At 70.3% G+C, this 56904-nt stretch carries 54 protein-coding genes and 1 tRNA gene (1 of these 55 only partly in view); 15 read left to right on the top strand and 40 right to left on the bottom strand.

Annotation, left to right across the window (positions count from 1 at the left end; all coding sequences use genetic code 11):
- Window positions 1-308 carry the start of a dephospho-CoA kinase gene (coaE, locus tag AYO52_RS04965; protein ID WP_067714027.1) on the bottom strand. It extends 781 nt beyond the left edge of the window, so only the first 308 of its 1089 coding nucleotides appear in the window; it begins with the start codon at window positions 306-308; the stop codon falls past the left edge of the window.
- 101 nt (window positions 309-409) lie between these two features.
- Here coaE and AYO52_RS04960 point away from each other — a divergent pair, with 101 nt between their 5' ends.
- Window positions 410-1972, top strand: coding sequence for a DUF4185 domain-containing protein (locus AYO52_RS04960; RefSeq protein ID WP_156523529.1), 1563 nt, complete (start codon window positions 410-412; stop codon window positions 1970-1972).
- Between the two features lie 359 nt (window positions 1973-2331).
- Here AYO52_RS04960 and rpsA read toward each other — a convergent pair whose 3' ends face one another.
- Window positions 2332-3807: a 30S ribosomal protein S1 gene (rpsA, locus tag AYO52_RS04955; protein ID WP_067714021.1), complete on the bottom strand. Its 1476-nt coding sequence runs from the start codon at window positions 3805-3807 to the stop codon at window positions 2332-2334.
- Between the two features lie 142 nt (window positions 3808-3949).
- Here rpsA and AYO52_RS04950 point away from each other — a divergent pair, with 142 nt between their 5' ends.
- Complete coding sequence (locus tag AYO52_RS04950) at window positions 3950-4702, top strand: class I SAM-dependent methyltransferase (protein ID WP_241261417.1); 753 nt, start codon at window positions 3950-3952, stop codon at window positions 4700-4702.
- Window positions 4703-4730: 28 nt separating this feature from the next.
- On the opposite strand, the gene AYO52_RS04945 is transcribed toward AYO52_RS04950, so the two are convergent.
- The 4 genes from AYO52_RS04945 to polA all read right to left on the bottom strand — a co-directional run bounded on the left by AYO52_RS04945 (window position 4731) and on the right by polA (window position 10259).
- Window positions 4731-5492 (bottom strand): amino acid ABC transporter ATP-binding protein, encoded by a 762-nt coding sequence (locus tag AYO52_RS04945; RefSeq protein ID WP_067714019.1) that lies wholly within the window; start codon window positions 5490-5492, stop codon window positions 4731-4733.
- Entirely contained in the window at window positions 5489-6472 is a 984-nt protein-coding gene (locus tag AYO52_RS04940) for an amino acid ABC transporter permease (RefSeq protein WP_067714016.1), read from the bottom strand. The genes AYO52_RS04945 and AYO52_RS04940 overlap by 4 nt, the downstream gene beginning before the upstream one ends.
- Window positions 6473-6483: 11 nt before the next feature.
- Window positions 6484-7386, bottom strand: a complete 903-nt coding sequence (locus AYO52_RS04935) for an ABC transporter substrate-binding protein (protein ID WP_067714013.1) — start codon at window positions 7384-7386, stop codon at window positions 6484-6486.
- Window positions 7387-7472: 86 nt separating this feature from the next.
- Complete coding sequence (gene polA, locus AYO52_RS04930; RefSeq protein WP_172812118.1) at window positions 7473-10259, bottom strand: DNA polymerase I; 2787 nt, start codon at window positions 10257-10259, stop codon at window positions 7473-7475.
- 79 nt (window positions 10260-10338) lie between these two features.
- Between polA and AYO52_RS04925 the strand changes: the two genes are divergently transcribed.
- From AYO52_RS04925 to AYO52_RS04915, 3 genes are all read left to right on the top strand, one after another.
- Window positions 10339-10415, top strand: a tRNA-Leu gene (locus AYO52_RS04925).
- 156 nt (window positions 10416-10571) lie between these two features.
- A complete protein-coding gene (locus AYO52_RS04920; protein ID WP_067714010.1) occupies window positions 10572-11042 on the top strand; it encodes a MarR family winged helix-turn-helix transcriptional regulator in 471 nt (156 codons plus the stop codon).
- The gene (locus AYO52_RS04915) at window positions 11039-12829 is read left to right on the top strand and encodes an MDR family MFS transporter (protein ID WP_067714008.1); all 1791 of its coding nucleotides are present in this window, start codon (window positions 11039-11041) and stop codon (window positions 12827-12829) included. The genes AYO52_RS04920 and AYO52_RS04915 overlap by 4 nt, the downstream gene beginning before the upstream one ends.
- 36 nt (window positions 12830-12865) lie before the next feature.
- Here AYO52_RS04915 and AYO52_RS04910 read toward each other — a convergent pair whose 3' ends face one another.
- From AYO52_RS04910 to AYO52_RS04795, 24 genes are all read right to left on the bottom strand, one after another.
- Window positions 12866-13315 (bottom strand): SRPBCC family protein, encoded by a 450-nt coding sequence (locus tag AYO52_RS04910; RefSeq protein WP_067714004.1) that lies wholly within the window; start codon window positions 13313-13315, stop codon window positions 12866-12868.
- Window positions 13316-13396: 81 nt separating this feature from the next.
- A complete protein-coding gene (locus AYO52_RS04905; RefSeq protein ID WP_067714001.1) occupies window positions 13397-16144 on the bottom strand; it encodes a cation-translocating P-type ATPase in 2748 nt (915 codons plus the stop codon).
- Between the two features lie 51 nt (window positions 16145-16195).
- Window positions 16196-16855, bottom strand: coding sequence for an MBL fold metallo-hydrolase (locus tag AYO52_RS04900; RefSeq protein WP_172812117.1), 660 nt, complete (start codon window positions 16853-16855; stop codon window positions 16196-16198).
- On the bottom strand, window positions 16852-17937 hold the full coding sequence (locus tag AYO52_RS04895; protein WP_067713998.1) for an S-(hydroxymethyl)mycothiol dehydrogenase: 1086 nt from the start codon (window positions 17935-17937) through the stop codon (window positions 16852-16854). The genes AYO52_RS04900 and AYO52_RS04895 overlap by 4 nt, the downstream gene beginning before the upstream one ends.
- A gap of 140 nt (window positions 17938-18077) precedes the next feature.
- A complete protein-coding gene (locus AYO52_RS04890; RefSeq protein ID WP_082923784.1) occupies window positions 18078-18791 on the bottom strand; it encodes a M23 family metallopeptidase in 714 nt (237 codons plus the stop codon).
- Between the two features lie 173 nt (window positions 18792-18964).
- On the bottom strand, window positions 18965-20383 hold the full coding sequence (gene pyk / locus AYO52_RS04885) for a pyruvate kinase (protein ID WP_067713995.1): 1419 nt from the start codon (window positions 20381-20383) through the stop codon (window positions 18965-18967).
- Between the two features lie 46 nt (window positions 20384-20429).
- Window positions 20430-21338, bottom strand: coding sequence for a prolipoprotein diacylglyceryl transferase (lgt, locus tag AYO52_RS04880; RefSeq protein ID WP_067713993.1), 909 nt, complete (start codon window positions 21336-21338; stop codon window positions 20430-20432).
- Complete coding sequence (trpA, locus tag AYO52_RS04875; protein ID WP_067713990.1) at window positions 21335-22126, bottom strand: tryptophan synthase subunit alpha; 792 nt, start codon at window positions 22124-22126, stop codon at window positions 21335-21337. Before trpA ends, lgt begins: the two co-directional genes overlap by 4 nt.
- The gene (gene trpB / locus AYO52_RS04870; RefSeq protein ID WP_067713988.1) at window positions 22123-23418 is read right to left on the bottom strand and encodes a tryptophan synthase subunit beta; all 1296 of its coding nucleotides are present in this window, start codon (window positions 23416-23418) and stop codon (window positions 22123-22125) included. The genes trpA and trpB overlap by 4 nt, the downstream gene beginning before the upstream one ends.
- Before the next feature lie 66 nt (window positions 23419-23484).
- The gene (trpC, locus tag AYO52_RS04865) at window positions 23485-24297 is read right to left on the bottom strand and encodes an indole-3-glycerol phosphate synthase TrpC (RefSeq protein ID WP_067714103.1); all 813 of its coding nucleotides are present in this window, start codon (window positions 24295-24297) and stop codon (window positions 23485-23487) included.
- Between the two features lie 97 nt (window positions 24298-24394).
- A complete protein-coding gene (locus AYO52_RS04860) occupies window positions 24395-25042 on the bottom strand; it encodes a TIGR02234 family membrane protein (protein ID WP_067713985.1) in 648 nt (215 codons plus the stop codon).
- Window positions 25039-26580, bottom strand: a complete 1542-nt coding sequence (locus AYO52_RS04855) for an anthranilate synthase component I (protein ID WP_067713982.1) — start codon at window positions 26578-26580, stop codon at window positions 25039-25041. The genes AYO52_RS04860 and AYO52_RS04855 overlap by 4 nt, the downstream gene beginning before the upstream one ends.
- On the bottom strand, window positions 26577-26756 hold the full coding sequence (locus tag AYO52_RS04850; RefSeq protein WP_067713978.1) for a tautomerase family protein: 180 nt from the start codon (window positions 26754-26756) through the stop codon (window positions 26577-26579). Before AYO52_RS04850 ends, AYO52_RS04855 begins: the two co-directional genes overlap by 4 nt.
- A 5-nt stretch (window positions 26757-26761) precedes the next feature.
- Complete coding sequence (gene hisI / locus AYO52_RS04845) at window positions 26762-27115, bottom strand: phosphoribosyl-AMP cyclohydrolase (RefSeq protein WP_067713976.1); 354 nt, start codon at window positions 27113-27115, stop codon at window positions 26762-26764.
- A complete protein-coding gene (gene hisF, locus AYO52_RS04840; RefSeq protein WP_067713974.1) occupies window positions 27112-27885 on the bottom strand; it encodes an imidazole glycerol phosphate synthase subunit HisF in 774 nt (257 codons plus the stop codon). Before hisF ends, hisI begins: the two co-directional genes overlap by 4 nt.
- 7 nt (window positions 27886-27892) lie before the next feature.
- Window positions 27893-28807: an inositol monophosphatase family protein gene (locus AYO52_RS04835; protein WP_067713971.1), complete on the bottom strand. Its 915-nt coding sequence runs from the start codon at window positions 28805-28807 to the stop codon at window positions 27893-27895.
- Between the two features lie 65 nt (window positions 28808-28872).
- The gene (priA, locus tag AYO52_RS04830) at window positions 28873-29628 is read right to left on the bottom strand and encodes a bifunctional 1-(5-phosphoribosyl)-5-((5-phosphoribosylamino)methylideneamino)imidazole-4-carboxamide isomerase/phosphoribosylanthranilate isomerase PriA (RefSeq protein ID WP_067713969.1); all 756 of its coding nucleotides are present in this window, start codon (window positions 29626-29628) and stop codon (window positions 28873-28875) included.
- The gene (locus AYO52_RS04825) at window positions 29628-29879 is read right to left on the bottom strand and encodes a hypothetical protein (RefSeq protein WP_067713966.1); all 252 of its coding nucleotides are present in this window, start codon (window positions 29877-29879) and stop codon (window positions 29628-29630) included. The genes priA and AYO52_RS04825 overlap by 1 nt, the downstream gene beginning before the upstream one ends.
- Before the next feature lie 22 nt (window positions 29880-29901).
- Window positions 29902-30567, bottom strand: coding sequence for an imidazole glycerol phosphate synthase subunit HisH (gene hisH, locus AYO52_RS04820; protein WP_067713964.1), 666 nt, complete (start codon window positions 30565-30567; stop codon window positions 29902-29904).
- Window positions 30564-31811, bottom strand: coding sequence for an MFS transporter (locus AYO52_RS04815; RefSeq protein WP_067713962.1), 1248 nt, complete (start codon window positions 31809-31811; stop codon window positions 30564-30566). Before AYO52_RS04815 ends, hisH begins: the two co-directional genes overlap by 4 nt.
- Window positions 31812-31818: 7 nt before the next feature.
- Entirely contained in the window at window positions 31819-32442 is a 624-nt protein-coding gene (hisB, locus tag AYO52_RS04810) for an imidazoleglycerol-phosphate dehydratase HisB (RefSeq protein ID WP_067713951.1), read from the bottom strand.
- Window positions 32439-33578, bottom strand: a complete 1140-nt coding sequence (locus tag AYO52_RS04805) for a histidinol-phosphate transaminase (RefSeq protein WP_067713949.1) — start codon at window positions 33576-33578, stop codon at window positions 32439-32441. Before AYO52_RS04805 ends, hisB begins: the two co-directional genes overlap by 4 nt.
- Window positions 33575-34915: a histidinol dehydrogenase gene (gene hisD / locus AYO52_RS04800; protein WP_067713947.1), complete on the bottom strand. Its 1341-nt coding sequence runs from the start codon at window positions 34913-34915 to the stop codon at window positions 33575-33577. Before hisD ends, AYO52_RS04805 begins: the two co-directional genes overlap by 4 nt.
- Window positions 34916-35240: 325 nt before the next feature.
- On the bottom strand, window positions 35241-35567 hold the full coding sequence (locus AYO52_RS04795) for a hypothetical protein (RefSeq protein WP_156523528.1): 327 nt from the start codon (window positions 35565-35567) through the stop codon (window positions 35241-35243).
- Window positions 35568-35880: 313 nt separating this feature from the next.
- On the opposite strand from AYO52_RS04795, the gene AYO52_RS04790 reads away from it, so the two are divergent.
- The gene (locus AYO52_RS04790; protein WP_067713942.1) at window positions 35881-36339 is read left to right on the top strand and encodes an Hsp20/alpha crystallin family protein; all 459 of its coding nucleotides are present in this window, start codon (window positions 35881-35883) and stop codon (window positions 36337-36339) included.
- A 74-nt stretch (window positions 36340-36413) separates the two neighbouring features.
- On the opposite strand, the gene AYO52_RS04785 is transcribed toward AYO52_RS04790, so the two are convergent.
- From AYO52_RS04785 to AYO52_RS04775, 3 genes are read right to left on the bottom strand one after another with little or no spacing between them, the layout of a single operon-like run.
- Window positions 36414-38024, bottom strand: coding sequence for an NERD domain-containing protein (locus tag AYO52_RS04785; RefSeq protein ID WP_067713940.1), 1611 nt, complete (start codon window positions 38022-38024; stop codon window positions 36414-36416).
- A gap of 59 nt (window positions 38025-38083) precedes the next feature.
- Window positions 38084-38785: a bifunctional 2-polyprenyl-6-hydroxyphenol methylase/3-demethylubiquinol 3-O-methyltransferase UbiG gene (locus AYO52_RS04780; protein ID WP_067713938.1), complete on the bottom strand. Its 702-nt coding sequence runs from the start codon at window positions 38783-38785 to the stop codon at window positions 38084-38086.
- A complete protein-coding gene (locus tag AYO52_RS04775) occupies window positions 38769-39722 on the bottom strand; it encodes an NAD(P)/FAD-dependent oxidoreductase (RefSeq protein ID WP_067713935.1) in 954 nt (317 codons plus the stop codon). Before AYO52_RS04775 ends, AYO52_RS04780 begins: the two co-directional genes overlap by 17 nt.
- A 109-nt stretch (window positions 39723-39831) precedes the next feature.
- On the opposite strand from AYO52_RS04775, the gene AYO52_RS04770 reads away from it, so the two are divergent.
- A complete protein-coding gene (locus tag AYO52_RS04770; RefSeq protein ID WP_067713933.1) occupies window positions 39832-40416 on the top strand; it encodes a helix-turn-helix domain-containing protein in 585 nt (194 codons plus the stop codon).
- A gap of 100 nt (window positions 40417-40516) precedes the next feature.
- Here the strand turns inward: AYO52_RS04770 and AYO52_RS04765 are convergent, their stop codons facing one another.
- Window positions 40517-41776, bottom strand: coding sequence for a hypothetical protein (locus tag AYO52_RS04765; RefSeq protein WP_067713930.1), 1260 nt, complete (start codon window positions 41774-41776; stop codon window positions 40517-40519).
- 166 nt (window positions 41777-41942) lie between these two features.
- Between AYO52_RS04765 and AYO52_RS04760 the strand changes: the two genes are divergently transcribed.
- The 4 genes from AYO52_RS04760 to AYO52_RS04745 are packed head-to-tail and all read left to right on the top strand — an operon-like array spanning window position 41943 to window position 44633.
- Window positions 41943-42530 (top strand): biotin transporter BioY, encoded by a 588-nt coding sequence (locus tag AYO52_RS04760; RefSeq protein ID WP_067713928.1) that lies wholly within the window; start codon window positions 41943-41945, stop codon window positions 42528-42530.
- Window positions 42527-43231 carry an energy-coupling factor ABC transporter ATP-binding protein gene (locus AYO52_RS04755; RefSeq protein WP_067713926.1) on the top strand — a complete coding sequence of 235 codons (705 nt, stop codon included), beginning with the start codon at window positions 42527-42529 and terminating at the stop codon, window positions 43229-43231. Before AYO52_RS04760 ends, AYO52_RS04755 begins: the two co-directional genes overlap by 4 nt.
- Window positions 43232-43831, top strand: a complete 600-nt coding sequence (locus AYO52_RS04750; RefSeq protein WP_067713923.1) for an energy-coupling factor transporter transmembrane protein EcfT — start codon at window positions 43232-43234, stop codon at window positions 43829-43831.
- A gap of 58 nt (window positions 43832-43889) precedes the next feature.
- Complete coding sequence (locus tag AYO52_RS04745; RefSeq protein ID WP_067713922.1) at window positions 43890-44633, top strand: phosphodiesterase; 744 nt, start codon at window positions 43890-43892, stop codon at window positions 44631-44633.
- A gap of 6 nt (window positions 44634-44639) precedes the next feature.
- Here the strand turns inward: AYO52_RS04745 and AYO52_RS04740 are convergent, their stop codons facing one another.
- Genes AYO52_RS04740 through AYO52_RS04720 form a run of 5 tightly spaced genes read right to left on the bottom strand, consistent with a single transcriptional unit; the run spans window position 44640 to window position 49792 of the window.
- Window positions 44640-45578 carry a siderophore-interacting protein gene (locus tag AYO52_RS04740; RefSeq protein WP_067713918.1) on the bottom strand — a complete coding sequence of 313 codons (939 nt, stop codon included), beginning with the start codon at window positions 45576-45578 and terminating at the stop codon, window positions 44640-44642.
- Window positions 45575-46456 (bottom strand): ABC transporter ATP-binding protein, encoded by an 882-nt coding sequence (locus tag AYO52_RS04735; RefSeq protein WP_067713915.1) that lies wholly within the window; start codon window positions 46454-46456, stop codon window positions 45575-45577. The genes AYO52_RS04740 and AYO52_RS04735 overlap by 4 nt, the downstream gene beginning before the upstream one ends.
- Complete coding sequence (locus tag AYO52_RS04730; protein ID WP_253701897.1) at window positions 46456-47547, bottom strand: iron chelate uptake ABC transporter family permease subunit; 1092 nt, start codon at window positions 47545-47547, stop codon at window positions 46456-46458. The genes AYO52_RS04735 and AYO52_RS04730 overlap by 1 nt, the downstream gene beginning before the upstream one ends.
- Window positions 47544-48680 carry an iron ABC transporter permease gene (locus tag AYO52_RS04725; protein WP_067713912.1) on the bottom strand — a complete coding sequence of 379 codons (1137 nt, stop codon included), beginning with the start codon at window positions 48678-48680 and terminating at the stop codon, window positions 47544-47546. Before AYO52_RS04725 ends, AYO52_RS04730 begins: the two co-directional genes overlap by 4 nt.
- Window positions 48681-48685: 5 nt before the next feature.
- Complete coding sequence (locus AYO52_RS04720; protein WP_067713909.1) at window positions 48686-49792, bottom strand: iron-siderophore ABC transporter substrate-binding protein; 1107 nt, start codon at window positions 49790-49792, stop codon at window positions 48686-48688.
- 256 nt (window positions 49793-50048) lie between these two features.
- On the opposite strand from AYO52_RS04720, the gene AYO52_RS04715 reads away from it, so the two are divergent.
- From AYO52_RS04715 to AYO52_RS04700, 4 genes are read left to right on the top strand one after another with little or no spacing between them, the layout of a single operon-like run.
- Window positions 50049-51620: a pyridoxal-dependent decarboxylase gene (locus AYO52_RS04715; RefSeq protein ID WP_067713907.1), complete on the top strand. Its 1572-nt coding sequence runs from the start codon at window positions 50049-50051 to the stop codon at window positions 51618-51620.
- On the top strand, window positions 51617-52990 hold the full coding sequence (locus tag AYO52_RS04710) for a lysine N(6)-hydroxylase/L-ornithine N(5)-oxygenase family protein (RefSeq protein WP_067713904.1): 1374 nt from the start codon (window positions 51617-51619) through the stop codon (window positions 52988-52990). Before AYO52_RS04715 ends, AYO52_RS04710 begins: the two co-directional genes overlap by 4 nt.
- Window positions 52987-55572, top strand: coding sequence for a GNAT family N-acetyltransferase (locus AYO52_RS04705; protein WP_082923782.1), 2586 nt, complete (start codon window positions 52987-52989; stop codon window positions 55570-55572). Before AYO52_RS04710 ends, AYO52_RS04705 begins: the two co-directional genes overlap by 4 nt.
- Window positions 55569-55955, top strand: coding sequence for an MmcQ/YjbR family DNA-binding protein (locus AYO52_RS04700; protein WP_067713901.1), 387 nt, complete (start codon window positions 55569-55571; stop codon window positions 55953-55955). The genes AYO52_RS04705 and AYO52_RS04700 overlap by 4 nt, the downstream gene beginning before the upstream one ends.
- 115 nt (window positions 55956-56070) lie before the next feature.
- On the opposite strand, the gene AYO52_RS04695 is transcribed toward AYO52_RS04700, so the two are convergent.
- Window positions 56071-56589, bottom strand: coding sequence for a hypothetical protein (locus AYO52_RS04695; protein ID WP_067713899.1), 519 nt, complete (start codon window positions 56587-56589; stop codon window positions 56071-56073).
- Window positions 56590-56904 lie beyond the last annotated feature (315 nt).

Here is a 56904-nt window from a genome sequence, read left to right as displayed (position 1 = left end):
GGCGCCGAGCCGAACAGCTCCGCCGTCCGCTCCCCGATCAGCGGATGGATGATGGCGTTGAGGGCCGCGGTCCGCTCCGCGTCGACGAAGGCGCGGGCGGCGAGGGCGGCGCGGTCGAGTGCACCGTCCGGCCCCAGGATGTCCTCGCCGAATTCGGCGACGAGCATCGCCAGCCCGGGGGAACCCGGTTCGACGACCTCGCGGGCGATGAGGTCCGCGTCCACGACCACCGCCCCCGCCTCCGCGAGCACCGCCGTCACCGTCGACTTGCCGGCACCGATCCCACCGGTCAGACCCACCATCAGCATGACGTGGAGTCTAGGTGACCGAAAGGCGTGCCGGTCCGAGCGACGTAGGTAGGGTCTCACGTGTGAACCGGATTAACTCTGTGCCACGTCTACTCTCTGCGTTGCCTCTCGTTGTAGCACTGGCGATCACGGTGGCTCCCGCCCACGCAGCCGCCCAGTCCGCAGACTCCACGGGTTCCACCGGTTCCACCGGTTCCTCCGGGTCGACCGGGTCGACCGGATCGACCGGGTCCTCGGGCTCGACAGGCTCACTGCTCGGCGAGAGCGGTCCGTGCAACAGCTTCTTCGGGAACATCCCCCCGGGATCTCTCGGCCCCTTCCCCGTCACCGGATCGCTCGCGAACGCGACCAACTCCGTGCTCGACGCCACCGCAACCTCGGTTCGCCGATTCCCCCGATGGGTCACCGGGGCCGACGGCACCATCCCGGTCCTCAAGGGCGCCACGTCCGTACGCCAGCTGGTTACCGGGCCGACCAGCCCCGCGAAGACCGACGAGCTGTACGACATCCACGGCACAGACCTCGGGATCACCTTCACCCACGATGGCGAGACCATGGCCCTGTTCGGCGACACCTTCGGAGACTGCACTCCCACAGACAACCAGTGGCGCTCCAACGTCATGCTCGCCACCGCCGGCGGGAGCCCCGAGAACGGGATGGACGTCCTCAGGGCGGTCCCCTCCGATCCACAAGGGAAGGCCACGGCACTCGTCCAGGGTGCGCACCAGTCCAACGGGACCGGCGAGGTCACCGTCATCCCGACCGCCGCGATCAGCACCGGTGATGACATGTACATGCGGGTCATGTCCGTGCGGGACTGGAACGCGCCTGGCGGCTGGAACACCAACTACTCCGCACTGGTGAAGTCCACGGACGACGGCGAATCGTGGACGGTGCTCACCGAGACGATGCGGCGCGTCACGGATTTCACCGGATGGAACCCGACAGTCCAGTTCGAACCCGCTCCGGACAGCGAGACCCTGCCGCCGGTGGACGGAGACCGCTGGTACGGGGCGCAGATGAGTGCGTTCCTCCTCGACGCTGGTCATCTCTATGAGTACGTGACCCCGTCCGGTCGTCAGGGTCCTGCGATGCTCACTCGGGTTCCGATCGGGCAGATCGAGGACCCCGCCGCGTACGAGTGGTACGCGGGTCCGGGCGCGGGCTGGACCGACGAGCCGACCGGGTACGACGTCATCCCGGCACGCGTCGAGGAACTCTCGGTGCAGTACAACGAGCACCTGGACAAGTACATCGCCATGACGCCCTCGCCGACGGGCGTCGTCTCCATGCGGGTGTCGGAGAGCCCCTGGGGACCGTGGTCCGAGCCACAGACCATCGTCGATCGAAGCATGTTCCCGAACGGCTACGCACCGATGATCCATCCCTTCACCACGGACAACGACAGCCGGTACCTGTACTACACGCTCTCCACCTGGGACGCGTACAACGTCTTCCTACTTCGAACCGACCTCGACGAGTTCGACTTCGCCGCTCCGGACGCGGACCCCCGGACCACCGTGGAGTCCCGTGTCACGGTCAGTACCGCGGCGGAGTCCGGAGCCATCGACGACCGCGGTGTGATCGACGAGGAACGCCTCGAGGAGATCGCGGAGGCCGAGCCCGCCGTCGCCGAGCCGATCGTCGAACCGCCCGGTCGTTGATCGATCGCTGCGCGCCACTCCCGCGCGTCGGGCACACCCCCGCCGACGCCCGTGAGTCCGTCGGGGATGCGACGCAGGGTGGTCACCGCCCCGATCTCACCCGATCCGACATCCACCGCGATGACCCCGGGAGCGGGACGGTCGGTGCGGGCGGCCTCCTCGCCCCCGGCATGACGCGCCACCAGCCAAACCCGGGAGCTCGCATCGCCAAGGGTGCTCACCCGTCCGGCGCGCAAGGCGGCACTTCCGCACTGCGCACGTCACAGACGGGCCACCGCCACCGGAGCGCACCGGGGATAGACGGAGCGGCCCCGCACCGGATACCGGTGCGGGGCCGCTCTCAGATGCCTACTGTGCGATCACTCGCCTCCGGCGAGCTTCGCGCGCAGGGCGGCCAGCTGCTCGTCCGAGGCCAGCGAACCGCCGGTGGACTCGGCCGGAGCGGCCTCCGCCGCAGCCGGACGCGACGACGGGGTGGACTCCGACGAGTAGTTGGTCGGGGCGGCCTCGGCGGCCTCCGCAGCAGCGGCCCGACCCTTCTCGATCTGGGCCGTGTGCATCTTGTGGCGACGCTCGGCCTCCGCGTAGCGGTTCTCCCACTCCTCGCGCTGCTTCTCGAAGCCCTCGAGCCACTCGTTGGTCTCGGGATCGAAGCCCTCGGGGAAGATGTAGTTTCCGGCCTCGTCGTAGCTGTCGGCCATGCCGTACTTCGACGGGTCGAACTCCTCGGCATAGTCCTCGTCCGCCTGCTTGAGCGAGAGCGAGATACGACGACGGTCGAGGTCGATGTCGATGACCTTGACCATGGCGTCGTCGTTGACCGTGACGACCTGGTCCGGGACCTCGACGTGGCGCTCGGCCAGCTCCGAGATGTGGACCAGGCCCTCGATGCCCTCGTCGACACGCACGAAGGCGCCGAACGGCACGAGCTTGGTGACCTTGCCCGGGACGATCTGACCGATCGCGTGGGTCCGGGCGAAGTGCCGCCACGGATCCTCCTGCGTGGCCTTGAGCGACAGCGAGACGCGCTCGCGGTCCAGATCGACGTCGAGGACCTCGACGGTGACCTCCTGGCCCACCTCGACGACCTCGGACGGGTGATCGATGTGCTTCCAGGACAGCTCGGAGACGTGGACGAGGCCGTCGACCCCGCCGAGGTCCACGAAGGCGCCGAAGTTGACGATCGAGGACACGACGCCCTTGCGGACCTGGCCCTTCTGCAGCTGGTGCAGAAACTCGGAGCGCACGGCCGACTGGGTCTGCTCGAGCCATGCACGGCGCGAGAGCACCACGTTGTTGCGGTTCTTGTCCAGCTCGATGATCTTGGCCTCGAGCTCCTGACCCACGTAGGGCAGGAGGTCGCGGACGCGGCGCATCTCCACCAGCGAGGCGGGGAGGAAGCCACGGAGACCGATGTCGAGGATGAGGCCACCCTTGACGACCTCGATGACGGTGCCCTTGACGGCCTCGTCCTTCTCCTTGAGCTCCTCGATCGTGCCCCAGGCGCGCTCGTACTGTGCGCGCTTCTTGGACAGGATCAGACGGCCGTCCTTGTCCTCCTTGGTCAGGACCAGGGCCTCGACCTCATCGCCCACCTCGACGACCTCACCCGGGTCGACATCGTGCTTGATGGAGAGCTCGCGCGAGGGGATGACGCCCTCGGTCTTGTAGCCGATGTCGAGCAGGACCTCGTCACGATCGACCTTGACGATCGTGCCCTCGACGATGTCACCATCGTTGAAGTACTTGATCGTGGCGTCGATGGCGGCGAGGAAGTCCTCAGCGGAGCCGATGTCGTTGACGGCTACCTGCGGGGACGTGGTGTTGGTGGTCATATGGTGGGGTGCTCCGGAGTGGATAGGAATCGTAGCGGACGGGAAGAAAGCGAGCGCGTACGCACGCGACCGTCAACTGTACGCTTCACACGTGACGTCCACAAACCCCCCAGGACATGGAGAGTCGGTCCGAGCCTCACGGATGTGGTGGGACTCGGAGGCGACGGATTACCACCATCACCACGGCGAGTTCCTCGGCGCCCACTCCGCCGACGGCGAGTTCGTCTGGTGCCCCGAGGGCCTGCACGAAGGTGACTGGCACCTGCTCGGTGACGTGGAGGGCCGCGACGTGCTCGAGATCGGGTCGGGGTCGGCTCCGTGCTCCCGGTGGATCGCCGGCCGGGGCGCCCGTGCCGTGGCCGTGGACCTCTCGGCCGGGATGCTCCGTGTGGGGGCTGAGGCTGCGAGCCGGGCGACGGGCCCGGCGGCGACCGTACCCCTGATCCAGGCCGACGCCGGCCGGCTGCCGTTCGCGGACGGCAGTTTCGATGTCGCGTTCTCGGCGTTCGGAGCCATCCCGTTCGTGGCGGACTCCGCGGGCGTGATGGCGGAGGCGGCGCGCGTCCTGCGACCGGGCGGCCGGTTCGTCTTCTCGGTCAACCACCCCATGCGGTGGATCTTCCGCGACGATCCGGGCCCGGAGGGTCTGTTGGCCGTGTTCCCCTACTTCGACCGCTCGCCGTACACCGAGTACGACGACGGCGAGCTGACCTATGTCGAGCACCACAGGACGGTGGGCGACCGGATCCGCGAACTGGTCGCCGCCGGGTTCGTGGTGCAGGACCTCATCGAGCCGGAGTGGCCGGAGTGGCTGGACCGGGAGTGGGGGCAGTGGAGCCCGCTGCGTGGCGGGATCTTCCCCGGCACGGCGATCTTCGTGGCCACGCTCTCCTGACCCACCCTCGCGCCGGACCCGCCCGGCGTCACAGGATCTTGGACAGGAAGTCCTTGGTCCGTTGGTGGGACGGCGAGGTGAGAACGTCCGCGGGTGTGCCGGACTCCACCACGACACCGTCGTCCATGAACGCCACCGTGTCGGCGACCTCCCGGGCGAACCCCATCTCGTGGGTGACCACGACCATGGTCATCCCCGCGTCCGCGAGATCGCGCATCACGCCGAGGACCTCCCCGACCAGCTCGGGGTCGAGGGCCGAGGTCGGCTCGTCGAACAGCATCAGCTTGGGGTCCATGGCCAGGGCCCGGGCGATCGCCACGCGCTGCTGCTGCCCGCCGGACAGCTGGGCCGGGTAGGCATCGGCCTTGGCGGCGAGACCCACCTTCGCGAGCAGGTCGCGGGCCCGCTCGGTGGCCTCCCCACGCGACTGGCCTTTGACCAACATCGGCGCCTCGATGACGTTCTCGAGGGCGGTGCGGTGGAGGAACAGGTTGAAGTGCTGGAACACCATGCCGATGTCCCGTCGCTGGCGGGCTGCCTGCTTCGGGGAGATCTCGAAGAGCTTGTCACCCTTCTCCCGGTAGCCCACCAGCTCGCCGTCGACGTAGAGCCTGCCGGCGTCGACCCGCTCCAGGTGGTTGATACACCGGAGGAAGGTGGACTTGCCCGATCCGGAGGGCCCCACCAGGCACAGCACCTCACCGGCGGCGACCTCGAGGTCGATGCCCTTGAGGACGCGCAGCGACCCGAAGTTCTTGCAGACCTGCTCGGCCCTGACCATCGTCGTCATGCCATCCCTCCCGACTGATCGGTGCCCTTGACGGCGGCGAGGGCGGACGGGGTGAGCCCGTCCGCATCGGCGAGTGCGCGCAGTTGCCGGCCGGTGAGCTTCCGGGTGGCGCCGCGGGAGAAGCGCTTCTCGAGGTAGTGCTGACCCACCATGAGCACGCTGGTGATGACCAGGTACCAGGTGGCGGCGACCAGAAGGAGCGGGATGGGCTGGAAGTTGACGCCCGAGATGTCGCGCGCCTGCCCGTAGAGCTCACCGGAGAACGGGATCGCCACGACGAGTGAGGTGGTCTTGAGCATCGAGATGAACTCGTTGCCCGTCGGCGGGATGATGACCCGCATCGCCTGCGGCAGGATGGTCCGCCGCATCGTCTGGCCCCACGTCATCCCCAGTGCGGTCGAGGCCTCGGCCTGCCCCTCGGGAACCGACGAGATGCCCGCGCGGACGATCTCCGCCATGTACGCGGCCTCGTTCATGGCCAGGCCCACCACGGCCAGCCAGAACGCCGAGTACAGGACCATCGTGTCGTCGAACCGGACGAACTGAAGGTCGGTGAACGGGATCCCGAACTGGACCTGGCGGTACAGGGTGAAGATCAGGCCCCAGAACAGCAGCTGCACGTAGATCGGCGTTCCGCGGAAGATCCACAGGTACACCCAGGCGACTGCTTTGAGCACGGGGTTGCTGCTCATCCGCATCACCGAGAGGATGACGCCGAGGACCACGGCGAGGATCATCGACAGCAGCGTCAGCGCGATCGTGTAGAACACGGCCATGCCGAACCTGGTGTCGAACAGGTAGCGGGCGTAGGTGTCCCACCCGTAGGCCGGGTTGGTCGCCGCGCCCCAGATGAACAGGAACACCAGGACCAGTACGACGGTCGCCGACACCCAACGCCACGGGTGCCGGAGAGGCACCGCCCGGATCGGTTCCGGGGCCTCCGCCGCGGGGGCGTCCGCCCCCTTCTGCGCGGTACTCACCTACCGGTCACTCAGCCCTTCCGGATCTCGGCGTCATCGATGAGCCCGGCCTCGAGGCCCCAGTTCTGGGCGATCGTCTCGAAGTCGCCGGTCTCGATGAGCTTGTCGGCGGCAGCCTCGAGGGCGGCGGCGAGTTCCGAGTCCTTGCGGACGGGCCAGCCGTAGGGGGCGGAGTCGAACACGTCGCCGACGAGCTGCATCTTGCCCTCGGACTGCTTGACCGCGTAGGCGGAGATGGGCGAGTCGGCGGACATCGCGTCGACCTTCCCGAGCGCCACGGCGGTCGAGGCCTCGTCCTGGGAATCGAATTGGACCTTCTCGATCGCGGGCTTCCCGGCCGCGACGCAGGCCTCGCTGCGGGCGGGCACGTCCTCCTGGTCGGAGACCGTGGTCCGCTGGACGGCGACGTTCAGGCCGCAGGCGTCATCGGGGTCGACGTCGTTGCCGGCGGCGGCTGCCCACTGGATGCCGGCTTCGAAGTAGGTGACGAAGTCGACGGTCTGGAGCCGCTCGTCGTTGACCGTGAACGACGAGGCTCCCATGTCCATGGTGCCGCCCTCGATCGCCGGGATGATCTTCTCGAAGTCGGACTCGCGGAACTCCGCGCGAAGCCCCATCAGCTGGGCGGCGGCGGTCATCACGTCGATGTCGAAGCCGACGATCTCGCCACTCTCGTTCTTGAACTCGTTGGGCGCGTACGGCGGATTGGTGCCGATCACGATGACGCCCTTGTCACGGATCTCGGCCGGGACGAGTGCGGCGATCTCCTCATCGGTCTCGAGAGACACCTCGTCACGAGGCTCCCCGGAGTCCTGCGGCCCCTCGGTGTTGGTGGTGCAACCGGTCAGCGCGAGGGCCGCGGTGGCGGTCAGGGCCATGGCGGCGCGCAGGCCGCGCCGGGAGGTGATCGTCATGGGGTGCCCTTTCAGGCGTCGTGGAGCCGAATCTGAAATGAACTTAGGGTACAGGTCGGCTGCCGCCCGGCAGGGCAACGGGACGGTCAGTGCGCCGCCGAGTCCCAATCCGGACCGGTTCCGGTCGAGACGTCCAGCGGGACGTCGAGCTCGATAGCCGAGTACATGCGGTCCACGACCAGGCCCCGGACCTCGTCGAGTTCGCCCTCCGCCACCTCGAGCACGAGTTCGTCGTGGACCTGGAGTAGAAGGCGGCTCTTCAGCCCCCGTTCGGTGAGGTCCGCGTCGACCTTGAGCATGGCCGCCTTGATGATGTCGGCGGCCGTGCCCTGGATGGGTGCGTTGAGCGCGGCACGTTCGGCGTTCTCCCGCTTGAGCCGGTTGTCCGAGTTGAGCTCGGGCAGGTAGCGACGCCGCCCGAACAGTGTCTCCGTGTAGCCGTCTCGGCGGGCCTGTTCGACCACTGCGCGCAGGTAGTCGCGCACGCCGCCGAAGCGAGAGAAGTAGGCCTCCATCTGCTCTTTCGCCTCACCCTGGCTGATCCCGAGCTGGGCGGCGAGGCCGAACGCGCTGAGCCCGTAGGCCAGCCCGTAGCTCATGGCCTTGACCCGGCGACGGAGCTCCGGGGTGACCTCGTCGATCGGCACGCCGAACGCGCGCGAGCCGACGAACGAGTGGAGATCCTCCCCCGTCCGGAACGCCTCGATGAGCCCTGCGTCGCCGGACAGGTGTGCCATCACCCGCATCTCGATCTGGCTGTAGTCGGCGGTGAGAAGACAGTCGTAACCCTCACCCACGACGAACGACTCGCGGATGCGTCGACCGTCCTCGGTGCGCACGGGGATGTTCTGCAGATTGGGGTCCGTCGAGGACAGCCGGCCGGTCGCGGCCACGGTCTGGTTGAACGTGGTGTGGATACGCCCGTCGTCACCGATGGTCTTGATGAGCCCCTCGACCGTGGTCCGCATCTTGGTGGTCTCGCGGTGCAGCAGTAGTGCCTCGAGGAACGCCCGTCCCGGGGTGTCGCCCGTCTCCTTGGTGAGCAGTTCCTCCAGCGCCTTGGCGTCGGTGGTGTACCCGGTCTTGGTCTTCTTGGTCTTGGGCATGCCGAGGGTCTCGAACAGCACGACCTGCAACTGCTTGGGCGAGCCGAGGTTGATCTGTTCGCCGCCGATCGCGGCGTAGGCGGCGTCGGCCGCCTGCCGCCCGCGGTCGGCGAAGTCGTCCCGCAATCCCTCCAGGGCGCCGCCGTCCACCGCGATCCCGAGCGACTCCATCCGCGCCAGCACCGGCACGAGCGGAAGTTCCATCTCCGCCATCAGGCGCGCCCCGTGCACCTGCTCAAGCTCCACGTCCAGCCGCTCCGCGAGATCGACCACCGCGCGGGCGCGGGTCGCGGCGGCGTCGGCGTTCTTCTGCTCAGTCTCGGCGTCATCGACATCGTCGAGCAGGGACAGTTGCTTGTCCCCCACCTCCGCCTCGGGCAGTTCGCGCTGCAGATGGCGTTGGAACAGCTCCGCCAGTCCGTAGCTGCGTTGTCCGGGTCGCACCAGGTAGGCGGCCAGGGCCACGTCCATGGTCACCCCGCCCAACCGGAGCCCGCGCCCCGTCAGTGCGTGCGTGGCGGCCTTGGCGTCGTGGACCGCCTTGGATACCGCGTCGTCGGCCAGCCAGGCGCGCAGCGCCTGCTCGTCGTCCGGCCCGATGGCCGCGAGGTCGAGGTGTCCGGAGGCCCCGCCGGCGGCGGCGATGGTGATGGTCTGTGCGTCGCCCGCCCCGGGCCGGGAGAGTCCGACGACGACGAGGCCGTGCCGCTGCCCGGCCGGCGCGTGGGCGGCGAGCCAGTCGGAGACCTCGCCCGCGTGCAGCACCGAGGCCTGCTCGAGCTCCACCTCGGCGGCGGGCTGGGGGGCGCCCTCCGGCAGGAAGGCGGAGAGGAAGCGGTCGCGCGCCTGGGGCCCGAATTCCAACCGGTCGAACAGTGCGTTGACGTCGGCACGCTCCGGGGTCGCGCGGACGAGGTCCCTGATCTCGACGCCGAGGTCCAGGTCACGCGTGAGCTCGGTGATCCGCCGGTTGAGCTGCACCTGGGGCAGGTGCTCACGGAAGCTCTCACCGACCTTGCCCTTGACCTCGTCCGCGTGCGCGATGAGCTCCGAGAGGGTGCCGTACTGGGTGATCCACTTGGCTGCGGTCTTGTCGCCGACCTTGGGCACGCCCGGGAGGTTGTCGGAGGTGTCACCGCGCAGAGCGGCCACGTCCGGGTATTGGGCGGGCGTCACCCCGTACTTCGCCTCGACCGCGGCGGGTGTGAATCGGGCGAGTTCGGAGACCCCCTTGACCGGGTAGAGGACGGTGACCTCGTCGGACACCAGCTGCAGAGCGTCACGGTCCCCTGTACAGATCAGCGTCTCGGCGCCGCCCGAGTGTGTGGCGAGGGTGGCGATGATGTCGTCGGCCTCGTGGCCCTCCAGAGACAGCGTCCGCACCCCCAACGCCACCAGCGCCTCCTGGATGAGTTCGACCTGCCCCTTGAACTCCTCGGGCGCGGCCGACCGGGTGGACTTGTACTCGGGGTACTCCGCCGTGCGGTGCAGCGTCGCACGGGAGACGTCGAACGCCACGGCCAGGTGCGTGGGCTCCTCCTCGGTCACCAGGTTGGCGACCATCGACAGGAATCCGTACACGGCGTTCGTGTGCTGGCCGGACGCCGTGGAGAAGTTCTCGGCCGGCAGCGCGTAGAACGCACGGAACGCGAGTGAGTGCCCGTCCAGGAGCAGCAGGCGGGTGGGCCCCTCCCCCGCTGTGGCGCCGGAGGTGGCGCCCGAACCGGGGGCGGTGTTGGCTTCTGCGGTCTGACTCGTGGTGCTCACACGGCCACTCTAGGGCGGGCGTCGGACAGACGCTCATCGGTCGTCGGTTAGACTTCCGGACCAGCGGTTCACCGCGTTCGCCCCCGTAGCCCAATTGGCAGAGGCAACGGATTCAAAACCCGTCCAGTGTCGGTTCGAGTCCGACCGGGGGCACCACCGCTCGAGCGAGGTCAGACCTGCTCGTATTCCTCTCATCACCTCATCACCTCATCACCGCCTCCGCCCTCTCCACCCGCGCGCCAGCCGGTGGCGCGGTGGTCCGCGACGCGCGTAATGTTTGCTTGTTGCAAGCAATCGGTTCGAGGAGTCAAGATGGCGATAGACGCGGAACGCGGTGGCCGGTTGGTGGTGGACCTCTCGCGGGTGGTCAAACTCCTGCGTGCGGTCAACCTCTCGGTGCCCCGCTACGACGAGGCCGTCGAGCCGTCCGCGCATCCGCTGCTGTTCGCCATCCATGACGGCCCGGCCCGGGTCACCGACCTGGCCGCCCGAGTCCACACCGACGTCTCGGTGGTGAGTCGCCAGGTCCGCCAACTCGAGACCCGCGGGCTCATCGCAAAGGTCCCCGATCCCGATGACGGACGTGCCAGCCTCGTCACACTCACCGCCGAGGGCACCGATCTCGTCAGCCAAGTGTTCGAGCGCAGTGGTGACTGGATGGCCGGCCTCCTCGAGGACTGGACGCCGGACCGGGCGGACGCCTTCATCGCGGACCTCGCCCGATTGGCCGACTCCCTCCACGCCGAACTCTGCTCTCTCACCTCCGCCGAGGAGAACCGATGACCACTCCCAAGACATCCTCGGTCCACGCAAGCGAGGACGGCGAGTTCACGCACCGCCAGATCCTCGTCATCCTGGCCGGCCTCATGTCCGCCATGTTCCTGGCCAGCCTCGACCAGACCATCGTGAGCACGGCGATCCGCACCATCGCCGACGACCTGCAGGGCCTTGACGCCCAGGCGTGGGTCACCACCGCGTATCTCATGACGTCCACCATCTCGACGCCCCTGTACGGCAAGCTCTCCGACATCTACGGGCGCAAACCGTTCTTCGTGATCGGCATCGTCATCTTCGTGTTCGGCTCATTGCTCTGCACGCTCGCCACCTCGATGTACATGCTCGCCGTCTTCCGCGGCATCCAGGGACTGGGTGCCGGCGCACTGATGTCCCTGGCGCTCGCCATCATCGGCGACATCATCCCGCCCCGTGACCGCGCCAAATACCAGGGCTACATGCTGGCGGTCTTCGCGTCGTCGTCGGTCCTCGGGCCGGTGATCGGCGGGTTCTTCGCCGGGGCGGACACGATCTTCGGCATCGACGGGTGGCGCTGGATCTTCCTCATCAACGTCCCCATCGGCGCGGCGGCCCTGACCCTCGTGATGATCACGCTCAACGTCAAGAACGTCCGGGTCGACCATCGCGTGGACTGGGCGGGGGCCGCCGCGATAGTCGTCGGTCTGGTACCTCTCCTGCTGGTGGCCGAGCAGGGCAACACCTGGGGGTGGGGTTCCCCCGCCGCCCTCGGCTGCTACGTCGTCGGGCTGGCCGGCATCGGGCTCTTCCTCATCGTGGAGGCCCGCGCGGGCGACCAGGCCCTCATCCCGCTCCGCCTGTTCCGCGACCGCACCTTCGCGATCGTCACGGTCGGAGGCGTGATCGTGGGTATGGCCATGTTCGGCGGCATGATGACGCTGCCGCTGTACATGCAGATCGTGCACGGCGCCGATCCCATGGAGTCGGGACTCATGATGCTCCCGCTGGTCGCGGGGATGATGGGTGCCTCGATCGTGTCGGGCCAGCTCATCTCCAGGACCGGTCGTGTCCGCGAGTTCCCGATCTTCGGCACGGCGGTGGCCGCTGTCGGCCTGTTCCTGCTGTGGACGATCGATGCCGACACGTCGCTGACGCTGGTGATGGTCTACATGCTGGTGTTGGGCATCGGGCTCGGCAACTGCATGCAGCCGCTCACCCTTATCGTCCAGAACGCCGTGAGTCCGCGGGAGATCGGTGTGGCCACCGCGTCGGCCACCTTCTTCCGTCAGCTCGGTGGCACCGCCGGCGTCGCGGTGTTCCTGTCAATTCTCTTCAGCCGCGTCGGTGGCTCCATCTCGGGCGAACTCAAGCAGGCCGCCGCCGACGGTAGCCTCGCCCGCGGTGTTCAGGAGGGCCTCGCCGACCCCGCCCTGCGGCAGGATCCCGACGCGTACGGGATCGTCCGGGCCCTCGCCGACCCGACCACCGGCGCGGGGGCACTGGAGACGGTCACCAAGGACTCCTCGGTGATCAACCGGCTTCCCGAGCTGGTCGCCCACCCCTTCGAGCAGGGTTACGCACTGAGCATGTCCGAGATCTATCTGGTGGCCGGCATCCTCGCCGTGGCCGCCTCGGTGATCCTGGCGTTCATGCCGCAGATCGTGCTCCGGACCGGCTCGGCACAGGCCGAGGCCGCGCGTGAGGCGGCCGCGGCGGCCGCGCCCACGGGGACGGATGTCGAGGCGGCCGAGTCCGCCACCACGACTACGACGAGTCCCTCGGCGGACCGCTCCCGCTCGGCGGACCAGCCGGACTGAGCCCGGCCGGACTGAGCCCGGTCGGAGCCCGGTCGGCTACCCCTCGAGGTCGTCCTTGAGATTGGACAGCAGGGCGTGTTGGATGCGCTTGAGCCCGGCCGGCGCGAAGGTCCGCTCGAAGAATCCACCCACTCCCCCGGCGCCGTCCCACGAGGTGGTCATCTCGACGAGCGCGCCCCCCGTCGCCTCGCGCACCGTGTAGGTGGTGGCCATGGACGAGTTCTCGTCCTTCTCCACGAGTGACCAGTGCGCGGCGGCGTCGTCGACAGTGACGTTGGCCTTGACGTCCCGGCTTCGCTTCTTGGTGGCCTGGAGGTTCCACGCCGCGACGGTGCCGTCCCCCTGTCCACCCTCGATCAGGCGGTAGGCGCTGAACTGCTCGGGCTGGATGCGGGGCCGGACCTGCGCGTAGTCGGCGATCGCCGCGCTCACGGCCTCGACGGGCGCCTCGATGACGATGGTGTTGCTGGCGGTGACCCTGGCCATGATGATGACTCCTCCTCGTCGGTCCGACCGTGTCGCGCCCGCTACCTGACGCGGTGGTGGCGGCGCCCTCGGGTGGGCGCGTCAGACCACGTCCATCCTGCCCGACGCACCGGCCCGTCGCGTACGCCATCTCGCGCCGGCCTTGCGCAGTTCCTCCAGCCAGAGGATCGACGACGCCACCGCGGTGGCCAGCAGCCATTCGTCGGCGCGGAGCGAGGTGGTGTCGAAGACGCCCTGCAGGAACGGCACCTGGACCACCGCGATCAGCAGCAGCGGCACCGCGCCCAGCGCGACCCAGATCGGGGCGTTGTGCGCCATGTCGCGGGAGAACACCGAGCCGTGGTCGGATCGAACATTCATCAGGTTGAACACCTGGAAGAAGACGAACGTCGCGTACGCCAACGTGGTGGCGAACAGCGGTTCCCCTGCTCGATCGGGGAACACCGCCTCGGCGGACGCCAGCACGAGCAGGGTACCCCCGGCCATCACCACACCCAGCCAGAGGATCCGCACCAATCGCGCCGGAGTGAGGATCTGTTCGCCGGCCGGCCGCGGAGGCCTGCGCATGGCGTCCTTCTCCACAGGCTCGACGCCCAGGGCCATCGCCGGCGGGCCGTCCATGACGATGTTGACCAACAAAACCTGCAGCGCGGTGAACGGCACCGTCGCCAGCCCCAACAGACCACTCGCCAGGAAGACGATCACGAACGCCCACGCGGTGGTGAGCTGGAACTTCACGAACTTGACGATGTTGTCGTAGATCCCCCGCCCCTGGCGCACCGCGGAGACGATCGTCGAGAAGTTGTCGTCGGTGAGCACCATGTCCGCCGCGCCCTTGGACACGTCGGTACCGGTGATCCCCATGGCGATCCCGATGTCGGCCTGGCGCAGGGCGGGCGCATCGTTCACACCGTCTCCCGTCATCGCCACCACGTCCCCGTCAGCCTGGAGGGCCCGCACCATCCGAATCTTGTGCTCGGGGGTCACGCGGGCCAGCACTCCGAGGCGAGCGGCCCGGGCGGACAGCTCCTCGGCGTCGATGCGGTCCAGATCGACACCGCTCACCGCCTCCCCGCCGATACCGAGGTCGCGGGCGATGGCCGAGGCCGTGACCAGATGGTCACCGGTGATCATGTGCACCGAGATGCCCGCCTGGTGTGCGATGCGTATCGACTCGGCCGCACGTGGCCGCGGTGGGTCGACGATCCCCAGCACCGCGAGCACGGTCAGGTCGCGGACCTCGCCGAGCAGAGAGTCCTCGTCGGGTTGTCCGTCACCGTCGCCGAAAGGCCGGGCAGCCACGAGCAGCGTGCGCAGGCCGGACGCGGCGAGCCCCTCCGTGTCCGCGCGCAACGCTCCACGCCGCTCGTCGTCGAGCTCCACCGCCGTCGCCCCGTCCCAGACGTGCGTGGCGCGAGGCAGAACGGCACCGGTGGCACCCTTGACGTGGAGGACGAGGTCTCCACCCGGTGCGCGGTTGACCGTCGCCATGAACTTGTACGCCGAGTCGAACGGGACCTGGGCCACCCGCGGACGGGCGGCGCGCAGCCCCTCGACGTCGATCCCGCACTTGGTCGCCGCCACCAACAGTGCGCCCTCGGTCGGATCTCCGACCAGTCGCCCGTCGGCGACGATCGCGTCGTTGCACAACGCCATGGCCACCGCGGCCCGTCTCAGGTCCGGTACGACGTCCGGGTCGGACGACAGGACGGTCCCGGCCCCGTCGTATCCGGTCCCGGTCACGGAGTACGACCCGCCGCCCGCGACGATCCGCGTGACGGTCATCTCGTTGAGAGTGAGGGTCCCGGTCTTGTCCGTCGCGATGTGGCTCGTCGAACCGAGTGTCTCGACGGCGGCGAGGTTCTTGATGATCGCGCCCTCGCGGGCCAGGCGCGAGGCACCCATCGCGAGCGTGAACGCCACGACCGCCGTGAGCCCCTCCGGGATCGTGGCCACCGCCAGGGAGACCGCGGACAGGAGCATGTCCTCCCAGGACTGACCGCGCACGAGCCCGATCACGAGGACCAGTCCCACCACGGTCAGCGCGATCCCGGTGAGGACGCGGGCGAGCGTACCGATCCGTTTCTGCAGCGGCGTCGGACCGGCGCCCGCACCGCCCAGCAGGTCCGCGATAGCGCCCATCTCGGTGTGTTCACCGGTACCGGTCACCACGATGCGCGCCCGGCCCCGGGTGACCTCCGTGTTCATGAAGACCATGCCAGCGCGGTCTCCGAGAGGCGCGTCGACGTCCTGTACCGCTCCCGCGGCCTTGTCCACCGGGGCCGACTCCCCGGTCAACGTCGCCTCGGCCACCTGCAACCGGGATCCGGAGAGCATCCGGCCGTCGGCGGGGACCCTGTCTCCGGACTCCACCACCACGATGTCGCCCGGGACGAGCCCACTGCTGTCGATCTCGGTCTCCACGCCGTCCCGCACCACCCGGCTGTGCGGGACCGACATATCGCGTAGGGCTGCGAGACCGGCCTCGGCACGGGTCTCCTGGACGTAGTTGAGGATCGTGTTCAGTGCGACCACCAGCAGGATGACCACGGGGGTCTCCCATTCCCGGGACACCCCCGCGCTCACCGCAGCCGCGACCGCGAGCACGAGGATCATCGGATCCGCCAACAGCCTCGCCACCCGCCGCCACGCGGGCACCCGCTCGGCCTCGGGCAAGGTGTTGGGCCCGTGCCGGACGAGACGGGCGCCCGCCTCGGCGCTGGTGAGCCCGTCCGGGCCCGCACCGAGGCGGGACAACACCTCCGCGGGCGCGAGGGTGTGCCACGGAGTGGGAGGACCGGACTCTGCGGGCGTCCTCGTTGTCGTCATCTCCCCGGCCCCTCCCCCGCGTCAGTCCTCCCCGCGCCCACGGCGGCGGTCTCAGTGCCCTCGGGCGATCCATTCCTCGAGGTGCGGGGATTCGTCCCCGACCTTCGTCCCGTCACCGTGACCGGTGTGCACCAGCGTCTCCGCGGGCAGCGTGAGGATGCGCTCGCGGATGGAGGTGATGATGGTCGGGAAATCCGAGTACGAGCGGCCCGTGGCCCCCGGTCCGCCGGAGAACAGGGTGTCGCCAGAGAACAACACGCCCGCCTCGGGAACGTGGAACACACACGATCCCGGTGAGTGCCCGGGCGTGTTCATCACGTCGATGCGGGTACCCGCGATCTCCAGACGCTGCCCGTCGGAGAGCTCGCCGTGGGAGACGGTGGGATGGGTCTCGTCCCACAGCATCTGGTCACCCGGGTGCACCAGGATCGGCGCATCCAGCTTCTCCGACAGTTCCGGCGCCACGGTGATGTGGTCATTGTGGGCGTGCGAACACAGGATGCCCTTGACCCGGCGGCCCGCCACCGCGTCGATGATCGGCTGGGCAGTGTGCGCGGCGTCGATCACGTACACCTCGGAGTCGTCCCCGAGGATCCAGATGTTGTTGTCGACCTCCCACTCGCCGCCGTCGAGCGCGAAGATGCCGCTCGTGACGACCTTCTCGATACGCAGACCGCCGGCGTGCCCGGCGCTGGTGTGGATCTCGCTCACATCGTCACCACCGATCGGAGGACTGAACCGGACTTCATCGCGTCGAACGCCGCCTCGACGGCCCCGATGCCGATCCGCTCGGAGACGAACTTCTCGAGCGGGAGCCGACCCTGCAGATGCAGATCCACGAGCATCGGGAAATCGCGCTCGGGCAGACAGTCGCCGTACCAGGACGACTTGAGCGAGCCACCACGGCCGAAGAAGTCCAGCAGCGGCAACTCCAACCGCATCTCCGGCGTGGGCACGCCCACCAGGACCACGGTCCCGGCGAGATCACGCGCGTAGAAGGCCTGCTCGTACGTCTCCGGCCGACCGACGGCGTCGATCACGACGTCGGCGCCGAAGCCGTCCGTGAGCTCCTGAATAGCGGCCACCGGATCGGTCGAGGTCGAATTGACCGCGTGGGTCGCACCGAAGTCCTTGGCCCACTCGAGCTTGGTGTCGTCGATATCGACCGCGATGATCGTCGAGGCGCCCGCAAGTCGGGCGCCCACGACCGCGGCGACACCGACTCCACCGCACCCGATGACGGCGACGGACTGGCCACGGCTGACCTGGCCGGTGTTGACGGCCGCGCCGATGCCGGCCATGACACCGCATCCGAGCAGTCCGGCGACCGCCGGGTCCGCCGCCGGGTCGACCTTGGTGCACTGCCCCTCGTGGACGAGGGTCTTGTCGATGAACGCGCCGATGCCGAGCGCGGGGGTGAGCTCGGTGCCGTCGCTCAGCGTCATCTTCTGCGAGGCGTTGTGGGTGGCGAAGCAGTACTGCTGCTGGCCCCTCTTGCAGGCCCGGCACTCACCGCACACCGCGCGCCAGTTGAGGACGACGTAGTCGCCCTCGGCGACATGGGTGACCCGGTCACCGACGGTCTCGACGATGCCCGCGGCCTCGTGGCCCAACAGGAACGGGTACTCGTCGTTGATCCCGCCGTCCCGGTATGCCAGGTCCGTGTGGCAGACGCCGCACGCCTGCACCCGCACGATGACATCGTTCGGTCCGGGATCGGGGACGACGACGTCGACCAACTCGACCTCGGCCCCCTTGCTACGGGCAATGACGCCCTTGACGGTCTGCGACATGGATCGCCTCTCGACTGGTGGTGGACTCTCTCGCCCCACTGTGTCAGAAAGGCCCGACACGTGGCCCGTCAACGCGGTCGCGCCCCGCCTCCTCGAGGGGAGACGGGGCGCGACGGGTGCGTGTCGGGGGCGTCGATCGATCAGACGGCGACGCCGTTGGCGCGGAGCCACGGCACCGGGTCGATCCACTGGCCGGCCGGGTTGCGCACGCCGAAGTGCAGGTGCGGCCCGGTGGAGTAGCCGCGGTTTCCGACCGTTCCGATGACCTGCCCGGCGTTGACCCGCTGGCCGACCGAGACGTGGTTCTGGTCGTTGTGTCCGTACTCGAGCAGGTGGCCGTCGTCGGTCTGGATCCGGATCCACAGTCCGTACCCCGAGGCCGGGCCGGCAGCCACGACGGTGCCGGACTTGGCGGCGAACATCGGGGTCCCGATCGGTGCACCGAAGTCCGTGCCGTTGTGGAACGTTCCCCAACGGGGGCCGAAGCCGGAGGTGATCGGACCGTAGGTCGGGGCGTGGGCGCCACCGACCGAGGGGACACCGAGCGAGCCGAACACAGCCGGGTCGATCGCGTACTCCCGAAGCTGGTCCTCGGTGAGGCCGATGCCCTGGATGACGCCCTGCGCCATCTCGGTCAGCTGGTCGGCGTTGATCTCGGCGGACTGGGCGGAGGCTGCGGGGGCGGCGGCCATGGCCATGCCGCCGGAGAGGGCGGCGCCGGCGACGGTGCCGGCAACGAGGCGGCCCATGTTGGACGAGCGGGCGGCGCGGTGGCGCCCGGCGGTCGCGCCGGTGCCCTCGACGCCGAGTCGATCGGCGAGCTCGGCGTAGGAAATGCGAGTGGCGTCGGACATCAGGGAACCTCGGAGACTGGAGCGGGTGAAGCAGGGACGTGACCGGCTTCCCAGTCGACTCCAAGAAGGTAACAGAAGTGTCTCGACTCTGTCACGTCAAAGGCACGAACACAGACGAAAGTGCCGGTGAGCGGCTTGCTCACCGGCGCCTGTCGGTTGTTATCCGATGGTGATCAGTGGTCGACCTCGCCCATCCGGTGGACGAGGATGAAGTTGGTTGACCCCTCGACGCCCGGCACGTTCCCCGCGACGAGCACGATCAGGTCGTCCTCGTTGTACCCGTCGAGCGGGAGCAGCATCTCGTCGGTGACCTTGACGATCTCCGCCGTGTCGTTGACGCGGTCGGTGAGGAAGGTCTCGGTCCCCCACGTCAGCGCCAGCTGGCTGCGGATGCGGGGGTCGCTGGTGATGGCGATGAGCGGCAGGTGGCTGTGCAGACGGGCGAGCCGCCGCACCGTATCCCCCGTCGAGGTGACCGCGACGAGCGCCTTCGCCCCCAGCCGCTCACCGATCTCGCGGGCGGAGTAGGAGATGACACCGCGCTTGGTCCGTGGGATGTGCACCAGATCCGGCGCGGCCGTGGAGTCCGACTCCACCGCGAGTGCGATGGACGACATCGTGCGTACGGTCTCGATCGGGTACTTGCCGACGGAGGTCTCCCCCGAGAGCATCACCGCGTCCGCCCCGTCGAGGACGGCGTTCGCCACGTCGGACGCCTCGGCCCGGGTGGGCCGGGAGTTCGTGATCATCGACTCGAGCATCTGGGTGGCCACGATGACGGGCTTGGCGTTCTCGCGCGCGATCTGGATGGCACGCTTCTGGACCAGCGGCACCTCCTGCAGCGGCAACTCCACGCCGAGGTCGCCCCGGGCCACCATGATGGCGTCGAATGCCAGGACGATGGACTCGAGATTCTTGACGGCTTCCGGCTTCTCCAGCTTGGCGATGATGGGAACGTGGATGCCCACCTCGTCCATCACCTCGTGCACGAGGTCGACGTCCGCCGGCGACCGCACGAACGACAGGGCGATGAAGTCCGCCCCCAGGCCGAGGGCGAACCGGAGGTCGGCGATGTCCTTCTCGCTCAACGCGGGGACCGAGACGTTCATGCCCGGCAGGGACACGCCCTTGTTGTTGGAGACGGTACCGCCCTCGGTCACGACGCACTGGACGTCGTCACCGTCGACGTTTTCGACGGTCAGTCCGATGTTGCCGTCGTCGACGAGGAGGCGGTCTCCCGGGCGGGCGTCGTTCGCCAGCCCCTTGTAGGTGGTCGAGACGCGATCCTTGGTGCCCTCCACCTCGGCGACGGTGATGACGACACGGTCGCCCTCCTCCCACTCGTGCCGGCCCTCGAGGAAGCGGCCGAGTCGGATCTTGGGGCCCTGCAGGTCCGCGAGGACACCGACGGCCCGGCCGGACTCGTCGGAGGCCTTGCGGACCCATCGGTAGTTGGCCTCGTGGTCGGAGTGCTCTCCGTGGCTGAAGTTGAGGCGGGCGACATCCATGCCCGCGTCGACCAGCTCTCGGATTCCTTCCTCCGACGCGACGGCGGGACCCAGGGTGCAGACGATCTTGGTACGACGATTCACTCGTACCAATCTAGTCCCCTCGACCGGCCACCCGGTTAACCCGAGGTCAACGACCGGCCAACGGGGGTGCGTCGCCCGCGGGACCACCCTCCGCCGGGTCGTCCCCGACGTCGTCCGGCGCCCGCAGGTCGGAGGCCTCCTCCCGGCCGCGGCGGGCCCGCCAGAGATACACCAGCGCGGCGAGCATCACCACGAGGGAGACGATGGTGTTGATGCGCAGTCCGAACACCTCCGTGGCGGCGTCCGCGCGCAGCAGTTCCACCCAGAAGCGACCGAAGCAGTACAACGCCACATAGAGGGCGAAGAGCCGACCGTGGCCCAGGCGGAACCGCCGGTCGATCAGCACCAGGGCGATCGCCACGAGAACGTTCCACAGCAGTTCGTAGAGGAATGTCGGGTGAACGGTCGCCAGCACCTGTCCGGTCGACCGCCCGATCGTCTCCGAGTACCCGTAGGACTCGTCGTAGCGCTGGTAGATCTCCAGCGCCCAGGGCACATCGGTCTCGCGGCCGTAGAGCTCCTGGTTGAAGTAGTTGCCCAGTCGGCCGATCCCCTGTGCCAACACGATGCCGGGGGCGATCGAATCGCCCAGCGCCCCCAGCGCCCGGATGCCCTGTTGGCGCAGACCGATGTAGGCGCCGAGAGCGCCGAACGCGACCGCCCCCCAGATGCCCAGGCCGCCATCCCAGATCTTCAACGCGTCGACGGGATCGCGGCCCTCTCCGAAGTAGCGGTACCAATCGGTGGCCACGTGGTAGATCCGTCCGCCGATCAGGCCGAAGGGGATCGCCCACAGCGCCGTGTCGATCACGACCCCGGCCCGGCCGCCACGGGCGACCCAGCGCTTCTCGCCCCACCAGATGGCGACGACGATGCCGAGGATGATCCACAGGGCATACGCACGCAGGGGGAACGGACCGATCTCCCAGACGCCCTGGGGAGGGCTGGGGATCACGACGCTGCTCCGGTTCGACGGACGCCCTCGGCCAACTCGGCGGTCAGCCTCCCAAGGGCGTCGAGCCCCTCGGTCGCCGCCGTGATGAGTGCCGACCCGACGATCACGCCGTCGGCGTACGAGGCGATCTCGGCCGCCTGCTCACCGTTGCGCACCCCCAGCCCGACCCCACAGGCGAGGCCGGAGATCTCACGGACCCGCGCGGTGAGGGTCCGGGGCGCGTCCGAGACGACGTCCCGGGCGCCGGTGACACCCATGACGGCCTGGACGTAGACGAAACCGCCCGTGTGGGAGAGCGTCATCGCGAGTCGCTCGGGGGTCGACGACGGCGCGACGAGGAACACCCGGTCGATTCCGTGGGCGTCCGACGCGGCGATCCAGTCGTCGGCCTCGTCGGGGATGAGGTCGGGCGTGATGACGCCGGTACCGCCGGCGGCGGCGAGGTCGGCAGCGAAACGGTCGACACCGTACTGGAGCACCGGGTTCCAATAGGTCATGACCACGGGGACCGCACCGGCCGCGGCGACCGCGCGGACCACCTCGAAGGTGTCCGCCACGCGGAACCCGGCCTCGATCGCGGTGTCGGCGGCGGCCTGGATGGTCGGCCCGTCCATCATGGGATCGGAGTACGGGATGCCGACCTCGACGATGTCGCATCCGCCCTCGACCATCGTGCGCACGGCGTCGATCGACCCCTCGAGAGTCGGGTAACCCGCCGGGTAGTAGCCGATGAGCGCGGCCCGGTCCTCGCTCCGGCACCGCTCGAACACGTCACTGAGAACGCTCATCCCTCGACTCCTCCGTCCGCGAACTCGCCCGCGCCGTCGTCGGCGCCCTCGCTCGAATCCACCCCGGCCTCGGGCGGGGTCCCCCCGTCCAACAGGCCGAACCACCGGGCGGCGGTGTCGACGTCCTTGTCGCCGCGACCGGAGACGTTGACCAGGATGAGGTCCACGCCCTCCGCGGCGAGCTGCGCGGCACCGGCGATCGCGTGCGCCGACTCGATGGCGGGGATGATGCCCTCGGTGCGGCACAACTGAGCGAACGCGTCCATGGCCTGGGTATCCGTGATCGGGCGGTACTCGGCCCGCCCGATCTCCGCCAGGCGCGAATGCTCGGGCCCGACACCCGGGTAGTCCAGGCCCGCCGAGATCGAATGGGACTCGATCGTCTGCCCGTCGGAGTCCTGCATGAGATGGGCGTACGAACCCTGGAAGACCCCGGGCGTCCCCGCGTTGACGGTCGCCGCGGTGCGTCCGGACCCCACGCCGTCACCCCCGGCCTCGCACCCGACCAGACGAACCGATTCGTCGTCGATGAACGAATGGAACAACCCGATCGCGTTGGAACCACCGCCGACGCACGCCACGGCGGCGTCCGGCAGCCGACCGGCCTGATCGAGGATCTGCACCCGGGCCTCGGCGCCGACGACGCGCTGGAAGTCGCGGACCATCGTCGGGAAGGGGTGCGGCCCGGCCGCGGTACCGAACGCGTAATAGGTGTCGTCCGCGTGGGCGACCCAGTCCCGCATCGCCTCGTTGATCGCGTCCTTCAACGTGGCCGAACCGATCTCCACGGCCTCGACCTCGGCACCGAGCAACCGCATCCGCGCCACGTTGAGCGCCTGCCTGCGCACGTCCACCGCGCCCATGTAGACCTTGCACTCGAGGCCGAGGAGGGCACACGCCGTCGCCGTGGCCACCCCGTGCTGACCGGCGCCGGTCTCCGCGATCACCCGCTTCTTGCCCATCCGCTGCGCGAGCAGCGCCTGGCCGAGGACGTTGTTGATCTTGTGGGAACCCGTGTGGTTGAGGTCCTCGCGCTTGAGGAACACCCGCGCACCGATCTCCGCACCGAACCGCGTCGCCTCGTACAACGGCGACGGCCTACCCGAGTAGTGGAGCTGCAACCGGTCGAGCTCGTCGAGGTACTCGTCGTCCGCCCGGGCCTTGGCGTAGGCGTCGGTCACCTCGTCGACCACCGCCATCAGCGCCTCGGGGACGTAACGGCCGCCGAACGGCCCCCAGTGGCCCCGCTGGTCGGGCTCATGTCCGGTGGTGGACCGGAGCACCTCTCCCATGGTGGGCAGTGACGGAAAATCCTTGGAGTTCACGTCCCCAGTCTGCCTGAAGCCGGCGGCACCGGACTAGCGGGGTCCCTGCGGGCAGGACGGGTGGGCACCGGCCGTGGCCAGGGCGTTGCAGGCCGCCCGCGGGTCGCCCTGCGTCACCAGTCCCTCGCCCACGAGCACGGCGTCCGCCCCGACGCTGGCGTACGCCAGGAGGTCCGAGGCGTCCCGGACCCCGGACTCGGCGATCTTGACGACGTCGGACGGGAGCCCGGGCGCGATCCTGGAGAACACGTCCCTGTCGACCTCGAGTGTCTTGAGGTTGCGGGCGTTGACACCGATGACCGTGGCTCCGGCCTCCAGCGCGCGGTCGGCCTCCTCCTCGGTGTGGACCTCCACCAACGCCGTCATACCCAGCGACTCGGTGCGATCGAGGAGCGACACCAGGGCGTCCTGCTCGAGCGCGGCCACGATGAGCAGGATCAGATCCGCGCCGTGCGCCCGCGCCTCGTGGATCTGGTACGGCCCCACCACGAAGTCCTTCCGCAGAACCGGGATGTCGACCGCGCGGCGGACCGCGTCGAGATCGGCCAGGCTGCCGTTGAAACGGCGCTCCTCGGTGAGGCAGGAGATGACGCGCGCCCCGCCCTCCTCGTACATCCGGGCCAGGACGGCGGGGTCGGGGATCTCGGCCAGGGCGCCCTTGGACGGGCTGGCTCGCTTGACCTCGGCGATGACGCCCACCCCGGGATCGCGCAACGCCTTGAGCGCGTCGAGCGGGTCCGGCGCCGACTGGGCCGCCTTCTTCACGGCCGCCATATCGATGACGGCCTCACGGGCCGCGACGTCCTCACGGACCCCGTCGAGAATCGAGTCGAGCACGGTACCCACCGTGACCTCCCTCTGCAGTCGTAGGGCGGAAAGTGTGATCGAGATCGACAATAGAGGTCCCGGCCGGGGTTCCCGAATCGGGACCACCCTGACCCGGTCAGCCGGTCGGATCCCGTCCGTCGTCCAACTCCTGCCACAGATCCCGCCCGGCGTCGTCCTCCGTGTCCGGTCCGGTCGCCGCACCCTCCCGCCGGGCCGCCGGGGTCACGTACCGGTCGTCACGGCGCACCGGGCGGGCCGGACTGGCCAGGACGACGATCCCCGCCGCCAACAGGGCGACGGCGCCCGCGCCGGTGATCACGGGTCCCGCGGGCCGGGTCGACAACTCGGTGATCTCCGACCACTGCGGGATCGCCTCCGCGCCCTCGGAACCCGGCCCGGCATCGGTCCGGGCCAGGCCCTCGTCACTCGTGATCACCGAGTGGACCCGGTCGGCGTCGACCTCCCCCACCGACATCGCCATGAGGCCCCCGGCGGCCACGCCGAGCAGCGCGATGACGGCGCCCACCGCTCGCGCGGCAGTACCTCGGACCAGGGCCACAGCGGCGATCGCCGCCAGCGCGCCCAGTGCGAGCGGGACGAGGGCGGGTTGCCAGTCCGCTCCGGTCAGGGCCCGTCGGCCCTCTCCCGACTGGTCGTTGAAGGCCACCACGTCGAGCCACACCATCCGCGAGGCGACCCACAGCAGCGCCGCCCCCACCACCAACAGCACGACGGGGACCAGCAGACGGGCGCGGTGGGTCACCGGCCCTCCCCGGCGTCGCGCAGTGTCTCCGCGGCTGCGACGGCCCGCAGGACCGCCATCGCCTTGTTGCGGCACTCCGCATCCTCCGAGGCGGCAACCGAATCGGCGACGATGCCGGCACCCGCCTGGACGTAGGCCGTGCCGTCCTTGATCACGGCCGACCGGATCGCGATGGCCTGATCGGTGTTGCCGGCGAAATCGACGTAGCCGACCACGCCCCCGTACACACCGCGTCGCGTGTCCTCGAGGTCCTCGATGATCTGCAGTGCGCGGGGCTTGGGCGAACCGGACAGCGTGCCGGCCGGGAAACAGGCGGTCACGGCGTCGATGCCCGTCTGCCCGTCGGCCAGGCGCCCGGTCACCGTGGACACGAGGTGCATCACATGGCTGTAGCGCTCGACCTGGCGGAACTCGGTCACCTCCACCGTGCCCGGCACGCAGACCCGGCCGAGGTCGTTGCGACCGAGATCGACCAACATCAGGTGTTCGGCGTTCTCCTTGGCGTCATCCACCAGGTCCTTGGCGAGCAGGACGTCGTGCTCCTCGTCGTCGCCCCTCGGTCTGGTCCCCGCGATCGGATGGGTCGTCGCCGCCCCGTCCTGGACGGTCACCAACGCCTCCGGGCTCGATCCCACGATGGTGAAGGCGGTATCGCCGAACCCGTCCTCCCCGCTACCGTCCGGGATCGTCATGAGGAACATGTAGGGGCTCGGGTTGGTGGTGCGCAGAATCCGGTAGACGTCGCGCGGCGAGGCGGCGGTGTCGACCTCGAACCGCTGACTGAGCACCACCTGGAAGGCCTCGCCCGAGTAGATCTGCTCGATGATGTCGGCGACCCGCGCGTGGTACGTCGACTCGTCGGTGCAGCGACGCACATCGGGGGCGGGAGTGTCGAACACGCTCACGCCGCCCGTCCCCGGGTCGGCTAGCCGCGCCGTCATCGAGTCGACCCGGGCCACCGCGTCCGCGTAGGCCTGCTCGACCCGCTCGTCGCTGCCGTCCCAGTTGACCGCGTTGGCGATGAGATGGATGCGGCCCTCATGATGATCGAACGCCGCCAGATCCGTGGCCAGCAACTGGACCATCTCCGGCACCTGCAGGTCGTCGACGGTGTCGGGCCGGATCCGCTCGAGCCGGCGCACGATGTCGTACCCGAGGTAACCGACCATCCCCGACGTCAACGGGGGAAGTCCCGGGATCTGATCGGTGCGCAACAGGTCGAGTGTCCTCCGGAGCGCGTCCAGCGGGTCACCGCCGGTGGGCGCGCCCGCGGGCACGTTGCCCCACCACGTCGCCTCGCCCGAGCCGTCGACGGTCAACGCGGCGGCCGCCCCACAGCCGATGAACGACCACCGCGACCACGAGCGCCCGTGCTCCGCCGACTCCAGCAGGAACGTCCCCGGTCGGTCGCCGGCGAGCTTGACGTACGCGGACAACGGGGTCTCGGAATCCGCCAACACCGTGCGCACCACCGGCACGACCCGGTGGCCCGCGGCGAGCGCGCGGAACTGTTCGAACGTGGTCGTCTCGGTGCTCATCCGAAGGCCTTGCCGGCGATCCCGAAGGAATCGTGCGGCATGTCGTGGACGTGGACCCACACCTTCGCCGGGTCCTTGCCCGAGGCCTCGGCGTACGCGGCCGTGACCGCCTCGATGACGCGGGCCTTGTCCGCCGCGGCCATCCCGTCGAGTTGGTTGATCTGGATGAAGGGCACGCCGTTCAGTCCTCTCCGAGCAGGGTTGCGGTGTCGAAACAGCTGGTGGTGCCCCGGTGGCAGGCCGCGCCGGTCTGGTCGACATGGAGCAGGACGGTGTCTCCGTCGCAGTCGATCTCCACGCGACGCACGTGTTGCACGTGGCCGGAGGTATCCCCCTTGACCCACCGTTGCCCACGCGAGCGGGAGTAGTACACACCCCGCCGGGTCGCCAGCGTCTCCGCCAGCGCGGCGTCATCCATCCACGCCATCATGAGCACCCTGCCCGACGTCGCGTCCTGCACGACCGCGGCGACGAGGCCGTCGGCGTTGCGCGACAGCCTCTCGGCGATCGACCGATCCAGGACGTGGGCGCTCATCGGACCGTGATCCCCTCTGCCGCGAGCGCGTCCTTCACGTCGCCGATGGTCATCGCCCCGAAGTGGAAGACACTGGCCGCGAGGACGGCGTCGGCCCCGGCGTGGACCGCCGGAGCGAAGTGCTCGACCGCACCGGCACCGCCCGAGGCGATGACGGGTATCGACACCGCCTCGCGGACCGCCTTCACCATCGCCAGGTCGAAACCCGCCTTGGTGCCGTCGGCGTCCATCGAGTTGAGCAGGATCTCGCCCACGCCGAGCTCCTGCCCGCGCCGCGCCCACTCGACGGCGTCGATGCCGGTACCGCGGCGACCACCGTGCGTGGTGACCTCCCATCCCGACGGGGTCTGCTCGGACCCCTCGGGTACGGTCCGCGCGTCCACGGACAGGACGATGCACTGCGAGCCGAATCGTCGACTGAGCTCGCCGAGCAGCTCGGGGCGGGCGATGGCGGCGGTGTTGACGCTCACCTTGTCCGCGCCGGCCCGCAGCAACTGGTTGACGTCCTCCTCGGTACGCACGCCTCCTCCCACGGTGAGGGGGATGAAGATCTGCTCGGCGGTGCGCTTGACCACGTCGATCATGGTCCCGCGACCCGACGACGACGCGGTCACGTCGAGGAAGGTCAGCTCGTCGGCGCCCTGCTCGTCATAGGCGGCGGCCAACTCCACGGGATCACCCGCGTCGCGGAGGTCGAGGAAGTTGACGCCCTTGACCACGCGCCCGGCGTCCACGTCGAGGCACGGGATGACCCTGGTGGCGAGTGTCATGATCCGGTCACCGCCCGCTCTGTAGCCACGGACGGGGGCTCTCGGGTTCCGGAGTGGCGCGCCGTCGCCCGGCCTCGAAGAAGTTGCTCGGCTCGCCGAGTTGACGGATCGTGTCGAGGACCTCCGCGTGGGCTCGCGGGCCCGCGGCGAGGATGGACTGGGAGTCGGTGGACCAGGGCTCCCCCGTGAGGTCGGTGACCACACCACCCGCTGCGCGGACATGGGAGGCGCCGGCCGCGTTGTCCCACGCGAAGTTGCCGAAGCTGACCGCCGCCGACAGTCGCCCCGACGCGACGAAAGACAGGTCCACCCCGGTGGAGCCGAACTTGCGGGTCCGGGCCGCGTCGAGCGTGAGCTGCTCGAAGACCTCGCGGCGATACGCCGGAGGGTAGGTCGTGCGGGCACCGGTGTTGAGGGAACCCAGCCCCAGTGCGACGTCGCGGATGGAGACGTCGGAGATCTGCGAGACCTCCGCGCCGTTCTCCTTGAGCGGTCCCCCCGCGATCGAGGTGAACGTCATCCCCAGCAGCGGCAACCAGGTCAGCCCCAGCACCGGCTGACGCTCGTGGACCAACGAGACCAGGATGCCGGCGGTCGGGATGCCCAACGAGTAGTTGGCCGTGCCGTCGACGGGGTCCACCACCCAGAGGGTGCCCTCGTTGACGGGCGGACCGCCGTACTCCTCACCGTGCACCTCGAGCCCTGTCCCCTCCCTCAGGGCCTCCGAGATACGGCGTTCCAACTCGAGGTCCAGTTCGGTCGCGAAGTCGTTGCGCGATCCCTTGTTCTGGATGCCCTTCGCGCCGACCCCCTCGACGAAGCGAGGAGTCACCTCGTCGAGCACGCGCGTCGCCAGTGCGAGCGCCTCGGCCGGGTCGACGGGGAGGTCCGTCGGCAGGGCATTTCCGGTCTGATCGTCCATCTCGGGCCTCCTGCTCGAGGTCATGCGGGGTCGGGAAGCTACCTGGCGGTCACGAGGCCGCGTGGTCAGCGTCGGCTGACGGCGGCGAGCGCCTCGGGAAGGGTGAACCGGCCCGCGTAGAGCGCCTTGCCGACGATCGCGCCCTCCACACCCTGCGGAACCAGCGTGGCGATGGCCTCGAGGTCCGCGACCGAGGAGACACCGCCCGACGCCACGACAGGGGCATCGGTGGCCGCGCACACCTGCGAGAGCATCTCGAGGTTGGGCCCGTTCAGCATGCCGTCCTTGGACACGTCGGTGACGATGTACCGGGCGCAGCCGTCCGTGTCCAGACGCTCGAGAACCTCCCAGAGGTTGCCGCCGTCGGAGACCCATCCGCGACCACGCAGCCTGGGCTCGCCGTCGACCACTCGCACGTCGAGTCCCACCGCGATCCGATCGCCGTGCCGGGCGATGGCCGAGGCACACCACTCCGGGTTCTCCAACGCGGCCGTACCGAGGTTCACGCGCGCACAGCCGGTGGCCAGGGCGGCCTCGAGCGAATCGTCATCGCGGATGCCACCGGACATCTCGACCTTGACGTCGAGCGCCCCCACGACCTCGGCGAGGAGATCGCGATTCGAGCCCCGGCCGAACGCGGCATCGAGGTCCACGAGGTGAACCCATTCCGCACCGTCACGCTGCCACTGCAGCGCCGCGTCGAGCGGCGCCCCGTACGAGGTCTCGGTCCCGGCCTCCCCCTGTACGAGACGGACGGCCTGACCGTCTGCGACGTCGACGGCGGGCAGGAGTTCGAGATAATTGGCGTTGGTCACGGCCATCAGCCTAGTCCGTCGTCACCGGGGCGCTCCGCCTGCCCGCCGGGCTCCTCGCCGTACTCGGCGCGGATCGCGCGATCGGTGATGCGGTTGGACACCAGACCCATCGCCGCGACCGCGAGGATCAGCCCGACCAGTGCGACGACGGCCTTGCCGACCGGCGGCACGGGGAGCACGGCCACCGCGATCGCGGTCAGCGCGAGGCCGAGGACTCCCGCCCCGGCCACGCCCAGCGCGAGCACGGCGAAGGACACCGGGGCCCGGTCCCCTTCACCCCTATCGGACAGAACGGATCCAGTTCTCGAGGAGCTGCAGTCCCGCGTCGCCCGATTTCTCGGGGTGGAACTGAGTGGCCGACAGCGGCCCGTTCTCCACAGCCGCGATGAACCTGGTGCCGTGCTCGGCCCAGGTGACGTCCGGGGCGCGCAGATGATCCGACGGCTCCATCTCCCAGTGCTGGACGCCGTAGGAGTGGACGAAGTAGAACCGCTCGTCGGCGGGCATGCCGGCGAACAGGACGCTGTTCGAGGGCACCTCGACGGTGTTCCAACCCATGTGCGGCAGCACAGGCGCGTGCAGCTTCTCCACCACACCGGGCCACTCACCACACCCGGGGACGCCCGGCGAGTCCTCGTGCTCCCCGTCCGAGAACTCGGTGCCTCGCTCGAACATGACCTGCATGCCGACGCAGATACCCAGGACGGGCCGGCTGCCGGCGAGACGCTCACCGATGATCCGGGGGCCCTTGACCGCTTCGAGGCCCTTCATGCAGGCGGCGAACGCGCCGACCCCCGGCACGACCAGCGCCTCCGCCTCGGTGGCGACGCGGGGATCCGAGGTGAGCTCGACCTCGGCGCCGACCCGCTCGAGCGCACGGTGCGCGGACCGCAGGTTTCCCGAGCCGTAGTCCAGGAGTGCTACCCGTGTGGCGGAAGTCGTCATTGGTTCACCTTATCGCCGGTGTCGGTCAGGGTCAGATCGCGCGTGGGCCTGGTGCGTCGGGCGCCCACCGCCGCCGGGCCGCCCACCGCGAGGACGACTCCGGCCGCCACGGTGAACAGCACGACGTAGCCGAAGCCGGCGAACCCGCCCATGACGACGGATCCGAGACCGGTACCGGCGTCGAAGGAGATGTTCCACGACGCGGACGCCGTCCCCAGGCGCGAGCGCGGCATCCGTTCGAACGACGCGACCAGGGCTTCGTTCTGGACGGCTCCGAACCCGAGACCGAAGATGACGGTCGGGACGAGGAACCACCAGGGGCTCACCTCAATCGTCAACAACCCGGCGATGCCGAGCATTCCGAGTGCCGCCACCCCGAGACCCGGCCAGACCAGTGCCCCGGGTCCACGTCGGTCCGAGATGAGCCCGGCGACGGTGCGGCCGACGATGACACCGGCGCCCAATAGTCCGAGTCCCACGCCGGCGACGACCGCGCCGCTTCCGGAGACGATGGAATCCAACGCGGGTGACAGGAACGATGCCGCTGCTCCGTAGGGCAGGGTCACCGCCACCATGACCAGGAACGGCCCGGCCAGGAGGAGAACGACCTGCCTCGGGCCGAGCGCCGACTGGTCCGACTCCCCCGGGGGGCTCGGGAACACGTGAGGCAGTCGAGCGGCGGCGACCAGTCCCACGACGCCGAACCCGGTGGCCGCCCAGGCCACCGTGGGCAGGCCGAAGAGGTCGAGCAGCCACAGGCCGACCGGCAGGAAGATGGCTTCGGAGATGCCGACGGCGAGTCCGATCAGCGACGTCGCCCGACCGAGCATGCCGGGGGGCGCGAGTTCTGCCACCAGAGCCGAGCCGGCGACGGTCATCATGCCGAATCCTGCGCCTCGCACTCCACTGATCGCCAATACCGCGAACGGGCCGTCGAACAGTGCGAGCAGACCCGAGGGGAGACCGAGCAGCGCGCTGCCGATACCCAGTACCCAGCGATAACCGATCGCGGCCGTGACTCTCGGGGTGGCGAGCTGGAACAGGACGGTCACGGTCATGAACACACCGGTGGTGGCGCCCGCGACGAACTCACTCCCGCCACCACGGACCACGGCGAGCGGCACCACGGGCAGCAGCAGGGAGAACCCGCCGAAGGCGAGCAGGACCAGGACGAACGCGGCCGGGACCCCGGGGGTACGCGCCAGCTTCGAGAACGCCCCCGGGGTGTGGACGCGCGGGGTCACGCCGGCATCACAGCGCGCCCTTGGTCGAGGGGATGCCGGTGATCCGCGGGTCCGGCTCGACGGCTGCGCGCAGAGCGCGCGCGACCGCTTTGTACTCGGCTTCGGTGATGTGGTGCGGATCGCGGCCGTAGTGCACGCGGACGTGCAACGCGATCCGGGCGTTGTAGGCGAGGGTCTCGAACACGTGCCGGTTGAGCACCGTGCCGTAGGGCGCGCTGTCGTGACCGATCACGACGTAGCCGACCATCATCTCGGGCTCACCGGTGTGGACGAAGTAGGGCCGTCCGGAGACGTCGACGATCGCCTCGGCGAGCGTCTCGTCCATGGGCAGGGAACACTGACCGAAGCGGCGGATGCCGCGCTTGTCGCCGAGGGCCTGCGCGAGTGCCTGTCCCAGGACGATCGCGGTGTCCTCCACCGTGTGGTGCGCTTCGATCTCGCTGTCGCCCGTCGCGCGCACGGTGAGGTCGAAGGCGCCGTGCTGCCCGAAGGCCGTCAGCATGTGGTCGAAGAACGGCACCCCGGTCGAGATGTCGGACCGGCCCGTCCCGTCGAGGTCGATCTCCACGACGATCGACGACTCCCTGGTCGTCCTCTCGACGCGACCCCGCCGCGCGGTCTGTTCACTCATCGCTTCTCCTCGGTTCGGGTCTCGATCTCCTCGGCCGCCAGTTCGGCGCTCACCCGCAGCAGCCGATCATTCTCGTGCTCGAGCCCGATGGTCGCACGAAGTCGACCCGGGATGCCCACGTCGCGGATCAGCACGCCGGCGTCCAGATAACGCCGCCACGCGCGCGTCGCGTCCACGAACGGCCCGTAGAGCACGAAGTTGGCCTCGCTGGGAAGCACCTCGAAGCCCTGCTCCTCCAGCCCGGCGGTGACGCGCTTGCGTTCCCCGGCGAGCAGCGCGACGGAGGCCAACGTCTCGTCGGCGTGACGAAGCGCCGCACGGGCAGCGGCCTGCGCGATCATCGACAGGTGGTAGGGCAACCGTACGAGCAGTACGGCCTCGACGAAGGACGGGTCGGCCGCGAAGTAGCCGAGCCTGCCACCCGCGAAGGCGAACGCCTTGCTCATGGTCCGCGACACGACGAGCTTGGTCGGATAGTCGGCGAGCAGGGTGCAGGCGCTCGGGGACGGCGAGAACTCCGCGTACGCCTCGTCCACCACCACGATGCCGGGGGCCATGTCGAGCAGGCGTCGCAGGTCGTCGAGGTCGACCACGTGCCCCGTGGGGTTGTTGGGCGTGGTGACGAACACCACGTCCGGCCGGTGCTCCTCGATCGCCGCCACCGCAGCGGCGATATCGATGGACAGGTCGGACCCGCGATCCACCGGGATCCACTCGGTATCGGTTCCGGCCGCGAGGATCGGGTGCATCGAGTAACTGGGGACGAAGCCCATGGCGCTGCGCCCGGGCCCGCCGAACGCCTGCAGCAGCTGCTGCAGGATCTCGTTGGAACCGTTGGCGGCCCAGACCATTTCCACGTCCAGATCGACGCCGGTCTGGCGGGTCAGGTACGAGGCCAGGTCGGTGCGCAGTGCGACGGCGTCGCGGTCGGGATAGCGGTTGAGGTCTTCGGCGGCTGCGGCGACGGCGCCGGCGATGTCGGCGACCAGTTCCGCGCTGGGCGGGTGTGGGTTCTCGTTGGTGTTGAGCTGTACGGGAACCTCGAGCTGCGGGGCCCCGTAGGCGCTCTGTCCGCGGAGATTCTCCCGCAGCGGGAGGGCGCCGAGCCCGACTCCGGGACGTGGGGAATCGGTCATCGTCCGCCCTCTCCCGCGCCGAGGTCCTCGAATCGGGCCCGTACGGCCTCACCGTGCGCGGGCAGCCGCTCAGCGTCCGCGAGTGCGACCACGGTCGGCGCGATCTCCTTGAGGGCGGCCTGGTCGTAGTCGACGACATGGATCCCCCGGAGGAAGGTCTGCACGCTCAACCCCGACGAGTGTCGCGCCGTACCGGACGTGGGCAGGACGTGGTTGGACCCCGCCGCGTAGTCCCCGAGCGGGACGGGCGAGTAGGCGCCCACGAAGATCGCGCCGGCATTGCGCACGCAGGCGGCGTCGGCTGCGGAATTGCGGGTCTGGACCTCGAGGTGCTCGGCTGCGTAGGCGTCGACCACCCGCAGACCGGCCTCGATATCGTCCACCAGGACGATGCCCGACTGCGGACCCTCGAGCGCCTCGCGCACCCGGTCCGAGTTGAGGGTCACCTCGTAGCGCGACTCGATCTCGCGGTCCACGGCGTCCGCCAACGTCTCGGAGTGGGTGACCAGGACGCTCGCGGCGTTCGGGTCGTGCTCCGCCTGGCTGATGAGGTCGTACGCGACGTGGACCGGGTCGGCGGTGTCATCCGCGAGGATGGCGATCTCGGTGGGGCCCGCCTCGGAGTCGATGCCCACGACGCTGCGGCACAGGCGCTTGGCGGCGGTGACGTACACGTTGCCGGGCCCGGTGACCATGTCGACGGGCTCGAGAACGGAGTCATCCGTGTCCTGACCGCCGTACGCGAGCAACGCCACGGCCTGGGCGCCGCCCACCGCCCAGACCTCCTCGACCCCGAGCAGTGAGCACGCGGCGAGAATGGTCGGGTGCGGCCAGCCACCGGAATCCGCCTGGGGCGGAGAGGCCACTGCCAGCGACCCGACCCCGGCGACCTGCGCCGGTACGACGTTCATGATGACGCTGGAGGGGTAAACGGCTTTGCCGCCGGGAACGTAGAGGCCCACGCGTTCGACCGGTACCCACCGCTCGGTGACGAACCCCCCGGGGGCGACCTCGGTGACGGTGTCACCGCGGCGCTGCGCTGAGTGGACGATGCGGGCACGACGGATCGCCTCGGACAGCGCGGCTCGGACGTCAGGGTCCAACTCGTCGACCGCCCGGGCGATGACCTCGGCCGGGACCCGCACCGACGCCGGACGGACCGAATCGAACTTCTCGCCGTACTCGAGTGCGGCCGGGGCCCCGTGCTCGCGGATCGCCTCGACCACCGGGCGGACGGTGTCGACGACCGAGTCGACGTCGGCGGCGCCGCGCGGGAGTGTGCGCCGCAACTCGGCCGTGCCGAGTGAGCGACCGCGCAGGTCGATGCGGGAGAGCATAGTGTGGCCTTTCAGTGGGGTGCCGGGACGGCACGAACGGGCCCGCGAGCACCGCGTTCCGGAGAACGCGGTACTGCGGACGCCGCACGCGACGACCTTTCACCAGTCTAGTAGCGGCCGCGAGCACCGCGATCCGGGCCACCTGCGCGGGTGGATCCCGGGGATCCGGCGCGCGCACCCGCGCCCTGGGGCGGGTCCGGCGTGGAGTCGCCGATCCCGGGCTTCGTCAGCGTCGAAACCCGCCGGGACGAGCGCTTTCCCCGGGAACCTCGTCCGGGAGTAAGGGAGAGCCACGGCGAAGAACGACCAGCCGTGCGACAACGTTTCACGACTCCACGGGGTGGGGACTGTCCCGCCGGTCCCGGCGGACGCGGTGCCCGCGAACAGTGAAATGCAGAACGTAGGCGGTGAACGCCCCCGGCAGGATCGCACCCAGCGCCCACTCGGACGCCGCGATGAGGGCGAGCGTCGTGGTGGACGTCGCGCCGTACACGATGATCAGTCCCGCCACCGCGGCACGAGTCCTCATGATGGTTCGTTCACTCCACTTCAGATGCCAGAGAAGAATTGCCCCCGTCAGATCGGCCGCGACGAAGAACATCACGCTGAAGGTCAGGAGGACGAACACCTCAGGGGAATCGGACCCCCGCATCGTCTGACCTTCGAACGCGAGGGCTCTCCACCAGGCCATAGCCGAGGCACCCGCCCCGATGTCCGCACACTGTGGACGCCCGTTCTCGGTGGGCGCCCGAGCCTCTCCTACTCGGGGTGACGGCGCGAGGTACCCCTCCGGTTCCACCGAAGCCGGCCTTCCCGTGAACCACGTCGGCCTCCGGGCTGAGCGGAGCGGACTCAACCGAAAAATGTCGACCTGAGTCGGGAATACTCAACTCCGCTCGAGGGTTGAACCGTGTGCGACCCCGGAGATACCGGGCGCACACCGATCAGCCCAGAAGGAGACCATCATGGCCACCAGCACCCGTTTCGATCCGTTCCGTGAGCTCGATCGCCTCCTGGGCGAGGGGCTCCGCAGCGCCACCGCCTCGACTTCCCTGCCGATGGACCTCTACAAGGAGGGCGATCGCTTCGTCGGGCTCATCGATATGCCAGGGGTCGACCCCTCCACCATCGACATCGACGTGGAGGACCGCACCCTCACTGTCCGCGCCGAGCGGCGGGCGCCTGCCGAGGGTGACGCGCAGTGGCTCATGCACGAGCGGCAGTCGGGGACCTTCGCCCGGCAGCTCGCCATGGGCAAGGGCCTGGCGACCGACAAGATCGAGGCCGACTACACCGACGGCGTCCTGCGCCTGGTGATCCCGGTGGCCGAAGAGGCCCAGCCGCGCAAGATCGCCGTCTCGCACGGCAACCAGAGGGCCGAGCAAGCCGAGCTCGTCGAGGGCGAGACCGACCTCGGGAGCTGATCCACCACTCCGTCGCGCCCCGGCCGCCCCGGCCTCCCCTCGAGGCCGGGGCGGCCGGTGTCGTCCGCGAGAGCTCAGGTGTCGATCTCCCCCACCACCACGAGTACGTCCGTCGCCCGTGACAGTCCCACGTAGATGCGCTCGCGGAGGCGGTCGATGCCCGCGTAGCTGTTGCACACCAGGACCACGGCACGTCGTTCGAGACCCTTGAAGCCGAGGACGTGACCGTAGAAGATGTCCTCGCCGTCCCAGAACGTCTCCCAGTAGGCGTCGTTGCCGTCCTCCTGGAGCTCGACCTGCATGGGGTGACGCGAGCCGATGGTCAACAGCGCCACATCGCGGGGCTCCCACCCCTCGTCGAGCAGCCGCATCGCCTCGTCGTCACCCACCGCGACGGGATCGGCGCCCTCCGGCACCTCCACGTACCGGACGGCGGGACCTGTGCCGCCGCGCAACTCCATGCGCTGACCCACCAGCGGCATGAACGCGCTGGCGATCTGCCGCGTATTGCGCAGGTTGTGGTCCAGCACGAGCGGCACGAGGTCCACGGGCGGACGGCCGGCACGCTCGAACACACTCTGGCCCGCGTCGCCGACGATCATGAGCCGACCGTTCTCCCTGTCACGCAGCGCTCCGACGACCGGCTGCCACCAACTGTCGGCGAAGTCCTGGGCCTCGTCGACGATCACGGCGTCGAATCGCTTGCCGTCGGGCAGTTCGTCCGCGAGGTCGGACATCAACCGGGGCAGATCCTCCTCCCACCACCGCACCGTCTCGGTGGACCGAATTCGCTCATCCGGCCCCACCGGCGCGCCCCAGTCGACGCCCAGGGCGTGGAACTCACCGACGTACGCGGGCCTCTCCCGGCGCTTCCATCCGCTGGTGACCCGCTTGAGGTAGCTGGCCAGCCCGTGCGAGTAGCAGATCAGTGCGACCCGCTGCCCGTCCCTTGACAACCGTCGTGCCTGTTCCAGGGCCAGATAGGTCTTACCGCTACCGGCGCCGCCCCGGATCTCCACCCGCGGCAGGGCGTCGACCGCCCGCAGGAGCACCGACTGTTCACGGGTGAGCGCGTCGGCGATGTCGGCGTTCTCGGCCGCGCGGGCCACCACGTCGCGCTGGGGTAGCCCCCGACCTCCGAGGATCTCGGACAGACGGTCGACGGTGTCCGCGGACAGGAACGGACGGTCAGCCGGGCCCGAGTCACGGGCCAACCGGAAGGCGATCATCGCGAGGTCGTCGAGCTGATCGCGGTCCACGATCCGGCCGCGCGGGATCTCCGGCATCGCGAAGTCCGCGGGGATCGAGGCGTTCGGGAACACCAGCATGTGGGTCCAGCGCTGGAGCTGATCCGGCCACCGCGGATCCTCACTGACGTACCCGCGCAACGCGTAGAGGGCGTCGCGGCACTGGGCGACCGGGTCGATGGTGACCTTCTTGGTGCCGCTGCCCTGAACCCACCGGCCGTCCTCGATCGCGATCTGCCCGGCCTTGACCTCGATCGCCACGATCCCCGCGCCGGGCATCGCCACGAGGATGTCGACCTCGTGTTCCTTCTCGTATGTGGACACCCGCTGACCCACGACGATCAGGCTGTCGTCGGAGAGCTGGTCGCGGAGGAGGTCGACCACCTTCTCCTCGGTGGGATGTCCGTAGACGGGGTGAGCGGGGATGACACGGGCCATGTATAAGAACTACCTTCGCCACCGTCGCGCGGGTCGGCCACACGCCGCGACCCACCGCCTCAGGGCCTCCTGGTGGCTGTGACGACGACGTCGTGGACCGTCACGGGCGCGCCGCCGTGGCCCGGCATCTCGCGCGAGGCCTCCTCGGCGGTGACGATCTCCCACCGGTCGGCCTCGAGCCGATCGGTGATGCCCTGCGCGGTGGCGCTGGCCTCGACCGGCGGCTGGGGGCTTCGGTCGTGCCCTGCGTGCTGCCCGTGCACTACGTGCTGCCCGTGCGCGTGCCCGTGCCCGACGTGCTGCAGGTGCCCGACGATGAGCAGCGTGCCGCGAGGGGCGACCCAGCCGGCGAGCCGCTCGTAGAAGTCCAGCTGCGGAATCGCCGGGTGGGCGTAATGGGTGGTGACCAGGTCGTACCGCGCCGGAGGCTCCCAAGCCGAGAGGTCCGCCTCCACCCACGACACCCGGCCGGACAGCCCGAGCTCCGCCGAGCGCCGGGCGGCGATCGTCAACGCCTCCGCGGCGATGTCCGCCCCGGTGACCTGCCAGCCCTGCGAGGCCAGCCAGAGCGCTTCGGTCCCGGCGCCGCAGCCCGCCTCGAGCGCGGTCCCGGGGACGAGGCGGGAGGCCTCCCGGATCAGGTATGGGTTCGGGGGGTTCGCGGCCATCGCGGCCGGGCGGTCACCGTCGTCGTCTCCGACGCTGCCGCCGGCACCCGCCCAGATGTCGTCCCAGTAGGCGCGGTCAAACTCGTGTGCCATCGCGCACCTCGATCGCCTTCTCGAGGTCGGCCATGATCAGCGAGGCGTTGATCTGCTGCGCGGCGCGGGCCCCCTGGGCGGCGGCGGCTCCGACCTGCGCCATGAGATCGGCGCAGTTGCCCGCGGCCCACACCCCCGGCACCGGGGTGGCGCCCATCTCGTCGGTCGGGATGACCGTGCCGACCGGGTGATCGACCGCCTCCAGACCGATGGCCGCGTACGGCTCGACCCCGACCGTCAACCGGGTGGCCACCACCACGGCGTCCAGATCGATCACTTCGTCGTCGTCGACCTCCACGCCGACCACCCGCCCACCGTCGGCCACCACGCCCGAGATCCCCCGCTCCTCGATCGGGATGCCCAGGGCGGCCAGGGCGACCCGATCCTGCTCGTCGATCGGGCGACCGCCGCTGAAGAACGTGATGTCCCGGCTCCACTGGTGGAACAGCATGGCCTGGTGCGCGGACATCGGGTGGATCCCCAGGATGCCGATCCGCTGGTCGCGCACCTCCCAACCGTGGCAATACGGGCAGTGCAGGACGCCGCGCCCCCACTGCTCGGAGACCCCGGGGATGTCGGGGAGTTCATCGCTCACCCCGGTCGCGATGAGCAGCGTGCGGGTGGGCAGTACCGAACCGTCGCGCAGGATGACGTCGAAGCCGTGCCCGGCCGTGCGTGTGTCCACGACCTCGCCGTCGAGGACCTCGCCGTCGTACCGTCTGACCTCCGCGCGGCCTCGCGCGAGCAGGTCCGACGGGCTCACGCCGTCCAGGGCGAGCAGCCCGTGGACCCCCTCGGCGGGAGCGTTGCGCGGCTCGCCGGCGTCCACCACCGTCACCCGACGGCGGGCGCGGGCCGACGTCAGCGCGGCGCTCAGGCCGGCCGCCCCGCCACCGACCACCACCACATCCCGCAGTTCCCGATCGTCCGAGTCCATCTGTCGACCTCCGCTCTCCGGGCCACCGGTTCCGGGCCTCGTCCCCCTCGACGATGGTCCCTTCACCCGGATGTCGCAACTAACCTTGCCAGTCTGGCAAACTCGGCGCATGACCGATCCGACCGCCCGCACCCTCGACGCCGTGGGTTCGCGGCTGAGGGCCCTCCGGCAACGCCGCGACCTCACACTGACCGCCCTGGCGGAGTCCACCGGGATCTCCACCAGCACGCTGTCCCGACTCGAGTCCGGGCAGCGCCGACCCACCCTCGAACTACTGCTGCCGCTGGCGCGGGCGCACGGCGTCACCCTGGATCAGCTCGTCGACGCCCCGCCGACCGGTGACCCGCGGGTGACGCTGCAGCCGATCGCCACCGACCACGGCGCGACCGTGATCCCGTTGTCGCGCCGACCGGGCGGGATCCAGGCGTTCAAGTTCGTGCTCCCCACCGGCAGTGACGACGACGAGCCCCACCTCCACGTCCACGAGGGCTACGACTGGGTGTTCGTCCTGGACGGCAGGCTCCGACTGGTCCTCGGCGAGCACGATCTCGTCCTCACGCCGGGCGAGGCGGCCGAGTTCGACACCCGCACCCCGCACTGGTTCGGCGCCACGAGCGCCGGCCCGGTGGAGTTCCTCAGCCTGGTGGGTCGGCAGGGCGAGCGGGCGCACATCCGGGCGGCACCGGCCCGGTGATCTTCGCGACACGATGTCAGCATCGTGTCGGGCACGAGGGCGAGGGGCGGTTCCGAGCAGGCGAGCCGGTCGCCCTGCCGGGAGTTGTGATCGTCCTCCCCTACCGCCCCGGGACGACCGCCCACCCCGTGGTCATCTGACCGGCGAACTCCGGCAGACGCACCAGGATCCGGTTCTGCTCGGCACGGGGACGGAAACCCACGTCGAGATACCGCGGCGCCTCGTCGGGGCGGTCGCGGACGAGCGAGCGGTACGCCGGCACCAGGTCCTGTTCGATGTACTCCCACCGTGGTTCGCGGTCGGCCCAGTTGAAGGCAGGTAGCGGCGTGTGGGCGACCACCGGCTGACCGCCCACCTCCGCGCGGACCGAGAGTGGTCGGAACCGCCCCAGCGTGCGGGCGCCCGGGATGTCGGGCGCCCCGCCGACGGTGGTGATGTAGGTGAGCAACCGGCCGACGTCGCCGCGACCGGAGGCGGTGGCATCCCACTGGTCGGCGATGATCTGGTTCTGCTCCCGGGACGCCATCCGCAGCAGCGCCTCGGACAGGCCGTCGGGGGATCCCTCGTCGAGCATCCGCCAGGATTCCAGCGCATAGTCGTCGTACGCACCTCCCGCGGCGAGTTCCTCGACCGCGGGCAGGCCCCCCGCGGCGTAGGCCTCGTGCACCGGGATCATGTCCGTGAATATGTGCCGCTGCATGACGAGGAGTCGGTGCAGGTACCAGTCCACGTCGGGTTGCCGCAGTGTGGGGCCGACCGTGGCCAGCAGCCGGACGTCGCGCGGCATCTCGCGGGCCACCTCCCACGGCAGCCCGGCCATCGCTCCCCCGACCCCGAGCCCCGCCTCGTGCACCCCGGGAACGGTGAGCACCCCGCCGACGTCGTCGAGGTCCCAGAACCCGGCGGCGAACGACATCCCCGCGAGCCCGGCCATCCCGGCCCACCAGTACCCGTCGTGGGAGTTGTACAGGCGCAGGTAGTTGACGTACACCTTGTCGACCGTGTCGAGGTTAGCCGCCAACCCCCGGGCGGGTTCCCACAGCTCCAGGTCGATGTCGGCGTTCTCCGCCCCCACCGCCAACCAGTACTGGCGCGCCAGGGTCGAGTACCTCTCCGGAGCGACACGGGCCGCCCTCACGACGTCGAGCGCGGCCCGGAGTTCTGCCACGTCGGTGGTCATCCCGGTGGAGACGCCGCCCGCCATCTCGCCGTCGGCGTTGTCGGCCGGGACATCGAGGTAGACCGAATACGGCGTGGCACCGGCGGTCGTCGGCGAGTGGACAACGGACACCACCGTGAGCATGAGAGCGGCGAGCAGTGCGACGGTGAGGGCTCCGAGTCCGTCTCGTGCTCGACTCATGACGCACCGCCCCCCGCTCGCCCGACTGTGACCTGAGTCACTTTATGCGGCATCCCTCCGGCCGGCGACCGCTCGCGCCGGAGCCCGATGAGGCCATCCGCCGTGACACGCGCGACAATGGACCGGATCAGGCTGTCGAGCAGCACCCGCGGAGCCAAGGAGTCCAGTGAGCACCACCGTCGACCGGGCCCCGGCCCGTAGCGCCACCCGAGATCTCGCCCAGATCGCGGTGTTCGCCGCTCTCATCGTGGTGCTGGGCCTGCCCGGCCAGATCAGCATCGGTTCGGCGGGTGTGCCCATCACCCTGCAGACGCTCGGCGTGATGCTCGCCGGCTCACTGCTCGGCTGGCGCAAGGGCGCCCTGTCGGTGCTCGCGGTCATGGTCATCGGTCTCGCGCTGCCCGTCCTCGCGGGCGGCCGCACGACCCTGACCTCGCTGGCCGGCCCCACCGCGGGCTTCCTCATCGGCTGGATCCCGGCGGTGATCGTGATCGGGCTGCTCACCGCGTGGATCATGCCGCGCTACCGGCTCGTCCCGGGACTGCTCATCAACATCCTCGGCGGCATCGTCGTCATCTATGCCGTCGGGGTGGCCGGCATGCTGCTCCGCACCGAACTGACGCTCGGCGGTGCGATCGCCGCCAACACGGTGTTCCTGCCGGGTGACCTCGTCAAGGCGGTCGTCACGGCGATCGTCGCGACGCAGGTCCACAAGGCACGTCCCGGCCTGATCGCGCCGCTGCGCCGGAAGTGACCAGCACGGAGATCCGCTTCGACGGGGTCGGCCACGCCTACGGTGACCGGACCGTCCTCGCCGACGTCGACCTGACCCTCACCGAGCGACGCATCGGGATCGTCGGCGTCAACGGCGGCGGCAAGTCGACGCTCGCTCGGATGATCAACGGTCTCGTGGTCCCCACCACCGGGACGGTCACCGTCGACGGCCTCGACACCCGCCGCAAGGGCGCGGCGATCCGCCGCCGTGTGGGCTTCTGCTTCACCGATCCGGACACCCAGATCGTCATGCCGACCGTGGAGGAGGACGTCGACTTCTCGCTGCGCCGTTCGGGTCTGAACCGGGAGGAGCGACGACGACGAGTCGCGCAGGTGCTCGAGACCTACGGCCTGGCCGGCCATGCCGAACATCCGTGCCACCTCCTCTCCGGGGGCCAGAAGCAGTTGCTGGCCCTGGCTGCGGTGTTGGTGATCGAACCCGCCGTGGTGGTCGCCGACGAGCCCACGACCCTGCTCGATCTGCGTAACCGCGCACTGGTCGCCGAGACGTTCGCCGGGTTGCAGCAGCAGCTGGTGGTGGTGACGCACGACCTGGACCTCGTCGCCGACTTCGACCGCGTCCTGGTGGTGGACGGCGGCCGGGTCGTGATCGACGACGCCCCCGGCCCAGCGCTGGCGGGCTATCGGCGGATCGCCCTGGGTTCGGGGCCGGGGGCCTAGGTGTTCGCCACCTATCAACCGGGGAACTCGCTCCTGCACCGACTGCCGGCGGGGTGGAAGATCCTGCTGGTGTGCGTGCTCATCCTCGTCGCCACCCTGGCGATACGCGAGCCCTGGCACGTGCTGCCCGCCCTGGGGGTGACCGCGGTCCTCTACGCGATCGGACGGATCCGTCCGCGGGCGGCGTGGGACCAGGTCCGCCCGGTGCTGCCGATGCTCATCGCGATCCTGGTACTCCAGTGGATCGTCGCCGACCTCGACACCGCCCTCCGGGTCTGCGGCGCCCTGCTGGTCGCCATCACCGTGGCGGGCCTCGTCGCCTTGACCACGCGGGTCTCGGACATGCTCGACGCCGTCACGCGGGCCGCCCAGCCGCTGCGGCACGTCGGTGTCTCACCGGACCGGATCGCACTGGTGTTGGTACTGACCATCCGCGCCATCCCCCTGCTCGCGCGTCGGCTTCGCCAGGTCACCGAGGCCCGCAAGGCCCGCGGCCTGGGCATGTCGATCCGCGCGCTCGTGGTGCCGACCGTGCTCGGCGCGCTCACCACCGCCGACCAGTTGGGCGACGCGTTGGCCGCCCGGGGCGTGGACGACTGAACCCGACCGACGTTCGGATGCGGACGCCGTCCCCGGCACCGCTGCGTATCGTGGGGCCATGTCCCGACGCACCCGGAATGCCGGCCGCGACGACGCCGCAGCGAGCTCTCCAGCCGAGCCTTCTTCCCCCCGGTCCTCCGCTCTCGTGCCCACCACGACGGAGTCGAAGGAGGTCGCGCTGCGCTCGGCCCCCCTGTCCAGTCTGGCCGGGTCCGCGTTCGGCGCCGTGGCCGCGGTGGCGCGACTCGCGCGCCCGAAGGCGCTGCACCCCAAGGGTGTGATCGCCGAGGCCACGCTGAGCGTGACCGGGGTCGGTCGCACGGGGTCGTCCCTGCTGGACGTGACGGGCCGCTGGCCGGCGACGATCCGGTTCTCCCGCGCGGTGGGGCTGCCGGACGCGGTGCCCGACATCGGCGGGATGGCCGTCCGCATCCACGCCGAGAGGCCGGTGGACATCCTGCTGGCCAGCACCGGCACGGGCCCGCTGAGCCGGTACGTCCTCACCACGGGCTGGCGCACGATGGGCCGCACCATGACGTCCATGTTCCCGGTGCTCATCGCCGGTCGCCCGCTCCTCCTGGCCGCGATCCCCACCGGCGACGGCGGCACGTGGACCCTGCAGCACGCCACACCGCTCGGCAAGTGGAAGACGCTGGGCCGGATCACGGTGGACTCGTGGGAGGACGACGACGAGAACCTCCACTTCGATCCGATCGGGAACCGTCTGCCCGGGTCGCGCTACCCGAACGTCCTCAGGGCGCTGCGGGACCCGTCGTACCCGCCCGCCGACCGCGGCGCCTAGGGCCGATCAGCACTCCGCGGCGCCGCGCCGCCAGTACCCCATGAACGCCACGGCCTCCTTGGGCACCCCGGCGGCGTCCACGGCGAGGCGGCGCATGGCACGGACGAGCCCCGCCTCTCCCGCGAGGAACACGTACGGCTGGCCGGCGGAGACGGCGGTCGCCGGCTGCCACTCGCGCTCCGCGGGTCGGCGCCCACCCAGGACGGTCCGCACACACTCGTCGCCCAGGTCCAACACGCCCGCCAGCCGACGGGCCACCGCGGTGCCGGGCTCCCCCTCCCTCGGCAGCACCGTGACGAAGTCGGGAGCACTCTCTGCCAATGCCACGGCATCGCGGTGGGTGGGCACCTCAACGATGATCTGTACCCGACGCCGCGTCACCGAGCCGGCTGTGGCCCGTTCCGCGGCGAGTTCCTCGGCGATCGCCAGCAGCGCCGGCGCGGCGGTCTCGTCACCGGCGCACACGACACGCTCGGCGCGGCCGGGCGCCCAGGCCGCCCACGGCGCGTGCCCGCGCCCGGGTCCGGCGATGTGCACGGTGTCGCCCGGACGTACGGACCGCGCCCAGGCGGATCCCGGCCCCTCGTCGCCCCCGGGGTGGACAACCATGTCCACCGTCAGTGCGGGAACATGTTCTCCATCCAGTTCGACGGTGTCCGCGCGGCGGACGGTGTAGGTGCGCATCCAGCCGCGTTCGGCCTCGGGCAGTGCGAGCCAGTCGCGGATCGCGTCGGCGTCGGGGATCGCGCCGCCGCCGCCCGGCGGGGGCACGATGACCTTGATGTAGGCATCACGGACGGTGCCCGGGTCCACCACGTCGGCGGACCACCGCAGCAGGTCGGGCCCGGCCACCACGAGGCGGACGAACGACTCCCCCAGCGGGCGGGAGTCGATGACGCGGGTCTGCGAGACGACGATCGGTGCCTCTACGGCTACAGCGGTCATGTTGTCCCCTTCCGTCGTCCCCGTGGCAGCACCACGGGGTGGCCGGTGGCCGGATCGGTGATGATGTCGGCGTCCAGGTCGAACACGCGACGCAAGGTCTCCTGGGTGATCACCTGGTCTGGCGGGCCCGCGGCGACCACGCCGCCCTCGGCGACCGCCACCAGGTGATCGGCAACCCGTGCGGCCAGGCTGAGTTCGTGCAGCACCGCCACCACGGTGCGGCGGCCGGTGGCGTGGTCGCGGTGACCGGCGGGCAGCGGCAGGTCGCGTACGAGATCGAGGACGTCGAGCTGGTGCGCCAGGTCGAGGAAAGAACACGGTTCGTCGAGCAGGAGGGTTGGTGTGGCCTGGGCCAGCACGAGTGCGACCCAGACGCGTTGCCGTTGGCCGCCGGACAGCTCATCGACCCGCCGGTGGGCGAATTCGGCGGTGCCGGTCATCGCCAACGCCTCGGCCACGGCCGTGTCGTCGTCGTCGCCCCCTCCCCACCACCGACGGTGCGGGTGCCGGCCGCGCGCGACGAGCTCGGCCACGGTGAGACCCTCCGGCACCAGCGGGGACTGCGGCAGGAACGCCACGGACCGCGCGTGCTCGCGGGCACGGACCTCGGACAACAGATGGCCGTCGGTCTCGATCGACCCGGACAGCGGGCGCAGCTGACGCCCCAGGGCCCGCAGGATCGTGGACTTGCCACAGCCGTTGGCACCGATGAGCACGGTGGTCCGTCCGGCGGGGAGGTCCAGGTCGAGGTCGCGGATGACCGGGTCGGCACCGTAGCCCAGGGTCAGGCCGCGCAGGCGGAAGGCCGGTTCGGGTTCCGGGCCGAGGTCCATGGGCAGGGCCGGGGTCACGGACGCGACGGGCGCGGGGATGCTCATCAGGCCGCCTTTCTCGAACGCAGGAGGATCCACAGCATGGCGGGGGCGCCCAGTGCGCCGGTCACCACGCCGGTGGGCAGGTCGACCGTCCCCAACGCCTCTGAGGCCACGATGTCCGCGGCCACGACGATCGCGGCCCCGGTCAACGCGGCCGCCCCGATGCGCGGGCGTCCGCGGCCGAGCGCAGCGGCGACGGGAGTGGACAACAGGGCGACGAAGGCGAGCGGGCCGGCCACCGCCGTCGCGGCGGCGGCGAGCAGACTCCCCACCCCCAGAGCGGCAGCACGGGTGGGGACCGGGCGGGACCCGAGGCCGACGGCGAGCTCGGGCCCCAGCTCGGCGGGCCGGAGCGCGGCGTGCAGCCACATCCCCGGCGGGAGCAGGACCACCAGCGCGACGGCGAGCCAGGCGATGCGCTCCCCCGACGCTCCGGACAGCGACCCGACGGTCCACACGGCCGCTTCCTGGGCTCCGGTCAGCGGGAGCCGCGCGATGAGCTGGGTGACCACCGCGGTGCCGAGGGCGGCGACGGCCACACCGCCGAGCAGGAAGCGTTGGCCGACGATCCCGGTGCGCCGGCCGGCGGAGGCCGCCAGGACGATCGCGAGCGCGACCGCGGATCCCACCAACGCGGCGGGTACGACCCCCACGCCGCGCAGCCCCCACAGCGCCATCCCGGCCACGGCCCCGGCGGAGGCGCCGTGGGAGATCCCGAGGATGTCGGGGCTGGCCAGGGGATTGCCGAGGACGCGTCGGAACAGCGCGCCGGACGCGCCGAACGCCAGGCCGGCGAGCGCGCCGAGGACCGCACGCGGCAGCTTGTCCTCCATCACCACGAACGCGGCGCCGGGGATCGTCGCCCCGCCGAGGATGGCGATGAAGTCGGGGATGGTCACCGTGTAGCGACCCAGCAGCACGCGCACCGCCATCACCGTCACCAGGGCGACCGCGAGGCCGACGACGACGAGGGCCGCATGCCTGCGGCGGCGGGCCGACAGGTGGCGGACGACCCGCTCGGTCTCGGCGGGCTCGGTGTGGGTCGAGGAGCCGCTGGCGGGGCCGGCCGTTCGGTCGAGGACGTCGGGGCTCACGAGCCGCCCACCCCCCGGTTCGCGCGGAGCAGGGCGATGAGGAACGGCACACCGATCGCCACGGTCATCACCCCGACGGCGATCTCCCCGGGCGGGGCGACCACACGCCCGACCGTGTCCGCGAACAGCAGGACCACCGGCCCCACGATCACTGACAGGCCCAGGACGACGCGGTTGCCCACCCCCACCAGCCGCCGCAGCAGGTGCGGCACGAGCAGTCCGAGGAAGGCGATGGGGCCGGCGAGCGCGGTGGCGACCCCGGACAGGATCACCACACCTGCCAGGACGACGGCGCGCCCGACGACGGGTCCCACTCCCAGCCCGCGGGCCAGGTCGTCGCCGAGCGCGAGGGCGTCGAGGGTGGCCGCGCCGGCCAGGACGAGGACGAGCCCCAGCAGGATGAACGGCGCGGCGGCACCGATCTCGGGTGCGGACGCGCGGGCCACCGAGCCCAGGCCCCAGAAGCGGAACCGGTCCAGGACTCCGGGAAGGGCGATGACCAGCGAGGAGGTCACCGCGGTACACCCCGCGGTGACGGCGGCCCCGGCGAGGACGAGTCCGGTGCCGGAGTCGGCGCCGAGTCGACCGGCGCCGACCACCACCATGCCCGCGGCCAGGGAGCCGGCGACCGCGAACAACGCGACGGCGGACGGGCCGGCGGCCGGCGCGAGGGCCAGCCCCAGCACCACGCCGAGCGCGGCGCCGGCGGTCAGCCCGAGCAGGCCCGGGTCGCCGAGCGGATTGCGGGTGGCGCCCTGGAGCCCGGCGCCCGCCACCGCGAGCGCGGCGCCCACGAGGATCGCGGTGATCGTGCGGGGAACCCGGGCGGCCACCACCACCTCGTCCATCCCGGTGCCCGACCCGGGGGCGAGGGTGGCCGTGAGGTCACCGGCGAACACCTGCGACGGGAGCGCCGCCAACACCGACCACACCACCGCCGGGTCGACGGATCGCGCTCCCACGAACAGCGAGAGTGCCACGCCCGCGACGAGCAACGTCGACGAGGCCACCGTGCCGATCACGACACGGTGGCGCCGCTGCACGGTCGGTACCGCCGGCACCGCCGACCCGCCCGCCGACCCACCCGCCGTGAGGGCGGGCGGGTCGGCGGTGCTCGTCGCGGGGCTGGTCACGCTTCTCAGGCCTGCTCTGCCGCCGCGATGATGTCGGGCACGACGTTCTCCAGCGCCCACGGCAGGCTCAGCGGCGAGGAGGCGGAGATCGAGAGGACCTGCTGCTCGTCGGTCTGGACGACCATCCGCCCGGCCTCGACCGCGGGGATGCGCCCGAGCAGCGGGTCGGACTCGATGGCCTCGCGGACCTCCGGGGAGGTGGCGTAGGTGACGAGGATGTCGGACACCAGCTCGTCGGCGCGCTCGGGCGACCAGGTCACCGCGAACTCCTCGGGCGAGCCGCTCGAGGCCTCGGCGACGACCGGCGCCTGGACCATCCCGAGCTGCTCGAGGAAGCGGGGGCGGTTGTCGACGTCGGTGAACGCGTAGATCTTCTCCGCCGCGTCGGGGTCGACGGTGCCGTAGATGAAGGTCGTGTCGCGGATTCCCGGGTTGTCCGAGGCGACCTGATCGATCTGCCCCTCGATGTCCGTGATGAGCTCCTCGGCGGCCTCGGAACGGCCGAGGGCCTCGCCGATCAGCCGGGTCGAGTCCTGCCAGGCGGTGCCGAACGCGACATCGCCCTCCGGCATCGCGATGGTGGGGGCGATCTTCGAGAGGGTCTCGTACTCCTCTGCGGTCATCCCGGAGTAGACACCCAGGATGAGGTCCGGCTCAAGGGCCGCGATCGCCTCGGTGTTGATTCCGTCGGTCTCGGAGTACAGCGTCGGCATGTCACCGCCGACCTCCTCCAGTTCCGCGTCGAACCAGTCCGTGGACCCGTTCGCGTTGGCGCCAAACGAGTTGCGGGGCATCCCCACCGGAACCACACCCAACGCCAGGGAGACGTCGGCGTTGACCCAGGAGATGGTGGCCACTCGCTGGGGCGCCTCCGGGATCTCGGTCTCGCCGTAGGCGTGCGAGAGGGTGCGGGGGAACTCGCCCTGCCGCTCGACCCCGCCTCCCGCGCCGGCGTCCCCGCCGCCGTCGACGGCGCCGGTCGAGCACCCGGCCAGCACGGCCAGGAGCGCCACGAAGGCCGCGAGGGCCACGAGGACCGCCCGGGCCCGCGGACGTGCCGGATCGTCGGGTCCGTCGAGCGTCAGCCGGGATCGTGCAGCGGGTGCGGTCATGGGGTCTCCATCTGGTGTGGAACGTCGCCTGGTTGGTAACCGATCCGGGGTCGTCGAGGGTGCGGCCGACTTAGGCATGGCTTACCTTGGTAGGCGTCACGGTAACGGGATCCGCCCCCCGAACACAACAGCTACGGGAAAGATTTCCACTTCACCTGTCCCACAACGTGATTCATCTCACTCTACTGTTGTTTAGGTAAGCCTACCCTGCATAGCGTTCGGCCGTACCACTGTCCCCGAGTAGGTCGGAGTACCCGTGAACGATCCATTGTTGGGCAGCCGGAACCGGGAGGCCCACGCCGCCGCCCTGGCTGCCGCGACCGCCGAGGTGAGCCGGTATCTCGACGGTCGGACCACGCCGCGCTCATCCGCGTCGCCGTCGACGCTGGCAGCGCAGACCGCCGCCGTCGATCTCGCGGCGCCGCTGGGCACGCTGGACAGGGCACTCGAGGAGGTCCGGGGTCTCTACCTCGACCACGCGGTGGGCTACCACCACCCGCGCTACCTCGCCCACCTCAACTGCCCGATCACCATCCCGGCGGTCGCCGCCGAGGCACTCGCGACGTCGGTCAATACGGCTGTGGAGACCTGGGATCAGGGCACGTCGGCGTGTCTGATCGAACAGAAGCTCATCGACTGGGTCACCGGTCTCATCGGTTTCGACGCCAGTGATCTCAACGCCAGTGCTTTCGACGCCAGTGATCTCGACGCCACCCCCCGCCCGGACGGCGTCTTCACCACCGGCGGTACCGCCTCCAACCTGCAGGGCCTGTTCACCGCCCGCGAGGACCGCCTCGCCCGACCGGCCCCCGGGCGCCGGGGGGCGGAGCGGGACACGGACCGCGGCGCCCGACTGACCCGCCTGCGCATCGTCACCGGCGAACACGCCCACCTCAGCGTGGTCAAGGCGGCCCGCCTGCTGGGTCTCTCGCCGGATGCGGTCATCGCCCTGCCCGGTGACGGCGACCGGATGGACCCCGCGACCCTCGACCGCACCCTGTCCGCGCTGGCCGACGCCGGGGACGAGGTCGCGGCCGTCGTCGCGCTCGCCGGTACGACCGACCACGGCGCGATCGACCCGCTGCGGGCGGTCGGTGGCATCTGCCGCCGCCACGACGTCTGGCTACACGTGGATGCCGCCTACGGCGGCGGGCTCTTGGTCTCCCCGACGCGCCGGGACCTGCTCGACGGGATCGGGCTCGCCGACTCGGTGACCGTGGACTTCCACAAGACGTTCTTTCTGCCGGTGGCCGCCTCGGCGCTGCTGCTGCGCGACGGTTCGGGCTTCCGCCACTCCACCGTGAGCGCCGACTACCTCAACCCCGCCGACGGCGACGACCACGCCGTGGACAAGTCCCTGCAGACCACCCGCCGTTTCGACGCCCTCAAACTGTGGATGACGCTCCGCGTGCTGGGCGCTGACGGCATCGGCCGTCTACTCGACGAGGCGATCGACGTGGCCGCCCGGATCGGCCGGACGATCGAGGCCGACCCGGAACTCGAGTTGGTGCGGCGCCCGGCGCTGTCGACGGTGCTCTTCCGGCCCCGGCCCGCGGTGACCGCGCCCGACCGTCCCGTCACCGACAGCGCACTCACTGACGACGAGGCCGACGCCCTCGTGCGCCCCGTCCGCGACGCGCTGTTCGCGGAGGGTCGTTCGCTCGTCGCGTCGACGGTCGTGGACGGCCGGCCCTGTCTCAAGCTGACGGTTCTCGATCCGAACCTCGGAGACGAGGACGTGGCCGTCGTGCTGACGGACGTCCGCGACGCCGCTCGCTACCTCGCCGAGGGGATACGTGAGGCCACGACCGCGGGGGTGCTGACGTGAGCACTGACCTGAGCACCTCCCGCGTGCACGACCTGCTCGGCGTCGGTATCGGCCCGTTCAACCTGGGCCTGGCGTGCCTGGCCGAGCCGCTGGGTCTGGACGCGGTGTTCCTCGATTCCCGCGACGGCTTCGCCTGGCACCACGGACTCATGTTCGACGACGCGACCATCCAGGTGCCGTTCCTCGCCGACCTGGTCACGTTGGCGGACCCGACCTCGCCGTATTCGTTCCTCGCCTACCTCAAGCAGGTCGGGCGTCTGTACCCGTTCTACATCCGTGAGAATTTCCAGCCGCTGCGCGCCGAATACGACGCCTACTGCCGGTGGGCTGCCGAGCGGGTGCGCGGCCTGCGCTGGGGGCGGGAGGTCGTCGACGTCCGACGGGAGGACCAGGGACGAGAGGGACCGGGCGACGACGACGAGGCCCCCGTCTACCGTGTCACCGCCCTCACCCGCGAGGGCACCGAGACCTATCGCGCCCGCCACCTGGTGCTGGGGATCGGCACGACCCCGTGGTCGCCGATCGACACGGGACTGCTCGACGGTGGCGGCACGGTGGCTCTCCACGCCTCCGACTACCTGCACCGGCGGGAGGACCTGCTCTCGCTGGGGTCGGTGACCGTGGTGGGCAGTGGCCAATCGGCCGCGGAGATCTACCACGACCTGCTCTCCGCCGCCGCCGGCGACGGGCCGCGCGTCGACTGGCTGACGCGCTCGCCGCGGTTCTTCCCGATGGAGTACACCAAGCTCACACTCGAGATGACCTCGCCCGAGTACATCGACCATTTCCACGACCTGCCCCCGGACCAGCGCGACCGGATGCTGCGCGAGCAGCGTTCGTTGTACAAGGGCATCGACGCCGAGTTGATCAACCAGATCCATGATCTGCTCTACCGCCGTTCGGTCCAGGGCCTGGACACCGGGCTGCTGGCCGCCGCCACGGCCCTCGACCGTGCCCGCCGGGAGGCCGGCCCCGCCACCGCCACCGCCTCTGCCCTGCGCCTGGACCTGCACTGCACCGACACCGGCAGGAAGTGGACCCATCACACGGAGGGACTCGTCCTCGCGACGGGTTACTCCCCCACGCCGCCGCGGTTCCTCGACGGGATCGCCGAAGAGATCGACAGGGACGGCCGCGGGCGCTACCGGGTGGCCCGTGATCACACCGTCGACCGCGCACACTCCTTCATTCATGTCCAGAACGCGGAGGAACACACCCACGGGCTCACCGCCCCGGACCTGGGCATGGGAGCGATGCGCAACAGCATCATCCTGCGCGGGATCTGCGGCCGCGAGGTCTACCCGATCGAGTCGTCGATCGCGTTCCAGCAGTTCGGCGCCCCGACCGCCCGGCACCAGGAGGCACGATGAACACCAGCACCGTCCTCACCAGCACCGTCCACACGCCAGCCGGGTTGGTCACCCTGGAACCACTGGCCCTCGACCACGACACCGTCCGCACCCTGCACGCGTGGCTCGACCATCCCGCTTCCGCCTACTGGGGTATGCGGGGTACCACCCCGGCGCAGGTCGAGGAGTTCCTCACCGACTGGTCGGCGAGTCCGCACCGGTCGGTGCACATGGTGCGCATCGACGGTCTACGTGTGGGCCTGTCCGTGTTCTACGACCCGGCCGTCGTCGAACTCGACGGCCGGTACCCGCACGAACCGGGCGACCTCGGGATGCACCTGCTCGTCGCGCCCACCCGCACACCGGTCCCCGGCACCTCCGCGGCCGTGATGGGTGCCATCTGCTCGACCGCGTTCGAGGGTCCGCTGTTCGGCGCCCCGGCCCGCCGGGTGGTGGTCGAGCCCGACATCCGGAACACCGCCGTGCACCGGCTCAACGCCCGCGCCGGCTTCCTCGAGGATGGCCCCATCGACCTGCCCGACAAGACGGCACTGCTCTCCATCTGTCGTGCCGAGGCGTTCCGCGAGTCGGAGATCGGCCGGACGTCGATGCCGGTCTCGTCGTCGTCACCCCCGGTCACACCGCCACCCCACGCCCACCTCACCGGTCACGCCATGCGCCGCGCGCACCGCCACCTCTGCGCCAAGGCGCTGGCCGAGTTCTCCCACGAGCGGCTCCTCGCGCCCACCCGCTCAACTCACACCGACGTCGGCCCGGACACCTACGAAGTGCGCGCCGGCGGCGAACGGTGGACGTTCCGCGCGCGGGTGCTGCCGTTGGAGCACTGGGCGATCGACGAGGCCTCGCTGCGCCGCGAGGTCGACGGTGTCCCGGCCGAGCCGGACGCGCAGGAGCTGATCCTCACCCTCGCGCCGTACCTGGGGATCCCCGGGTCGCTCGTGGGGACCTACCTGGAGGAGATCGCGGCCACGCTCGGCTCGGCGGCGTTCTGCCTGCATCACCGCGATCGCCCCGCGCAGCAACTCGCGGAGGCTGGCCTGCAGGAGGTCGAGGGCGCGATGACCGAGGGGCACCCCGGGTTCGTCGCCAACAACGGCCGCGTGGGCCTGGGGCTGTCCGACCGTCACCGTTACACGCCCGAGGCCCCGTCGAACGTCCGGCTGGTGTGGCTGGCAGTCCGCCGCGGCCTGAGCCACCTGGCCACCGTCACGGGCCTCGACGAGCGCGAACACTACGCGCGCGAGTTCGGCACCGATGCCCTCGTACGGTGCGACGACCGGCTGCGCTCACTGGGCCTCGACCCCGCCGACTACCGCATCCTGCCCGTGCACCCCTGGCAGTGGCAGCACTCGATCGCGGTGGCGTTCGCCCCCGATCTCGCTCGCCGCGACCTGGTCCACCTGGGCGAATCCGACAGTGAGTACCGGCCACAGCAGTCCGTTCGCACCTTCTTCGACGTCACCCACCCCGAGCGCGGCTACGTCAAGACCGCCCTCGCCGTGCAGAACATGGGGTTCACCCGCGGCCTGTCGCCGGAGTACATGCGCGACACCCCGGCCGTCAACGACTGGGTGGCCGGGGTCGTCGCCTCTGATCCGGTGTTGCGCGCGCTGGATTTCCAGATCCTTCGCGAGGTCGCCGCCGTGGGATACACCGGCGACGCCTACCACCGGGCGGCCGCGGCCGGGATCTCGGACGAGGGGCCGCACACCAAGATGATCGCGGCCCTGTGGCGCGAGAGCCCCGTTTCGCGGCTGGCCCCCGGAGAACGTGCCGTCACGCTGGCCTCGATGCTGCACGTGGACCTGCACGGGCGGTCCCTCGCCGTCGAACACCTCGAGCGGTCGGGCCTGGACGCCCGCACCTGGCTCCGGGCGCTGCTCGACGCCTACGTGCTGCCCGTCGCGAGGTGCCTGCTCGTGCACGGGCTGGTCTTCATGCCGCACGGTGAGAACGTGATCGTGGTGATGGGCCCCGACCACACCGTGCGCCGGGCGCTGTTCAAGGACATCGGCGAGGAGGTCGCCGTGGTGCGTGACCGGCCTCTGCCCTCTGGGCTCGAGCGGATCCGCCACGTGGTGGACGCGGAGACAGCCGCACTGAGCGTCCACACCGACGTCATGGACGGGGTGCTGCGCCGCCTCGCCTCGATCCTCGACGTCGCCGGGGTGCTCGAGGCGGATCAGTTCTGGGACGAGACGCGGCAGCGCCTGGAGACCCTGGCTCCCGGCGGCGGTCGCGGCGGCGAGGGTCGCGGCGGCGAGGGGAACAACGGCGAGGACCACGACGGCGGGGACTACGACGGCCGGGTGCACGACGGCGAGGTGCATCGTCCCACCTGGGAGGCGCTGTTCGCTCCGCGGTTCAAGCACTCGTGCCTCAACCGCCTGCAGTTGCGTAATACGCGGCAGATGGTCGACCTGACCGATCAGGCCGGGTCATTGCAGTTCGCGGGGACGCTCGCCAACCCGCTCATCACCCGGCCGGGCCGGGACGACGACACGCCGGGCGACCCGCAGCGTCCCGCCCGCCCGGGCGCAGAGCCGGGCGCGGAGCCGGCGACGGTAGCGTCGACGGCATGAACGGACGGGAACTCCAGAAGTGCGCGGCGATGCGCGCCCGCGAACTGCCCGCGTCGACTCTGGAGTTCCCGTTCGGGCCGGACTTCGATGTGTTCAAGGTCCGCGGGAAGATGTTCATGTTCCACGCGGTCGTCAACGGCGAGCGTCAGGTGATCCTCAAGGCACTGCCGTCGGACTCGATGGCCCTGCGCGATGCGCACGCCGACATCACGCCCGGGTACCACATGAACAAGCGACATTGGATCTCGCTGCACCCCGGCGGCACGCTGACCGCGGACATGGTTTCCGAGCTGGTCACCGAGTCCTACCGACTCGTGGTGTCGGGCCTACCCCTGGCGCAGCAGCCCATCGAACCGCACGCCTTCGGGCGCCAGCAGCGTTAGGTAGGCCGACGCCCACCACCCGGATCGACCCCGCCCCTTAGCCAGGGCCTTGGGGTTGGAGTCCGGGCGCGGGGCGCGGGGCGCCGGGCCCCGGGCGCGGGGCGCGGAAGCCGCCTCAGTTCTCCGGAGTCAGCGCGGCCTCGGAGACAGAACCCAGTCGATCACCCACGGACCCCTCCACCGACTCGGTGGCGGACCCGGTGTCAATCTGATCCTCGAGCGACGCGCCGACCAGCGGCACACCGGACACCACCGCGCCGACGGAACCCTGGACGTCTCCCTCGAGCAGCGCATCCGCCGACTCGGCGACCGGGTTGAGGACCATGCAGATGACTCCCACCGGAACCTGCAACGGCACGCCCATCAGGTTGGCGGCAGCGTCGGCCGCCGAACCGAGATTGCACACGAGGGTGGCGGTGGAACCCAGCGGTCCGGAGGCGTAACCGGGCAGAGAACCTGTAACGGAACCGGGCAGCAGCTCGCCAGCCTCGCCGAGATAGCCCCCCTCGGTCTCCGATGCTCCCGGGAGGGAGTCGGAGCCGGTGGCTTCCGAAGTCTGGGCGGCGGCGGCCCCCGTAGAGAAGACGAGGAGCGCGGCGGCCACGGCTCCGGCACGGGTGATGGTCTTGGTCATGGAACGCCTCCGAGTTTGGGTCTACGGGGCATCCACCCCAAGCAATCAAGAAGAGTGGATCATACATTTCGCTGAAATGGGCGATCGGTGATTGCAAATCAATAGGTAGGCCAGCAGCGGAAAAAACCCTTGCCTGTTCGAATGCGTGTGCGTATCGTAGAACACAGATTCGATACCAACCAGACGGTCAGGGGGTGGGGCACATGGGCGGAAACGCAGACGCCGCGACCGGTGGCCCGTCCCCATCCCCGTCCGGTGGCCCCTCCTCGTCCGGTGGCCCGTCCCCGTCCGGTGGCGGCTCCGGTTCCGCGGCGC

This window comes from Dietzia sp. 111N12-1 (genome assembly GCF_001658045.1).
In the GTDB taxonomy this organism is placed as follows: Bacteria; Actinomycetota; Actinomycetes; order Mycobacteriales; family Mycobacteriaceae; genus Dietzia; species Dietzia kunjamensis.
This window is presented reverse-complemented; position numbering and strand designations above follow the sequence as displayed.

What these genes read in the sequence shown, in the direction of transcription:
- rpsA (WP_067714021.1), bottom strand. Translation starts at nt 3,807, where the DNA reads ATGACCACCAACACCACGTCCCCGCAGGTAGCCGTCAACGACATCGGC.
- AYO52_RS04950 (WP_241261417.1), top strand. Translation starts at nt 3,950, where the DNA reads ATGTGGTGGGACTCGGAGGCGACGGATTACCACCATCACCACGGCGAG.
- AYO52_RS04945 (WP_067714019.1), bottom strand. Translation starts at nt 5,492, where the DNA reads ATGACGACGATGGTCAGGGCCGAGCAGGTCTGCAAGAACTTCGGGTCG.
- AYO52_RS04935 (WP_067714013.1), bottom strand. Translation starts at nt 7,386, where the DNA reads ATGACGATCACCTCCCGGCGCGGCCTGCGCGCCGCCATGGCCCTGACC.
- AYO52_RS04920 (WP_067714010.1), top strand. Translation starts at nt 10,572, where the DNA reads ATGGCGATAGACGCGGAACGCGGTGGCCGGTTGGTGGTGGACCTCTCG.
- AYO52_RS04915 (WP_067714008.1), top strand. Translation starts at nt 11,039, where the DNA reads ATGACCACTCCCAAGACATCCTCGGTCCACGCAAGCGAGGACGGCGAG.
- AYO52_RS04910 (WP_067714004.1), bottom strand. Translation starts at nt 13,315, where the DNA reads ATGGCCAGGGTCACCGCCAGCAACACCATCGTCATCGAGGCGCCCGTC.
- AYO52_RS04905 (WP_067714001.1), bottom strand. Translation starts at nt 16,144, where the DNA reads ATGACGACAACGAGGACGCCCGCAGAGTCCGGTCCTCCCACTCCGTGG.
- AYO52_RS04895 (WP_067713998.1), bottom strand. Translation starts at nt 17,937, where the DNA reads ATGTCGCAGACCGTCAAGGGCGTCATTGCCCGTAGCAAGGGGGCCGAG.
- AYO52_RS04890 (WP_082923784.1), bottom strand. Translation starts at nt 18,791, where the DNA reads ATGTCCGACGCCACTCGCATTTCCTACGCCGAGCTCGCCGATCGACTC.
- trpA (WP_067713990.1), bottom strand. Translation starts at nt 22,126, where the DNA reads ATGAGCGTTCTCAGTGACGTGTTCGAGCGGTGCCGGAGCGAGGACCGG.
- trpB (WP_067713988.1), bottom strand. Translation starts at nt 23,418, where the DNA reads ATGGGAGAGGTGCTCCGGTCCACCACCGGACATGAGCCCGACCAGCGG.
- AYO52_RS04855 (WP_067713982.1), bottom strand. Translation starts at nt 26,580, where the DNA reads ATGAGCACCGAGACGACCACGTTCGAACAGTTCCGCGCGCTCGCCGCG.
- hisI (WP_067713976.1), bottom strand. Translation starts at nt 27,115, where the DNA reads ATGAGCGCCCACGTCCTGGATCGGTCGATCGCCGAGAGGCTGTCGCGC.
- hisF (WP_067713974.1), bottom strand. Translation starts at nt 27,885, where the DNA reads ATGACACTCGCCACCAGGGTCATCCCGTGCCTCGACGTGGACGCCGGG.
- AYO52_RS04835 (WP_067713971.1), bottom strand. Translation starts at nt 28,807, where the DNA reads ATGGACGATCAGACCGGAAATGCCCTGCCGACGGACCTCCCCGTCGAC.
- priA (WP_067713969.1), bottom strand. Translation starts at nt 29,628, where the DNA reads ATGGCCGTGACCAACGCCAATTATCTCGAACTCCTGCCCGCCGTCGAC.
- hisH (WP_067713964.1), bottom strand. Translation starts at nt 30,567, where the DNA reads ATGACGACTTCCGCCACACGGGTAGCACTCCTGGACTACGGCTCGGGA.
- hisB (WP_067713951.1), bottom strand. Translation starts at nt 32,442, where the DNA reads ATGAGTGAACAGACCGCGCGGCGGGGTCGCGTCGAGAGGACGACCAGG.
- AYO52_RS04805 (WP_067713949.1), bottom strand. Translation starts at nt 33,578, where the DNA reads ATGACCGATTCCCCACGTCCCGGAGTCGGGCTCGGCGCCCTCCCGCTG.
- hisD (WP_067713947.1), bottom strand. Translation starts at nt 34,915, where the DNA reads ATGCTCTCCCGCATCGACCTGCGCGGTCGCTCACTCGGCACGGCCGAG.
- AYO52_RS04795 (WP_156523528.1), bottom strand. Translation starts at nt 35,567, where the DNA reads ATGCGGGGGTCCGATTCCCCTGAGGTGTTCGTCCTCCTGACCTTCAGC.
- AYO52_RS04790 (WP_067713942.1), top strand. Translation starts at nt 35,881, where the DNA reads ATGGCCACCAGCACCCGTTTCGATCCGTTCCGTGAGCTCGATCGCCTC.
- AYO52_RS04785 (WP_067713940.1), bottom strand. Translation starts at nt 38,024, where the DNA reads ATGGCCCGTGTCATCCCCGCTCACCCCGTCTACGGACATCCCACCGAG.
- AYO52_RS04780 (WP_067713938.1), bottom strand. Translation starts at nt 38,785, where the DNA reads ATGGCACACGAGTTTGACCGCGCCTACTGGGACGACATCTGGGCGGGT.
- AYO52_RS04775 (WP_067713935.1), bottom strand. Translation starts at nt 39,722, where the DNA reads ATGGACTCGGACGATCGGGAACTGCGGGATGTGGTGGTGGTCGGTGGC.
- AYO52_RS04770 (WP_067713933.1), top strand. Translation starts at nt 39,832, where the DNA reads ATGACCGATCCGACCGCCCGCACCCTCGACGCCGTGGGTTCGCGGCTG.
- AYO52_RS04765 (WP_067713930.1), bottom strand. Translation starts at nt 41,776, where the DNA reads ATGAGTCGAGCACGAGACGGACTCGGAGCCCTCACCGTCGCACTGCTC.
- AYO52_RS04745 (WP_067713922.1), top strand. Translation starts at nt 43,890, where the DNA reads ATGTCCCGACGCACCCGGAATGCCGGCCGCGACGACGCCGCAGCGAGC.
- AYO52_RS04740 (WP_067713918.1), bottom strand. Translation starts at nt 45,578, where the DNA reads ATGACCGCTGTAGCCGTAGAGGCACCGATCGTCGTCTCGCAGACCCGC.
- AYO52_RS04735 (WP_067713915.1), bottom strand. Translation starts at nt 46,456, where the DNA reads ATGAGCATCCCCGCGCCCGTCGCGTCCGTGACCCCGGCCCTGCCCATG.
- AYO52_RS04720 (WP_067713909.1), bottom strand. Translation starts at nt 49,792, where the DNA reads ATGACCGCACCCGCTGCACGATCCCGGCTGACGCTCGACGGACCCGAC.
- AYO52_RS04705 (WP_082923782.1), top strand. Translation starts at nt 52,987, where the DNA reads ATGAACACCAGCACCGTCCTCACCAGCACCGTCCACACGCCAGCCGGG.
- AYO52_RS04700 (WP_067713901.1), top strand. Translation starts at nt 55,569, where the DNA reads ATGAACGGACGGGAACTCCAGAAGTGCGCGGCGATGCGCGCCCGCGAA.
- AYO52_RS04695 (WP_067713899.1), bottom strand. Translation starts at nt 56,589, where the DNA reads ATGACCAAGACCATCACCCGTGCCGGAGCCGTGGCCGCCGCGCTCCTC.